At 43.6% G+C, this 57,671-nt stretch carries 54 protein-coding genes and 1 pseudogene (2 of these 55 cut by a window edge); 40 read left to right on the top strand and 15 right to left on the bottom strand.

Annotated features, from left to right (window positions below):
• From recG to MKY63_RS28730, 3 genes are all read left to right on the top strand, one after another.
• Nucleotides 1-1,584, top strand: the 3' portion of a protein-coding gene (gene recG, locus MKY63_RS28740) for an ATP-dependent DNA helicase RecG (protein WP_036686210.1). It extends 468 nt beyond the left edge of the window; the window shows 1,584 of its 2,052 coding nt (coding positions 469-2,052); its start codon lies off the left edge, out of view; the stop codon is at nucleotides 1,582-1,584.
• 66 nt (nucleotides 1,585-1,650) lie between these two features.
• A complete protein-coding gene (locus tag MKY63_RS28735; RefSeq protein WP_036686212.1) occupies nucleotides 1,651-1,938 on the top strand; it encodes a stage VI sporulation protein F in 288 nt (95 codons plus the stop codon).
• Nucleotides 1,939-1,990: 52 nt separating this feature from the next.
• Entirely contained in the window at nucleotides 1,991-2,176 is a 186-nt protein-coding gene (locus MKY63_RS28730) for a hypothetical protein (RefSeq protein ID WP_141118525.1), read from the top strand.
• Nucleotides 2,177-2,767: 591 nt separating this feature from the next.
• On the opposite strand, the gene MKY63_RS28725 is transcribed toward MKY63_RS28730, so the two are convergent.
• From MKY63_RS28725 to MKY63_RS28715, 3 genes and pseudogenes are all read right to left on the bottom strand, one after another.
• Nucleotides 2,768-3,628 (bottom strand): YitT family protein, encoded by an 861-nt coding sequence (locus MKY63_RS28725; RefSeq protein ID WP_051491444.1) that lies wholly within the window; start codon nucleotides 3,626-3,628, stop codon nucleotides 2,768-2,770.
• 126 nt (nucleotides 3,629-3,754) lie between these two features.
• Nucleotides 3,755-4,447, bottom strand: a pseudogene (locus tag MKY63_RS28720) (cation:proton antiporter); the annotation flags it as partial.
• A 103-nt stretch (nucleotides 4,448-4,550) separates the two neighbouring features.
• Complete coding sequence (locus tag MKY63_RS28715) at nucleotides 4,551-4,913, bottom strand: hypothetical protein (RefSeq protein ID WP_038570328.1); 363 nt, start codon at nucleotides 4,911-4,913, stop codon at nucleotides 4,551-4,553.
• A 184-nt stretch (nucleotides 4,914-5,097) separates the two neighbouring features.
• On the opposite strand from MKY63_RS28715, the gene MKY63_RS28710 reads away from it, so the two are divergent.
• Both MKY63_RS28710 and MKY63_RS28705 read left to right on the top strand, forming a co-directional pair.
• Nucleotides 5,098-5,511 carry a DUF2500 domain-containing protein gene (locus MKY63_RS28710; protein ID WP_249267720.1) on the top strand — a complete coding sequence of 138 codons (414 nt, stop codon included), beginning with the start codon at nucleotides 5,098-5,100 and terminating at the stop codon, nucleotides 5,509-5,511.
• 125 nt (nucleotides 5,512-5,636) lie between these two features.
• Nucleotides 5,637-8,333, top strand: a complete 2,697-nt coding sequence (locus tag MKY63_RS28705; RefSeq protein ID WP_339813642.1) for a cation-translocating P-type ATPase — start codon at nucleotides 5,637-5,639, stop codon at nucleotides 8,331-8,333.
• Nucleotides 8,334-8,423: 90 nt separating this feature from the next.
• On the opposite strand, the gene MKY63_RS28700 is transcribed toward MKY63_RS28705, so the two are convergent.
• Complete coding sequence (locus tag MKY63_RS28700; protein WP_339810747.1) at nucleotides 8,424-9,359, bottom strand: NlpC/P60 family protein; 936 nt, start codon at nucleotides 9,357-9,359, stop codon at nucleotides 8,424-8,426.
• Nucleotides 9,360-9,683: 324 nt separating this feature from the next.
• Here MKY63_RS28700 and MKY63_RS28695 point away from each other — a divergent pair, with 324 nt between their 5' ends.
• The 12 genes from MKY63_RS28695 to MKY63_RS28640 all read left to right on the top strand — a co-directional run bounded on the left by MKY63_RS28695 (nucleotide 9,684) and on the right by MKY63_RS28640 (nucleotide 23,489).
• Complete coding sequence (locus tag MKY63_RS28695; RefSeq protein WP_076101654.1) at nucleotides 9,684-10,754, top strand: ABC transporter substrate-binding protein; 1,071 nt, start codon at nucleotides 9,684-9,686, stop codon at nucleotides 10,752-10,754.
• 61 nt (nucleotides 10,755-10,815) lie between these two features.
• Complete coding sequence (locus tag MKY63_RS28690) at nucleotides 10,816-11,739, top strand: ABC transporter permease (RefSeq protein ID WP_339810744.1); 924 nt, start codon at nucleotides 10,816-10,818, stop codon at nucleotides 11,737-11,739.
• Nucleotides 11,732-12,526: an ABC transporter ATP-binding protein gene (locus tag MKY63_RS28685; protein ID WP_036686220.1), complete on the top strand. Its 795-nt coding sequence runs from the start codon at nucleotides 11,732-11,734 to the stop codon at nucleotides 12,524-12,526. The genes MKY63_RS28690 and MKY63_RS28685 overlap by 8 nt, the downstream gene beginning before the upstream one ends.
• Nucleotides 12,527-12,749: 223 nt before the next feature.
• The gene (locus MKY63_RS28680) at nucleotides 12,750-14,516 is read left to right on the top strand and encodes a sensor histidine kinase (RefSeq protein WP_038574396.1); all 1,767 of its coding nucleotides are present in this window, start codon (nucleotides 12,750-12,752) and stop codon (nucleotides 14,514-14,516) included.
• Nucleotides 14,509-16,077 carry a response regulator gene (locus MKY63_RS28675; RefSeq protein WP_339810742.1) on the top strand — a complete coding sequence of 523 codons (1,569 nt, stop codon included), beginning with the start codon at nucleotides 14,509-14,511 and terminating at the stop codon, nucleotides 16,075-16,077. Before MKY63_RS28680 ends, MKY63_RS28675 begins: the two co-directional genes overlap by 8 nt.
• 121 nt (nucleotides 16,078-16,198) lie before the next feature.
• Nucleotides 16,199-17,536: an extracellular solute-binding protein gene (locus MKY63_RS28670; RefSeq protein ID WP_036686225.1), complete on the top strand. Its 1,338-nt coding sequence runs from the start codon at nucleotides 16,199-16,201 to the stop codon at nucleotides 17,534-17,536.
• Nucleotides 17,537-17,700: 164 nt separating this feature from the next.
• Entirely contained in the window at nucleotides 17,701-18,600 is a 900-nt protein-coding gene (locus tag MKY63_RS28665; protein ID WP_036686586.1) for a sugar ABC transporter permease, read from the top strand.
• Nucleotides 18,601-18,603: 3 nt separating this feature from the next.
• Nucleotides 18,604-19,443 (top strand): carbohydrate ABC transporter permease, encoded by an 840-nt coding sequence (locus MKY63_RS28660; RefSeq protein ID WP_036686226.1) that lies wholly within the window; start codon nucleotides 18,604-18,606, stop codon nucleotides 19,441-19,443.
• Between the two features lie 57 nt (nucleotides 19,444-19,500).
• Nucleotides 19,501-20,613, top strand: coding sequence for a rhamnogalacturonan acetylesterase (locus tag MKY63_RS28655; RefSeq protein WP_036686228.1), 1,113 nt, complete (start codon nucleotides 19,501-19,503; stop codon nucleotides 20,611-20,613).
• Nucleotides 20,614-20,725: 112 nt separating this feature from the next.
• Nucleotides 20,726-21,517 carry an SDR family NAD(P)-dependent oxidoreductase gene (locus tag MKY63_RS28650; RefSeq protein ID WP_036686230.1) on the top strand — a complete coding sequence of 264 codons (792 nt, stop codon included), beginning with the start codon at nucleotides 20,726-20,728 and terminating at the stop codon, nucleotides 21,515-21,517.
• Between the two features lie 181 nt (nucleotides 21,518-21,698).
• Entirely contained in the window at nucleotides 21,699-22,415 is a 717-nt protein-coding gene (locus tag MKY63_RS28645) for an MgtC/SapB family protein (protein WP_036686231.1), read from the top strand.
• 84 nt (nucleotides 22,416-22,499) lie between these two features.
• A complete protein-coding gene (locus MKY63_RS28640; RefSeq protein WP_036686233.1) occupies nucleotides 22,500-23,489 on the top strand; it encodes an aldose 1-epimerase in 990 nt (329 codons plus the stop codon).
• An 80-nt stretch (nucleotides 23,490-23,569) separates the two neighbouring features.
• Here the strand turns inward: MKY63_RS28640 and thrS are convergent, their stop codons facing one another.
• Complete coding sequence (gene thrS / locus MKY63_RS28635) at nucleotides 23,570-25,483, bottom strand: threonine--tRNA ligase (protein ID WP_036686236.1); 1,914 nt, start codon at nucleotides 25,481-25,483, stop codon at nucleotides 23,570-23,572.
• Nucleotides 25,484-25,955: 472 nt separating this feature from the next.
• Between thrS and MKY63_RS28630 the strand changes: the two genes are divergently transcribed.
• Together MKY63_RS28630 and MKY63_RS28625 are read left to right on the top strand one after the other, a co-directional pair.
• Entirely contained in the window at nucleotides 25,956-26,624 is a 669-nt protein-coding gene (locus MKY63_RS28630; protein WP_036686237.1) for a TraX family protein, read from the top strand.
• Nucleotides 26,625-26,716: 92 nt separating this feature from the next.
• Nucleotides 26,717-28,234 (top strand): copper amine oxidase N-terminal domain-containing protein, encoded by a 1,518-nt coding sequence (locus tag MKY63_RS28625; protein WP_051491446.1) that lies wholly within the window; start codon nucleotides 26,717-26,719, stop codon nucleotides 28,232-28,234.
• 98 nt (nucleotides 28,235-28,332) lie between these two features.
• On the opposite strand, the gene MKY63_RS28620 is transcribed toward MKY63_RS28625, so the two are convergent.
• Nucleotides 28,333-29,730 carry a metallophosphoesterase gene (locus tag MKY63_RS28620; protein ID WP_051491447.1) on the bottom strand — a complete coding sequence of 466 codons (1,398 nt, stop codon included), beginning with the start codon at nucleotides 29,728-29,730 and terminating at the stop codon, nucleotides 28,333-28,335.
• A 272-nt stretch (nucleotides 29,731-30,002) separates the two neighbouring features.
• Between MKY63_RS28620 and MKY63_RS28615 the strand changes: the two genes are divergently transcribed.
• Complete coding sequence (locus tag MKY63_RS28615) at nucleotides 30,003-30,602, top strand: nitroreductase family protein (RefSeq protein ID WP_038570356.1); 600 nt, start codon at nucleotides 30,003-30,005, stop codon at nucleotides 30,600-30,602.
• A 71-nt stretch (nucleotides 30,603-30,673) separates the two neighbouring features.
• Entirely contained in the window at nucleotides 30,674-30,868 is a 195-nt protein-coding gene (locus MKY63_RS28610; RefSeq protein ID WP_036686240.1) for a hypothetical protein, read from the top strand.
• An 83-nt stretch (nucleotides 30,869-30,951) separates the two neighbouring features.
• Here the strand turns inward: MKY63_RS28610 and MKY63_RS28605 are convergent, their stop codons facing one another.
• Together MKY63_RS28605 and MKY63_RS28600 are read right to left on the bottom strand one after the other, a co-directional pair.
• On the bottom strand, nucleotides 30,952-32,109 hold the full coding sequence (locus MKY63_RS28605; protein ID WP_038570359.1) for a peptidylprolyl isomerase: 1,158 nt from the start codon (nucleotides 32,107-32,109) through the stop codon (nucleotides 30,952-30,954).
• A gap of 185 nt (nucleotides 32,110-32,294) precedes the next feature.
• The gene (locus MKY63_RS28600) at nucleotides 32,295-32,630 is read right to left on the bottom strand and encodes a hypothetical protein (RefSeq protein ID WP_036686243.1); all 336 of its coding nucleotides are present in this window, start codon (nucleotides 32,628-32,630) and stop codon (nucleotides 32,295-32,297) included.
• Nucleotides 32,631-32,836: 206 nt separating this feature from the next.
• Between MKY63_RS28600 and MKY63_RS28595 the strand changes: the two genes are divergently transcribed.
• Nucleotides 32,837-33,943 (top strand): lactonase family protein, encoded by a 1,107-nt coding sequence (locus tag MKY63_RS28595; RefSeq protein ID WP_038570362.1) that lies wholly within the window; start codon nucleotides 32,837-32,839, stop codon nucleotides 33,941-33,943.
• Between the two features lie 137 nt (nucleotides 33,944-34,080).
• On the opposite strand, the gene hfq is transcribed toward MKY63_RS28595, so the two are convergent.
• The gene (gene hfq / locus MKY63_RS28590) at nucleotides 34,081-34,302 is read right to left on the bottom strand and encodes an RNA chaperone Hfq (RefSeq protein ID WP_036686247.1); all 222 of its coding nucleotides are present in this window, start codon (nucleotides 34,300-34,302) and stop codon (nucleotides 34,081-34,083) included.
• Nucleotides 34,303-34,413: 111 nt separating this feature from the next.
• Here hfq and MKY63_RS28585 point away from each other — a divergent pair, with 111 nt between their 5' ends.
• The gene (locus MKY63_RS28585) at nucleotides 34,414-35,055 is read left to right on the top strand and encodes a phosphatase PAP2 family protein (protein ID WP_036686249.1); all 642 of its coding nucleotides are present in this window, start codon (nucleotides 34,414-34,416) and stop codon (nucleotides 35,053-35,055) included.
• A 68-nt stretch (nucleotides 35,056-35,123) separates the two neighbouring features.
• Here MKY63_RS28585 and MKY63_RS28580 read toward each other — a convergent pair whose 3' ends face one another.
• Complete coding sequence (locus MKY63_RS28580; protein WP_036686251.1) at nucleotides 35,124-35,627, bottom strand: hypothetical protein; 504 nt, start codon at nucleotides 35,625-35,627, stop codon at nucleotides 35,124-35,126.
• Between the two features lie 184 nt (nucleotides 35,628-35,811).
• Between MKY63_RS28580 and MKY63_RS28575 the strand changes: the two genes are divergently transcribed.
• From MKY63_RS28575 to MKY63_RS28565, 3 genes are all read left to right on the top strand, one after another.
• Nucleotides 35,812-36,855, top strand: a complete 1,044-nt coding sequence (locus MKY63_RS28575; protein ID WP_038570371.1) for an aromatic acid exporter family protein — start codon at nucleotides 35,812-35,814, stop codon at nucleotides 36,853-36,855.
• A gap of 220 nt (nucleotides 36,856-37,075) precedes the next feature.
• Complete coding sequence (gene helD / locus MKY63_RS28570; RefSeq protein ID WP_339810733.1) at nucleotides 37,076-39,427, top strand: RNA polymerase recycling motor HelD; 2,352 nt, start codon at nucleotides 37,076-37,078, stop codon at nucleotides 39,425-39,427.
• A gap of 132 nt (nucleotides 39,428-39,559) precedes the next feature.
• Nucleotides 39,560-40,873 (top strand): MFS transporter, encoded by a 1,314-nt coding sequence (locus tag MKY63_RS28565; protein WP_339810731.1) that lies wholly within the window; start codon nucleotides 39,560-39,562, stop codon nucleotides 40,871-40,873.
• A gap of 56 nt (nucleotides 40,874-40,929) precedes the next feature.
• Here MKY63_RS28565 and fsa read toward each other — a convergent pair whose 3' ends face one another.
• Entirely contained in the window at nucleotides 40,930-41,577 is a 648-nt protein-coding gene (gene fsa, locus MKY63_RS28560; protein ID WP_036686257.1) for a fructose-6-phosphate aldolase, read from the bottom strand.
• Between the two features lie 231 nt (nucleotides 41,578-41,808).
• On the opposite strand from fsa, the gene MKY63_RS28555 reads away from it, so the two are divergent.
• Nucleotides 41,809-42,264 (top strand): hypothetical protein, encoded by a 456-nt coding sequence (locus MKY63_RS28555; protein ID WP_076101672.1) that lies wholly within the window; start codon nucleotides 41,809-41,811, stop codon nucleotides 42,262-42,264.
• Between the two features lie 154 nt (nucleotides 42,265-42,418).
• Here MKY63_RS28555 and MKY63_RS28550 read toward each other — a convergent pair whose 3' ends face one another.
• Nucleotides 42,419-42,616: a hypothetical protein gene (locus MKY63_RS28550; RefSeq protein WP_036686261.1), complete on the bottom strand. Its 198-nt coding sequence runs from the start codon at nucleotides 42,614-42,616 to the stop codon at nucleotides 42,419-42,421.
• Between the two features lie 81 nt (nucleotides 42,617-42,697).
• Here MKY63_RS28550 and rpiA point away from each other — a divergent pair, with 81 nt between their 5' ends.
• The 5 genes from rpiA to MKY63_RS28525 all read left to right on the top strand — a co-directional run bounded on the left by rpiA (nucleotide 42,698) and on the right by MKY63_RS28525 (nucleotide 48,080).
• On the top strand, nucleotides 42,698-43,378 hold the full coding sequence (rpiA, locus tag MKY63_RS28545; RefSeq protein WP_339174496.1) for a ribose-5-phosphate isomerase RpiA: 681 nt from the start codon (nucleotides 42,698-42,700) through the stop codon (nucleotides 43,376-43,378).
• A 47-nt stretch (nucleotides 43,379-43,425) separates the two neighbouring features.
• A complete protein-coding gene (locus MKY63_RS28540) occupies nucleotides 43,426-43,851 on the top strand; it encodes a VanZ family protein (RefSeq protein ID WP_339810727.1) in 426 nt (141 codons plus the stop codon).
• 3 nt (nucleotides 43,852-43,854) lie between these two features.
• On the top strand, nucleotides 43,855-44,295 hold the full coding sequence (locus MKY63_RS28535) for a GNAT family N-acetyltransferase (RefSeq protein ID WP_076125920.1): 441 nt from the start codon (nucleotides 43,855-43,857) through the stop codon (nucleotides 44,293-44,295).
• A gap of 171 nt (nucleotides 44,296-44,466) precedes the next feature.
• Nucleotides 44,467-44,922 (top strand): MarR family transcriptional regulator, encoded by a 456-nt coding sequence (locus MKY63_RS28530; RefSeq protein WP_038570382.1) that lies wholly within the window; start codon nucleotides 44,467-44,469, stop codon nucleotides 44,920-44,922.
• A complete protein-coding gene (locus MKY63_RS28525; protein ID WP_339810724.1) occupies nucleotides 44,919-48,080 on the top strand; it encodes an MMPL family transporter in 3,162 nt (1,053 codons plus the stop codon). Before MKY63_RS28530 ends, MKY63_RS28525 begins: the two co-directional genes overlap by 4 nt.
• An 81-nt stretch (nucleotides 48,081-48,161) precedes the next feature.
• On the opposite strand, the gene MKY63_RS28520 is transcribed toward MKY63_RS28525, so the two are convergent.
• Complete coding sequence (locus tag MKY63_RS28520; RefSeq protein WP_076218208.1) at nucleotides 48,162-48,833, bottom strand: tetratricopeptide repeat protein; 672 nt, start codon at nucleotides 48,831-48,833, stop codon at nucleotides 48,162-48,164.
• 194 nt (nucleotides 48,834-49,027) lie between these two features.
• On the opposite strand from MKY63_RS28520, the gene MKY63_RS28515 reads away from it, so the two are divergent.
• Nucleotides 49,028-50,125, top strand: a complete 1,098-nt coding sequence (locus MKY63_RS28515; RefSeq protein ID WP_339810721.1) for a hypothetical protein — start codon at nucleotides 49,028-49,030, stop codon at nucleotides 50,123-50,125.
• A gap of 7 nt (nucleotides 50,126-50,132) precedes the next feature.
• Here the strand turns inward: MKY63_RS28515 and MKY63_RS28510 are convergent.
• Nucleotides 50,133-51,691 (bottom strand): IS3 family transposase gene (locus MKY63_RS28510; protein ID WP_094903917.1). Its coding sequence is split into 2 segments (ribosomal slippage): nucleotides 50,133-51,058 and nucleotides 51,058-51,691, totalling 1,560 coding nucleotides; the frame shifts between segments, so codons are not numbered across the junction.
• 120 nt (nucleotides 51,692-51,811) lie between these two features.
• Here MKY63_RS28510 and MKY63_RS28505 point away from each other — a divergent pair.
• From MKY63_RS28505 to MKY63_RS28495, 3 genes are all read left to right on the top strand, one after another.
• On the top strand, nucleotides 51,812-52,261 hold the full coding sequence (locus MKY63_RS28505) for a hypothetical protein (protein WP_339810719.1): 450 nt from the start codon (nucleotides 51,812-51,814) through the stop codon (nucleotides 52,259-52,261).
• 89 nt (nucleotides 52,262-52,350) lie between these two features.
• Nucleotides 52,351-52,944 carry a TIGR00730 family Rossman fold protein gene (locus tag MKY63_RS28500; RefSeq protein ID WP_076125930.1) on the top strand — a complete coding sequence of 198 codons (594 nt, stop codon included), beginning with the start codon at nucleotides 52,351-52,353 and terminating at the stop codon, nucleotides 52,942-52,944.
• 169 nt (nucleotides 52,945-53,113) lie between these two features.
• Nucleotides 53,114-53,275: a hypothetical protein gene (locus MKY63_RS28495; protein WP_172628809.1), complete on the top strand. Its 162-nt coding sequence runs from the start codon at nucleotides 53,114-53,116 to the stop codon at nucleotides 53,273-53,275.
• 78 nt (nucleotides 53,276-53,353) lie between these two features.
• On the opposite strand, the gene MKY63_RS28490 is transcribed toward MKY63_RS28495, so the two are convergent.
• Nucleotides 53,354-53,566, bottom strand: coding sequence for a hypothetical protein (locus tag MKY63_RS28490; RefSeq protein WP_076125931.1), 213 nt, complete (start codon nucleotides 53,564-53,566; stop codon nucleotides 53,354-53,356).
• A gap of 270 nt (nucleotides 53,567-53,836) precedes the next feature.
• Between MKY63_RS28490 and MKY63_RS28485 the strand changes: the two genes are divergently transcribed.
• The 4 genes from MKY63_RS28485 to MKY63_RS28470 all read left to right on the top strand — a co-directional run.
• Complete coding sequence (locus tag MKY63_RS28485) at nucleotides 53,837-55,195, top strand: extracellular solute-binding protein (RefSeq protein ID WP_076125933.1); 1,359 nt, start codon at nucleotides 53,837-53,839, stop codon at nucleotides 55,193-55,195.
• Between the two features lie 103 nt (nucleotides 55,196-55,298).
• Nucleotides 55,299-56,252 carry a sugar ABC transporter permease gene (locus MKY63_RS28480; protein ID WP_036686279.1) on the top strand — a complete coding sequence of 318 codons (954 nt, stop codon included), beginning with the start codon at nucleotides 55,299-55,301 and terminating at the stop codon, nucleotides 56,250-56,252.
• Complete coding sequence (locus tag MKY63_RS28475; protein WP_038570403.1) at nucleotides 56,249-57,112, top strand: carbohydrate ABC transporter permease; 864 nt, start codon at nucleotides 56,249-56,251, stop codon at nucleotides 57,110-57,112. Before MKY63_RS28480 ends, MKY63_RS28475 begins: the two co-directional genes overlap by 4 nt.
• 83 nt (nucleotides 57,113-57,195) lie before the next feature.
• A protein-coding gene (locus MKY63_RS28470; protein WP_036686283.1) for a sensor histidine kinase crosses the window boundary here: on the top strand, nucleotides 57,196-57,671 show its 5' portion. The gene runs 1,249 nt beyond the window's last position; 476 of the gene's 1,725 nt are visible here — the first part of the coding sequence; it begins with the start codon at nucleotides 57,196-57,198; its stop codon lies beyond the right edge, outside the window.

Below are 57,671 nucleotides of genomic sequence, written 5' to 3'. Positions count from 1 at the left end.
TGGATCAGGAAGGTTATTAATCAGGGACTTCAGCAGTATGGGGATCTGATTCCAGAGATTTTACCGCATTCTATTATGAGGGAATATGACTTCATGCCGCGTAAACGGGCCATTGCCACTATCCATAGGCCTGAGGACACTCGTGAGGGGCAGCAGGGGCGCCGTAGGATGGTATATGAGGAACTATTCCTGTTCCAGTTGAAGATGCAAGCGTTCAGGGTTCTGAACCGCGGGCGGATGGATGGGGTAGTCCACACAGTGGATAACGCGACGGTACGCCAGTTCGTGCGCAGTCTGCCCTTTGAGCTTACAGATGCACAGAAACGTGTAGAGCTGGAGATTTTACATGATCTGCGTTCACCATATTGCATGAATCGTCTGCTGCAAGGAGATGTTGGCTCGGGTAAAACAGTGCTTGCGGCTGTGGCGCTTTTTGCTACGGTAAGATCTGGTTTTCAGGGCGCACTAATGGTGCCCACAGAGATTTTAGCAGAACAGCATATGCGTTCACTTACCAGGATGTTTGAGCCGTTTGGGATTACTGTAGGACTCCTGACGGGCAGTGTGACTGGCCGAAAACGTAAAGAGTTATTGGCCTCGTTGCAAATGGGGATGCTTGATATCGTGGTAGGAACACATGCTTTGATTCAGGAGGATGTATTTTTCCGTGATCTGGGTCTTGTGGTAACTGATGAGCAGCATCGTTTTGGTGTGAATCAGCGTGGTGTATTGCGGCGAAAAGGATATAATCCGGATGTACTGACGATGACTGCGACGCCTATTCCACGTACACTTGCGATCTCTGTTTTTGGCGATATGGATGTATCTACTTTATCTGAAAGGCCGAAAGGCCGAGTTCCTATAACTAGTTATTGGGTAAAACATGATCTCATGGATCGTGTGCTGAATCTGATTAAGCGTGAAATTGATCTGGGTCGTCAGGCTTATTTGATCTGTCCGCTCATTGAAGAGTCAGAGAAGCTGGATGTGCAGAATGCTATTGATTTGCATATTCAGATGAGCCAAGCTTTCCCTAGCTATAAAGTTGGGCTTTTGCATGGGAAAATGACTCCCGCTGAAAAAGATGAAGTGATGCGGGCGTTTTATAACAATGAGCTGCAGCTGCTTGTGTCCACTACGGTGGTGGAGGTTGGTGTAGACGTTCCTAATGCTACATTGATGATCATTATGGATGCGGATCGTTTTGGTCTGTCACAGCTGCATCAGTTACGTGGACGGGTAGGAAGAGGGCAGCATGCCTCTTTTTGTGTGTTGGTAGCTGATCCAAAATCTGAAATCGGACGTGAGCGAATGACTGCCATGACCGATACGGATGACGGATTTGAGATTTCCCGAAGGGATTTGGAGCTGCGTGGACCGGGGGATTTTTTTGGGACAAAGCAGAGTGGATTACCGGAGTTTCGGCTGGCAGATATGACGGCTGACTTTGAAATTCTGGAGCAGGCGCGGGATGATGTCGCAGAGCTGCTTAAGGATGAAGCTTTTTGGACATCACCTGAATATGCATCTCTTCGGCATTATTTACAGAGTGAACAGATCTTCCAAGGAGAATTAATTGACTAACTAGGCACATGTAGCACCGAAGGCTCATATACTGTGAAAGATTGGATATGACGGGAGGTGCTACACTTGGGTTATCAACAATTCGGAATTAGCCCTCAGTTGGTGGATCGCATCAAGCTGAAGATGAAAAACTCGACTGTGAAGGATCGTATCAAAAGTATGATTGAGGGCATCTCGAAACAGGAGCTGCAGGATCCTGCGGTTGTTCGCAGATTGGTACGGAAAGCGTCAGGTGTATTGAACGAGAAACTGACCTCGACACAGGAAGAACAAATTGTAAAGTTTATCATCGCGCAGAAAATCGATCCGAACAACACCTTTCATTTAATCCGCTTGTGGGGAATGTTCCGTTAAGTAGCGGATTAAATGAAAAGTAGGGGTTGTCCATGGGTGTTTTTTTCATCGTATGAGACAGTCTGCAAGCAGCGATCCTCCTATTACTGGAGGATCGCTGCTTTGCGTTTTTGGCCGTAGTTACGGCATGCTGCAATATGTCTCTAATCCGGATAAACCGATGCCACCGAACATAGTCATTCGTCGTCCGGTAACGCCTAATCATAGTCAACCGCCGTCTGATGTCACTGAATCATAGCTCCGCTTATCCGATACCGCTGAATCACATTCAACCATCTTCGGACGCTACCGAATCATGGTCATCTGTCGTCCGATCCCGGCGAATCACATCCATCCATCGTCGATGCCCCCGAATTACATACCTCCATCGTCCGATACCACCGAATCATGTTCATCCACTGTCCGATGTCACCGAATCACATTCATCCGCCGTCCGATGACGCCGAAATATGATCATCCGCTGAGGTATTCGGACTCCAATGACGTTATTCGCAAATATATCGCCTTTGGAGCAAGGTTTCGGACCCCAGTGCAGCTATTCATAAGAAATAGGCTCGTAGTTGGCGTTTTTTGTGCCAATAGGGGCTATGCGGTCCGAATGCATTCAGAATTCCGGGAAATTCTGCATATAAGGTCCGCTGTGTCCGATAGCTGTCTCATGCGCGTAAACGTCTTCGAATAATGCGAAATTTGAGTTCTCGCAAGAAGTTTGGGGTCTCGAACAAGAAGTTTGAGGCCTCGCTCAGAAAAATTGGTTGCGATCAAAGGCTAAATTCAAAAAGAAGGGAGCGCTCCAGCCATTTTCATGGCTTAAGGGCGCTCCCTTTTTTTATTCGTGTAAGCGTGTTTGTCTATGATCTTTAGTGGCTGATCTGAACACGATTTGGCTCTCTGAATCACACTGTAGAACGATTGCCCGAAGATGATCTTCTTCCATTCTGTTTGTCAGACAAAACAACGTGCTAACCTCTCCATCTTGCCCTGAACCTTCGGCAATCGCAGCTTCTCGGTTTAGAGAGGTTGCGATTGCTTGCTGAATGTCCAAACATCGGCTGCTGGTAATCCAAGCAGTGCGGGAGTGGGATAATCCCCGTAGTGAGATACGAACACCTTCGAAAGCCAGCAGGTAGGCAATAATAGAATACATTGCTTGCTCCCAACCGAACAATGTACCTGCAAAAAGCAGAATTGCACAGTTCAGGATCATAATCACGACTTCCGTTGATTTTGGAGGTCCGCCGCTCAGCAGAGAATACCCCTGGTCACTGGCTTGTTTATTTACACCGCCGAATCTCACAGATATTCCAATACCTACTCCAAGACAGATGCCTCCTGCCATTGCGGCAGGTAAAGGATCGCTAATCACAGCAGGAAAACGATGCAGCGCAAGAGACGCGATGGTTAGGCAGGTTAATCCCAAAACAGTGTAAAGAGCAAAGCGGAGATTTACTTGTTTTCGCGACATAAATATAAAGGGCAGATTGAATAGAAATAGAAACAATCCAAGCTGCATTTCAGTAGTATGAGCGAATAATGCGGATAAGCCTGTAATCCCGCCGACAACAAGGCCATGTGGCATTAAAAATAATTCCAATCCTACAGCAGCAAGCAATGCGCCGGCAATGACGGTAAGAACTCGGAAGGTAGAGCTTCTTTGTAGCTGTTGACGTTGATTTATTTTGTTCTGCATAGTTTTTCCTCCTTCAACAGGGGAAACGACCTTACTCATTTTCAGTGGCTATGGCAGATTTTTTGGATATTCGTGCATCATGTCGTTTCTCAAAGTTGAATACTTTATCCATTATTTATAAATCTATTTAGATTCCTTCGTCAGACAATGTCCAAGGAGAACAAGGATCAGCACGTAAATGGCTGCAAATATCTGCAAATGTCTGCGAAAGGCTGAAAATGGCTGCAAATAGCTGTAAAGGGCCGCAAATGGTTGCAAATGACGGAGAATGTTGCAAAGGCTCCAAGAGGCTGCGAATGGCTACAAATAGTGAAGAATAGCCAGCACTCCGCAATGCTTTACCCAAATTGGCCATAATTATTGAAAATTCATCCCGCGCGGCTATGGGCATCCAATGTTGGATGAAGCATGAAGGCTGTGACCAACGCTACGTCCGGCCAGCAAGCCTGCAATAAAGTTGCCATTTAGCGTAACGATAACTGCTGCAAGGGAGTACCAGAGCGCCTCACCGCCTAAGGTGAGTGGATCTATGTCAGTCCGAAGCTGAAGCAGAAGATGACACTGAAGAAATCACGAAATGGGATCACAAGCTGTTCAATCGGTTTCACATGTTCGGTTTCAGCGAGGACAAGTCCACTAGTAGCGCGCCAATAACTTCTGTCTGTTAGATGAATGGTCTCGGTGAATCCAGCAATCAGGAATAGTGCTGCGAATATTACTAATGCAAAAAGCTCACCGGAAGAGATATTCAGGACACGTTTCAGCCAAAATACTTGCTTTCTTCCGGTGGAGGATGAGCAATGCGAGCATGTATACCAACCGGTAAATCCGCTTCTCTATAATTCATGACATAAGATTATTTATCAATCGAAGTTCTAAAATCCCTTCAGCAGACATTCATTTAGGGCAGAGGTGAACTTCGCTAGGGGAGTGATATTAGAAAATGAGAAGTGAATTTTAACAGGTACAGCCGCAGTCGAAGCAGGAATTTATAAATCACTGGACGGAACAGTAAAGAAAGTACAGGGAGTATTGCAGCTACCGCAATAGACTTCGTTCCCCACTGTTCAGCTATTTTGATGGCTCCTACCTGAGGGGTTATTTGAGGTGCAATCCTTACGGGAGGTGTAAACTTTCGCTCGTAGCGTTCATTTTCGGATGTCGTTGATTCTTGCTCCGTAGTGAATGATCCTCCAGACCAGGCAGGTGGAAAAGAAAATATCATCCCCAGAATTAGGACTATACGAAGAAACCAAAGTAATGACAAACGCGCTATATATTGCACCGAAATAACACCTCCCAACTGCATGTAGTATAAAAAGCATACCATACCTTTTCCTTTGAATCCAAATTGTTTTGTGAAAAAAATTCTTATATAGATGATGAAAACATGAAACCGAACGGGAAAAATGACGTATTTCGCAGCATAGATAACTTTTATTATCTTGTTTCAGTCAGGAGGGATAAATTTGAGCGAATGGCAGGATTTTAACGGTTTTGATGAGCGCAGCTTTTTCGGAAGTTTCATTCATGAGATGCCACTGTTTTTTAAATTATTTGCTTTGCTTTTTCTTGGCCTTTTTGTTTTTATAATTGTTAAATCAGTGAGAATCTGGATATCCAATAACGCAAGTCCTTTGATAAAAGCAAACTGCACAGCGGTCACCAAACGAACCGAGGTATGGGGGGGATCCGGTGAATCGAGAGCAAATACTAGCTATTTTGTTACGTTTGAGTTTGCCGATGGCTCTCGATTGGAGTTGCAGGTAAGAGATCAGGATTTTGGTTTGATTGTAGAAGGGGATCGAGGCGAACTCCTGTATCAAGGGACCAGGTTTAAAAGCTTCAATCGCGATTTGAAGAAAGAACATCTAAATTTCTAAAAAAGTACATACCATTCAAGAATCACCATGCCTATTTTGGGTAAAACTCATATGAGAGGTTTTACCAGATCTCAATTCTGGAAGGAGGCTATGGTTTGAATTCAAATAATCCACAATCGCAAGGGCTGGAACCCTTCCATACACTGAGCGAGGAAGAAGTGCTGAATAGGCTGGAAACTCGGAAAGAGGGTTTATCTTCCGATGAAGCGACTAAACTTGTGGAGCGATATGGGAAGAACGTACTTCAAGAAGCGAAGACCAAATCGCTATTAGGAAAGTTTATCGAACAATTTAAAAATGTAATGATCTTTATTTTGCTAGTAGCAGCTGTATTGTCAGGAGTCTTGGGGGAATGGACGGATACGATCATTATTTTGCTTGTAGTCATTTTGAACGCGGTGCTTGGAGTTATTCAGGAAAATAAGGCTGAGCAAGCACTCGATGCGCTAAAAAGTATGTCCTCTCCACACGCCAGAGTAAGACGTTCCGGCCAGGTTACTGAGATAAAAAGTGAAGATCTTGTGCCCGGGGATATCGTATTGCTGGAAGCTGGAAATGTAGTTCCGGCGGATATAAGACTTTTGGAAGCCGCTTCGTTGAAGACGGAGGAAGCCGCGCTTACCGGAGAATCATTGCCCTCTGAAAAGCGAGCCGGTGTGCTTGAAGGTAGCGACATTGTAATCGGCGACCGCACCAATATGGCTTATATGAGCAGCAGTGTAACTTATGGCCGAGCAATTGGTGTAGTTACAGCTACAGGAATGCAGACGGAGGTCGGTAGAATTGCCGGTTATATCTCGGAAGAAGATACAGATGTAACACCGCTGCAAAAAAAGCTGGATGAGCTAGGTAAATATTTTACCTTTATTATTCTTGGCGTCTGCGTGATTATCTTTGCCGTTGGGATCTTCGAAGGAAGAGAGCTGCTGGATATGCTACTTACCTCGATCTCACTCGCGGTAGCGGCTATCCCGGAAGGGCTGCCAGCAATTGTTACGATCATTCTCGCGCTTGGTGTGCAGCGAATGGCGGGACGAAAAGCGATTATTCGCAAGCTTCCCGCCGTGGAGACACTTGGAAGTACAGAGATTATATGCTCCGATAAGACAGGTACTTTAACATTAAATAAAATGACAGTCGAAAAAGTGCATGTCAACGGAAAGACCACTGATTCCAGTGCAGGGCTTGTAGGGATTCCTGGTGGCGAGTTATTGCTTCAAGCTATGACGCTTTGTAATGACTCCAGTATTGACGAAGGAAAGACTCCTAGTGAACCTGAAGCAAAAGCTGGAGCTAAGGACCCACAAACCAAGAGCGGAAAAGCAATCATCGGCGATCCGACGGAGACTGCGTTAGTCGATTATGCGCTTAGTATAGGCACTGACAAAAGGGAGCTGGAAAAGAAATACCCACGTAAAAATGAGCTGCCTTTTGACTCCGATCGCAAGCTGATGACAACGGTTCATGAGGTCGAAGCTGGACGTTATCGTGTGCTGACAAAGGGTGCACCAGATGTACTTTTGTCCAAATGCAGCCATATCTATGTGGATGGAGAAATTGTAACTCTACAAGACGAACATAAGCGGAATATCATGGAAAGTAATAAATTACTTGCGAATGATGCACTTCGAGTGTTGGCATTTGCTTTTCGAGATGAGGAGCAGCTGCCGACCGATCTCTCACCAGATACCACGGAGAAAGAGTTAGTATTTATTGGTTTGGTCGGTATGATTGACCCGCCGCGTGAGGAAGTACGGGATGCGGTAGCTATCTGCCGTAAAGCGGGAATTAGACCTGTAATGATTACAGGCGATCATCGTGATACAGCAGCGGCTATTGCCAAAAGATTAGGGATTATTGAAGATGAATCAGGTGTATTAACGGGTAGTGAGCTGGATAAATTCAGCGAAGAGGAATTTGCGGAGAAGGTTACCGATTATTCGGTTTATGCACGCGTCTCTCCTGAACACAAGGTTCGTATCGTTAAGGCTTGGCGACAAAAAGGAAAAATTGTGGCTATGACCGGAGATGGTGTAAATGATGCTCCTGCACTTAAATCATCCGATATCGGCGTGGGCATGGGAATAACCGGAACGGATGTTGCCAAGGGTGTATCAGATATGGTGCTTGCCGACGATAACTTTACGACTATAGTTGTTGCCGTAGAAGAAGGACGGAAGGTTTACAGCAATATCCGCAAGGCTATCCAGTTCCTTCTCTCCGCTAATCTTGGGGAAGTGCTGACATTATTTATTGCCACTATGATTGGCTGGCGTATTCTAGAGCCGATCCATATTCTGTGGATTAATCTCGTTACGGATACCTTACCTGCACTTGCCCTCGGACTTGAGAAAGCCGGCGAGGATGTAATGGCGAAGAAGCCGCGTAAAGCAAGCAGTAGCATCTTTGCGGGCGGCGTGGGGATCGGGATTATATATCAAGGGATTATAGAAGCGGCGCTTACGTTGATCGTGTATCAATGGGCGCATACGCATTACAATGAAGGTATTGCGGTTACAATGGCCTTTGGTACATTAGGATTACTGCAAATCGCTCATGCTTTTAACGTCAGATCCAATAAAAAATCGCTATTCCAGATCGGTTGGTTCAGCAATCGCTATATGTTATGGGCTTCGCTGATCTCTATACTAATGCTTGTGCTTGTGATCATCATCCCGGGCTTAAACGACTGGTTTGGTGTTTCACATTTAAGTGGATTACAGTGGGGAATAGTATGTGCAGCGGCCGTAGCGATTATTGTTATAGTTGAACTTGTAAAGCTGTTTGTCCGGATGAGCGGAAGGGGCAAGAGCTGGGATTAAGAAACTGGATAAAAGTTATAGTCAAAAAGCCTGAACCCCATCAATAGGGATTCAGGCTTTTTGAATGATTTCTTTTAAAGTATGGGAAGCTTATAAAACACGTTGCATATGGAGGATTACATTACTCCAATAACCTGAGTCGAGGTCACTGATCTGAACTCCGGGTTCACCCCAGGTGTGGATAAACTTTCCGTCTCCAATGTAAATACCGACATGACCAGGTATAGCATCACTTTCAAATCGACCGGGAACGGTAAAGAAGATAAGATCTCCTACATCCAGTTCGCTTCGACTTACACGGGTACCTAAATTGTCCTGATCTTTAGCTAAACGAGGTAAGCTGACTCCGAATTTTTTGAATACATGCCTTGTAAAAGAAGAGCAATCAAATTTTTTGGTTTCTTCATAAGATCCAGCGCCAAAGTCGTAGGGAACACCCAAGAAATTTTTGGCAAAAGAGATTAACTCCTTTTTATCCGCTTCAGAAATACTTTGAATGCGTAAAGATTTAGATTCACTCGTGGATTCGACCGTCGATAATTTTTCGATAGTCTTACGTTCGGACGGTGTAGCAATGTTTATCTCACCCGACTGGGGATTCCAGCCTACTTCTGTTTGCAAAAATTTGGACAAGGCTAAAGGGGTGATATAGATTTGCCCTTCTTGCCGTCTAGGGGCTTGTGGCAGTGTGATTTTTTCCCCAAGTGAGAATACCTGTGGAGAGCCAGGGCGCAGCATATACATAACATCGCTATAACCGATTTTAGTGTATCCATCACTAGAACCATCATCCTTCATCCGATATCCGAGCGAAGTAACCGCAGGCTTGAGTGGAATCCAGTACTTTCCCTGAGCGTCAGTAATTGCAGATTGTTCATAATAACTGGAGGCATTTTTACCATCAGGAGTTAGCGCGTTAACCTTAGGTTTTTGCGATTGAGAAGAATAACCGCAGGATGAACTCGTTAAAGCGACAGCAAGCAATACAGTAGCGGTGGTTAGTAGTCTTTTGTGATTATTAGCCATTTAACACGCTCCATCTTCAAACTGTAAATTAAGTTTGTGCAGGGCGATTTTTTTTATGTAAAAGAAACGAAGGCAATCGCTGTAAGAGACAACCAAGCATTACCTCTTTTGATGTCATATATTCTTCAGAATTTGAAATCTATGGAAATATGATAAGTGATTGACGGATAAACAACCTCCATATAATATAGGTTTAATAGATTTCTATCATTAATGTGAGGTACGTGTAAGCTTATGCTTTAATGCTTTTATCGATAAAAGTGATAATGCTGAGTCGCTCACCTTGATGTATGCGTTAATAAACTAATGAAATGGGGTACTTTGATGAAAAAGAGAAACATTTTGGCGGGATTAAGCTTATGCTTCATGCTCGTAGCAGCTGGTTGTGGCAACAATAACACCGCTGAAAACTCAGGAAATGCAGCGAATTCCGGTAATTCCCCTACGAATGCAGGAGCAGCAGATTCAAAAACGTACAAAATTGCGATCTCGCAATATGTGGAGCACCCCTCACTCGATGCTACACGCGAAGGAATTCTCGCTGCTTTGAAGGATGCGGGAATCGTTGAAGGCGAGAACCTGAAGGTTGACCTTGAAAATGCTCAGGCTGACCAAGCGAATAACTTGTCCATTGCTCAAAAGATTGCCGCTGACTCAAATGATTTGGTATTAGCAATTGCAACGCCTTCCGCTCAATCAATTGTTCAAGCACTCAGCAAAGCAAGTAAGGATACACCGATTTTGTTCGCAGCAGTAACTGACCCACTCGACGCAAAGATTGTCACGGATCTGGAGCATCCAGGTGGAAATGTATCAGGTGTATCGGACACCAATCCCGAAGCGATTAACAGATTAATGCAATTTATAGCTACCCAATTTCCTAACGTGAAAAAGCTGGGCATTGTTATTAATGAAGGTGAACCAAATGCAGTAATTATGGCTGAGATTGCTAAAAAAGAATTGGATAAGCATGGAATCGAGCTAGTGAAGGCTGCCATCACGAATACCTCTGAAGTCAAACAAGCTGCGGAATCACTTGTGGGTCGTGTAGATGCATTCTACATTACTTTGGATAACACAGTCGTAAGTGCAGTGGATACCATTATTCAAACGGCTAATGACAAGAAAATCCCGTTCTTCTCCAGTGACCGTGACACGGTTGAAAAGGGCGCTTTTGCCACCGTTGGTTTTAAATATTTCGATCATGGTTATCAAGTGGGTCAAATGGCCGTGGATATCTTGAAAAATGGTAAAAAGCCAGCTGATATGAAAGTAACCATGCAAGAAAAACTTGATCTCATTCTTAACCTGAAATCTGCAGCAGCGCAAGGCATAGAAGTGACTGATGCAATGAAGGCAGAAGTTGCCGATCAAGCTAACAATATTATTCAATAAGCCATTATATAGGGGCGATTTCGTGAGAACGCCCCTTTCCGCTCGAAGGAGGAAGTCATCTATGTTAAATTCGATGCTCGGGGCCGTTGAAATGGGACTGCTTTACGCATTTATGGCTTTAGGTGTATACATTACCTTTCGTATTCTTGATTTCCCTGATTTGACTGTAGATGGGAGCTTTACCACTGGTGGCGCCATTGCCGCTGTTATGATTACTAACGGTTATGCACCATGGCTTGCTACCTTGGCCGCTATTGCTGGTGGAATGCTGGCAGGAATGTGCACGGGCCTATTACATACGAAAGGCAAGATTAATGGACTGTTATCCGGTATTTTGATGATGATTGCACTTTATTCCATTAATCTGCGGATATTTGGTGGCAAACCCAACTGGTCTTTAATGGGCAACACTACCTTGTTCACTTCCATTGATCCTCTGCTCGTACTGCCGTTTGTAGTTATTTTTGTGAAAATAGTAATGGATTTATTCCTGCGTACGGATCTTGGACTTGCGCTGCGGGCTACCGGAGATAATGCAAGAATGATCCGTAGTCTGGGTGTAAACACCGATAATACCACTATTCTTGGCGTCAGTTTATCCAATGGAATGGTGGCGCTCTCGGGGGCGTTAATTACTCAGTATTCTACTTTTGCGGATTCCTCCATGGGTATTGGGATGATTGTAATCGGGTTAGCTTCGGTGATCATCGGTGAAGCCATATTTGGTGCCAAAAATGTATTTCGGGCCACACTGGCTGTTGTGCTCGGATCCATAGTTTACCGGATCGTAGTTGCACTTGCCTTGCGGGTACCGTGGCTTAAAGCTTCGGATCTTAAGCTGATCACAGCAATTATCGTTATTTTCGCTCTTGTATTCCCGTCGATTCAGCGTTTCCTGAAGCAGAAGAATATGGCGCGGAGGCGTTCCGTTGAATTAGCTGAGCAAGCGCTAAGCAGCAAGAGAGGAGGCACCATCGATGCTTAAACTGGAGAACGTATCTAAGCTGTTCAATCCCGGAACACCCGATGAGAAAATAGCGCTGCTCGGCATTGACTTGGAGCTTCTTCCCGGTGATTTTGTCACCATCATTGGAAGTAATGGAGCTGGTAAATCTACGTTGATGAACATTATTTCCGGTGTCATGAAGCCGGATCTGGGTACAGCCAGCATTGAAGGAAATTCAATCAGCCATTTGGCGGAATTTCAACGGAGTCGCTGGATCGGCCGGGTCTTTCAGGACCCAATGGCGGGTACGGCTCCACATATGACGATTGAAGAAAATTTAGCTATGGCTTATAAAAGAGGCAAAAGCAGAGGGTTAACCTTTGGAGTAAATAAAGCAAAAAGAGCTTTATTTCGCGACGAGCTAAGCCGTCTGGGGATTGGGCTGGAGGATCGCCTGCGGGCAAAAGTAGGGTTGTTGTCAGGTGGAGAGAGACAAGCGCTAAGTCTGCTAATGGCGACCTTTACTCAACCGCAAATTTTACTTTTAGATGAACATACAGCTGCCCTTGACCCTTCTCGTGCGGAGCTGATTACTAAACTGACAGAGTCCATTGTCCGTGAGATGAAGTTAACCACCCTAATGGTTACCCATAACATGGAGCAGGCCATTCGTCTTGGCAATCGTCTGATCATGATGGATAAGGGCCGTATTATTTTGGATATCGACGAGGTTCGTAAAAAAGATCTTACCGTAGAACGGCTGCTCGGAGAATTCGAGACAATCAGCGGACATAAATTGGCAGATGACCGAATGATGCTTGGTTAGTCTGTTGTAGGTGTGAATGTAGCTCAATATAAGGGCTTGAAGTGAAGTCTGATTCTGGATTTCATTTCGAGCCCTTTTTTACATAGGATTTTTTTCGCCGAGCCATTATACTATCCTTAGCTTTCAGTTCACGTAAATTTACCCAAATGGAACATTATGGTTTATAATGGAATTATAGTGATAATAAATGAAAATTATCATATTTAGGGAGCGGAGAATACAGATGATTTGGAAAAATGTTAGCGCTTACAGAAGTTCGGGCATTTTCAACAAAATGATACTGATTATTTCCTTTTTGCTTCTACTTTCCTTTTTATTCTCGTTGACCGTTTTGCAATATGTGTATCGTATCTATGACAAGCAAATTTATGAAAAGGCCTCTGAGGTACTGGGGATGTCCTCTATAAGCATCGAAAATGCCCTAAGAGAATTGGATCAGCTTTCTTTTACAGTGGTGTCTGATGAGCAAATTCAAGAATGCCTGCGCCAATTGCAGAATGATCCACAGCCTTATGAAAGACAAGTTCTACATAACAAGATCATAAACAGGCTGGTTGCTTTTGCAGGGGCAGAGAAATACGTTTATTCCATGATGCTGATGGATACGAGTGGCGGAGTAATGACTGCGGGCAATCGTGAAGGGGTATCACAGGATCTGCAGGATCAGTTAAAGCCGTTAGCTGCGGAAGCTAGCGGGAGTATAGTGTGGTATCCGCAAGGAAACAGAAATTCACTTTTGGCGGTTCGGCAGATTAAATCTTATACAGGGTCAACGTTTACGCTGGATGATCTGGGAACACTCGTGATCCGTATTCGGATCGATCTAATCATTGCGGATAGTACGAGCGATACCGACCAATTAATAGCTGTTGATGCCACGACGGGACAGGCGATCTATCCTGAAGCACCGATTCTTTTGCCAGAAGAGCTTAAAGAAGAGACAGAACGTCCGGAGCTATATCGCACGGCCAAATATCAAGAAGGTACTTATTTTATAACCAAGACGAAATCATCTTATATAGATTGGATCTACATCAATGCAACTCCATTTAATGAGATGTTCAAACATATTACTTTTGTCAAAAAACTGGTCGTCATCATATTCGCACTAATCTTATTAATTGGTCTCCTTTTAGGCTACAGGCTTGCTCGTAGTATTGTACGTCCGATCTCTAAGCTGACCAAAAAAATGAAGCAAATCGAGAAGGGCGATCTGGACAATCTGGAGGAACAGTCATTAGGTGTGGTTTCACAGACTGCGCAGGACGAGGTTAGTCAGCTAAACCGGACTTTTAAAATGATGATCCGCAGGATCAGAGAGCTTATTGATGAGAACTATGCGAAGCAGCTGATTATTAGAGAGACCGAGCTGAAAGCATTACAGGCACAGATTAATCCGCATTTTTTGTACAATACACTGGAATCGATCAATTGGTTAGCCAAAATGAACAAACAAGCCAAAATCTCAGAAATGGTAGAAGCGCTCGGTTACTTGTTCCGCAGCTCTATTGGTCTCAAGGATCCGCTAATTACACTTGAAAAAGAGATCACTATCGTGCGAAATTATGTCATTATCCAGAAAACACGGTTTGATGAGAGGCTTGATTTCCGGATGGATGTACCTGAAAATCTGCATGATGCATTAATTCCGAAGCTGACCTTGCAGCCTTTAATCGAAAATGCTATTCGCTATGCGCTAGAGCCTAATATTGAGCCGTGCACCATTTCTATAACAGTTAGTGAAGAAGATCAGGGCCTCGATATCAAAGTCAGTGATAATGGACCGGGGATGAGCGCTGAATTTATCAAAGATTTACAGATGGGGAGAGTTAAGACACGTGGAGAAGGCATCGGCTTAGCTAACATCGCGGAGCGTATTCAAATCGTCTTCGGCCCTGAATGGGGCACAGTCATAGAAAGTGAGCCGGGTCAAGGAACAACTATACATGTGCGTATACCTTACTTAAAAGGAGTGCTAGAGAATGTATAAACTGCTGCTGGTGGATGATGAACGCTTGATTCTGGAAGGGATATCGCAGGTTGTGGACTGGGGACGAGCGGGAACAGAGCTTGTAGGCACGGCACGGAACGGGATTGAAGCTTTGGTGAAAATTGAGGAGCTTAACCCTGAAATTGTGATCACGGATATTTCTATGCCTGGTCTAGATGGCCTGGGACTGGTGCAAAAATGCAGTGAACGATTTCCAAACGTGAAATTCGTTATGCTGACTGGTTATAAGGATTTTGATTATGCTTGTATTGCTATGCAGAACGGGGTCAAACATTATCTTTTAAAGCCGTGCAATGAGAATCAGATCCATGAAGCACTGATTGAGATGGTAGCGGAACTCGATGAGCAGAAGAGCAGAGGCGAATTCGTAAATCGTATGAAACAACGTCTTCAGAAGGTATTGCCCCATGTGAAAGAACAATTTTTGAAGGAATGGATCTCTAATAAAACTTATGGAAGTCAGGATCTAGAGTATTATCAGGAACTATTCGGCATTGAACTTAATGACAAAACGGTGCGCTTGCTCCTGTTCCGACTAGAAGGTTCTTACGAATATGAGCAATTGTTCGCTCTGCAAAATATTGCCCAGGACGTACTTCAGGAAACACTCCTGAGTGCGACGATAGGTGGTCATTTATTAATATTACTGGAAGATGAAGGAAATACGGTGCAGAATAGCTCCCTGCTTAAACGTATCGCTGAAGTAAGAGAGGTATTCTGCAAGTTTTATAAAATGGATGTGACAATCGCGATTAGTGATGCTGACCTTATGATTCATTCCCGGAGATTGTATCGTCAGACCTTGCAGTGCCTGAACCATCGTTTTTATTTGGAGGCGGGCGGTTTGATTACCGGGAGTGATATCCCAAGTGATGAGCTAAGTGGAAGAAATGATATCGAGCTAGATGAAGAGCATATTTGTCTACTTATAAAAGCAGGCGATCAAAATACAGTTGAGTTGGAATTGGAACGATTATTCAACTTGCTCGCAGATGAGCGGTTAGATATTAACGTGACGCGTTCTTATGTTTTACAGTTATATTCCGCTATGATTCGTTTAGCAGTCCCTGATGAAAGAAATAGCTTCACATCGGGCTTGGCGGAGCTTGCCGAAATTAGAACCTTGGGAGGTTTAAAAGCATACGTCAAAGAGGCAGCGGTTCGCTTAACAGCGATGTATGACCGACATTTTAGTTCCCGGCAATCACTTATTGTAGACAAAATGTTCAAAATTATCGCAGAGGATTACAAGAATGCAGAGCTGTCGCTTAGCTCGGTCGCTGCTGAAATGTTATATATGAATCCCGACTATCTCGGCAAAATATTCAAAAAAATTACCGGGGAGAAATTCTCGAATTATGTAACCAATTACCGGATTGCTAAAGCATCGGAGCATATTTTGAGAAGTGGGGATGTGAGAGTATTTGAGCTGGCTGAAATGTTCGGCTTCGGTGGAAATGCACAATATTTCAGTCAGGTATTTAAAAAAGTAACCGGCCAGACCCCTACAGATTTCATGAAACCCCCTCAAGCGAACTGATTATTGAACAAACAAGACGGTTTTTTGTATTCAATAATCACGGAATATTTGAGAAAATTTAACCAATGAAAGCGCTACCTAAAGGGATCAGAGCCTTTACACTATCATAGGAAAAGGGGACATGAAATTGAAAAAGAGATTCGCTTTACTAGCCGTACCATTATTGCTGTCGTCGATGTTAGCTGGTTGCGGTGGAGGTAACAACAATAACAATGCTGCCGCTACGGATTCCGCTACAAATACTCCTTCGGAAACGAAACCTGCGGCTACGACCTCAGCAGAACCAGTAACCTTGCGAATCGCATGGTGGGGTGGAGATACAAGACATTCTTATACACAACAAGTTATCGATATGTATGAAGCCAAATACCCGAATGTAACCATTGAGCCTGAGTATGCATCCTTTGATGATTACTGGAAAAAGCTTGCTCCGCAAGCCGCTGCAAATAGGCTTCCTGATATCGTTCAAATGGATATTTCTTATATCAATCAATATGGATCTAACGGACAGCTCGAAGACTTGAAACCTTATTTGAACTCTCAGATTCAAGTCGGCGATGTGAATGAGAACGTGCTGAGTACTGGAGTGATCGGTGAGAAGCAATACGGAATTCCGTTAGGGGTTAACGTACTTGGTTTTCAATATGATCCAGAATTGCTGAAAAAGGCAGGCGTTGATTCTATCCCAGAGAACTGGACTTGGGATCAATACAAGGAAATCGCCGCAAAAGCTAAGTCGGCTGGACTGTACATGGATGGTTCCATGGCAGCAGACGTATTCTTCAACTATTATCTGCGTACAAAAGGGCTGGCACTCTATAACAATGATGGTTCCGCTCTTGGTTATGAGGACGATGCGTTGTTCACTGACTTTTTCGGAATGTTGTCTGGTCTGATTAAAGATGGAGCGGTCCCATCACAAGACAAACTGAGCCAAAATAAAGGGGTTATTGAAGAGTCGGATATTGTTAAAGGGACAGGTATCGGTGTATGGCAATGGTCGAACCAATACGTTGCTTTGCAAATCGCTGTAAATCGTCCTATGGAGCTGGCACAAATGCCTGGTCCAGATATGGATAAAGGGCTTTACATGCAGCCAAGTATGTACTGGTCAATTACTTCTAACTCTAAAGTGAAGGAAGAAGCAGCGAAGTTCGTTGATTTCTGGATTAATGATGTGGAAGCTAACAACCTGATCAAAGGCGAACGCGGAGTACCAATTTCAAGCAAAATCAAAGAATCTGTAGCTACACAATTAACTGATTCCGGTAAGCAAGTATTTAAGTTTGTTGCTGACATGGAGCCTACTACTTCACCTATGAGTCCACCGGTAGGATCCCCAGAGGTTGTAGCACTGCTTACAGACCTCGCTGAACAAATGAACTTCGGAAAAATCGACCCAGCAGCAGCAGCGGCACAGTTCCGAAAAGAAGCGAACTCTATTCTCTCCAGCCGTTAAACGTAGGGTAACAGATAACTATACTGCGTCTCACATGGGAAACGGCATGCCATTTCGCTAGGCGGCATCCCGTTTCCCATATTATTCACATAAAAAGGAGTTGGAGACCCTTGGCCTTAACGAATCCCCTACCTTCGAATCCATTGGCTGTTAAGAAAAATAAGTTGACCGGCCGGCGGTTACGAAGCAACCTTACAGGATATGCCTTCATCAGTCCGTTCGTCATTGGCTTCCTTTGCTTCACACTGATCCCAATGATCATTTCGCTGTATCTCTCTTTTACTAAATACAATTTATTCGCTCCACCTAAGTGGATTGGATTTGATAATTACATCAAAATGTTCTCAAATGACCCGAAATATTTGCATTCACTAAAGGTAACCCTGCTTTACGTATTTATCGGTGTGCCTTTACGTCTAACCTTCGCATTATTTGTGGCTATGATTCTAAATACGAAATCGCGTATGGTAGGAGCTTATCGGACAACTTATTATTTACCTTCTATTATAGGTGGCAGTGTGGCGGTCTCCATCATGTGGCGTAATATTTTTAGTGATACTGGAATTATTAACGGCATGCTTGGCTTTTTCGGGATTGGTCCGGTAAGTTGGTTTGGCAATCCGAACGCTGCGCTTATTATGTTGATAACTTTATCTGTGTGGCAGTTTGGCTCATCCATGTTAATCTTTCTGGCAGGTCTCAAAAATATTCCTGGTGAAATGTATGAGGCAGCTAGTGTAGATGGAGCCGGATTCTTCAGAAAGTTCTTTAAGATTACTATGCCACTCTTAAGTTCTGTAATTCTGTTTAACCTCGTTATGCAGACGATCAGCGCATTTATGACCTTTGTTCCTGCTTATATTATCTCTAAAGGTGAAGGCGGACCTATGGACGGCACTATGTTGTATTCTCTCTATTTATTCCGTCAGGCTTTTATGTTTAATAATATGGGTTATGCTTCGGCTATGGCTTGGGTGATGTTGTTGCTTGTCGGCATCATGACCGGAATCTTGTTCAAGACATCCAAATCGTGGGTCTTCTACGAGTCGGAAGGAGGAAAATAATCCATGGCGAAAATTAAACTGAAATGGCCGCTTTATCACATCCTTATAGGTGGCCTCGCTATCGTTATGCTGTATCCGATTCTGTGGATGATCATGAGTTCTTTTAAAGAGAGCCGGCTTGTGTTTGTTACAGCTAAACACCTTATACCTGATCCATGGGAATGGGGGAACTATGCTAAAGGCTGGGAAGGTATTGCAGGTTACTCCTTTGGTGTCTTCATCAAGAACTCTTTCGTAATTGTCATTGTCGCAACACTGGGCGCAGTCATTTCATCTTCACTGGTTGCCTTTGGTTTTGCCCGCAATAAATTTGTAGGCCATGGCTTATGGTTCGGAATCATGATGATGACCCTGATGCTTCCTTCCGATGTGGTGCTCGTCCCTCAATACATTATCTATGCCAAATTGGAATGGCTCGACAGTATCAAACCGATCGTTGTTCCACAGTTCTTCGGTGTCCCGTTTTTCATTTTCCTAATGCTGCAGTTTATTCGGACCATTCCTGTTGAACTTGATGAAGCGGCTACCATCGATGGTTGTGGGAAATTTGGACTTTATTTCAGAATTATACTTCCGCTTATCCGTCCTTCTATGGCTACTGCGGCAATCTTTTCCTTCTATTGGCGTTGGGAAGACTTGCTTGGACCGGTATTGTACTTGAACTCACCTTCTAAATATACAGTTTCGATGGGGCTGAAAATGTTCCTGGACAGTGAGTCCGTATCCAACTGGGGTCCAATGTTCGCCATGTCTGTTCTAAGTTTGGCACCAGTCATGATTATCTTCTTTATCTTCCAAAAGCAGATTGTAGAAGGAATCAGCACCAGTGGTTTGAAAGGTTGATTTCAGCAAATGAATATAAATGTTTTGAATCTCTAATTAAGAAAGGTGCGGCTGAATTTGGATAGCTATCGTTTTGATTTTGGGATTAAGGAAGCTGAGCCTGGCTACACCAAAATTCGGCCGGACACATCTTATTCTAAGGAAATAGGGTATGGTTTCACTTCTGATTCCACCGTCTTTGGTCGTTTCAGAGGGGGAACAGATATACTGCGAAGTGATTGCTGCATCCCACAGAAAGCAGTTTTTCTTCTGGATCTCCCGAATGGGATCTACCGTGTTACGCTGCTGTTGGGTGATGCTCTGGCAGATACCAGCACATTTATCAAAGCTGGAGAAGGCAAGTTCGTATTGGACACTCTAAATGTGCCTGCGGGCCAATATTTACGCGAATCCTTTGCAATTAGAATTAAGGATGGGCAGCTAAAGCTATCGTTCTCGGGTGCGGCACCGCGTATTAACGCCTTGGACATTCAGATGGACAATGAAGCGCTAGTCTTGTTTCTGGCGGGAGATTCCACGGTGACCGATCAAGGGGAAGAAGGTTATCCCTATGCGGGGTGGGGTCAACTGCTGCCACGCTGCTTCAAAGCGGGAATAGTTGTTGATAACCGAGCACTTTCTGGACGCAGTTCCAAGAGTTTTATTGAGGAAGGGCATTTGGAGGGCATTGCCGCAGATATCAGACCCAGAGATTATCTGTTCATCCAGTTTGGACATAATGATTCCAAAACTGATGATTTAAGACATACCGAGCCCTTTACTACATATAAGGAACATTTGCTCCGGTTGATTACAGTCGCCCGAGAAGCGGGGGCCTATCCGGTTCTTGTGAGCTCTGTACATCGGCGAAGATTTGATAGTGAAGAAGCAATTGTAGACACGCATGGAGATTATTTAATCGCCATACGGGAACTCGCAGATACCGAGCAGGTTTCACTGATTGATTTAGCCGAGAAGAGCCGCAAGCTCTTTGAAGCTTATGGCTCAGAGGGCTCAAAAGATTTATTCATGTGGAGCTATCCAGGAGAATTTATTGCGCATCCAGGTGGCGTGCAGGATAATACACATTTTCAGATTTTAGGGGCTCGTCTTCTAGCTGAGCTTATAGTGGAAGGGATCCGGGAAGCCGGATTAAACGATCTCATCATTCATCTTCGTCAGGGAGAATAATAATCCTAAAGGAAAAGTAAATATCTGTCGGTTCAACTTCTGTATGCAAGGTTAAGGTTAAGGAAAGAACTTAACTGGAAGACTTGCATGATAAGAAGGAGGATATCACGATATGGCAGATAAAAAGCTTGTAGGTAAGGTTGCAGTTGTAACCGGAGGCGGCTCAGGAATTGGCCGGGCAACCGTGCTTGAGTTCGCACGTAACGGAGCCAAAGTTGTATTATTGGACAGAACTGTGGAGAACGCTGAAAAGGTTAGACAGCAAGTGGAGAAAGAGGGCGGAGAAGCCCTAGTTATCGAATGTGATGTTGCTGAACCACCACAAGTGGAAGCGGCGATAAACAAGGCGGCCGCGAAATGGGGTCGTCTTGATGTTGTTTTTGCCAACGCAGGGATTAATGGGGCGATGACGCCTATTGAAACGATGGATATTGAATCTTGGGATCAGACCATTCATATTAACCTGCGTGGAACCTTCGCGACTGTAAAATATGCGATACCGCATCTAAAAGAAAGCGGAGGCAGCATCCTGATCAACAGCTCCATTAACGGAAATCGTGTGTTTTCCAATGTTGGTTTTTCTGCTTACAGCACGACTAAGGCAGGACAGGTTGCTTTTATGAAAATGGCGGCACTGGAACTGGCTCAATTTCAAATCCGCGTAAATGCGATCTGTCCTGGGGCTATAAAGACCAATATAGATGACAACACTTTTCCATCAGAGGATCTGAAAGAAGTGAAAATCCCAGTAGAATTTCCTGAGGGAGATCAACCGCTGGAAGAAGGTCCGGGGCGACCTGATCAAGTAGCGAAGCTGGCTCTGTTTCTGGCGTCGGAAGATTCAGATCATATTACGGGGACGGAAATTTATTGTGACGGTGCAGAGTCGCTTCTGCATGGTTAATTTTCCAACATAATCTTGACCTCTCATAACGGATTCCATCCTCGTCGCTATGCCGGACCACACGGGTCGAAAGAGCATATGCGCTGAGGATGGTTATACCGTTTTTTGTTGTAAAATAAAGCTAATCATTATCTCCAATTTCCGTTATAATGGAGTATCTCTGGAGAAAGGAGATTGCGATATGGATTTTCAATTGGAATCATTAATGAAGTTACTAGTGGCCATGCTGTTCGGGCTGTTCATCGGGATTGACCGACAGATCAAGCAGAAACCGCTGGGGATACGGACCAGTATGGTCATAAGCATTGCGAGCTGTCTTGTCACAGTGGTGTCTATCCATGCCTTTGATAAGTTCGCGGGGCCAGAGCATCCAAACATGGACCCAATGCGGCTTGCGGCTCAGATTGTCAGCGGGATTGGTTTTTTGGGTGCGGGTGTTATTCTGCGTAGAGGCGGAGATGCCATTTCGGGCCTTACTTCGGCAGCACTCATCTGGACAGCTTCTGGAATTGGTATAGCTGTGGGTGCGGGATTCTATATTGAGGCAGCTTATGCGGTTATTCTGCTGATGTTTGCTGTGAATTTAGTTCCTCATTTAATCCGCTCGCTAGGACCAGAAGTACTGAATAAACATGAAGTTTCAGTGAGGATCATTATGGAAGCTAATTTTGTGCTTACAGAAGTGATCCAAAAAATCGAGCGGCCTCAGGTCAGCTCGCAGCGTAGTACTAGAGGTCCATCCCGAGCGATTCGAAGAATGAAAATTAAAGATTTGGAAGATGGCAGACAAATGATCGATATGGTGATCTCAGCCCCGGATCGAGATTACGCAACAGAAATTTATTACGATGTGAAGAAAATTGAACATGTAATGAGCGTAGAAGTGGAGCAATTGTAAAAAGAGCATGTCACCTCATGACTAGATGTGGTAATCTATCAAGTGGAGACAATTATCAGACACTGGAAGGGAGAACAATATATTATGTCAATCACAGCGTATGAAGGACAATATGAAGGAGAAGCAGCTATCTGGTTGAAAGCCGGTCGTTATGAGGCAGCTATTCTGCCAGGCATTGGCGGCAACCTGATCTGTTTCCGTGATACCGAAAACGGATATCGCTTCCTGCATGAGCCTGGAGCTGAAGAAATGGAAGCCTTCAAGGCAAGTCCGGGGATTCACGGAATTCCTGTATTATTTCCTCCAAATCGTTATGAGGATGGTAAATTTCCATGGAATGGTCAAACTTATCAATTCCCCGTAAATGAAGTTGCAACGGGCAACCATTTACACGGATTTTTACATACTGCAGCTTGGGAAGTCGAAGAATTTGGCAGCGGTAAGACTGAAAGCTTCGTAACCGTATTCATCAAGGTGGATGAGAATCATCCTTCTTATCAATATTTGCCACATAAGTATACGATCAAATTGCGTTATACCCTCGGCGAAGGAGGATTATCTCAACAGGTGCTGGTACACAATGATGGAGATGACGTGATGCCTTGCTTGCTGGCATTCCACACTGCCATTAACGCACCATTCGCACCAGGAAGCTCGGCACAAGATTACCGCGTAAAAGCTACTATTGGCGAGCGCTGGGAGCTTAACGACCGCATGCTGCCAACAGGCAAATTCCAGGCGTTGGAGCCAGGAGAAGTTCAGCTTCGTGAAGAAGGTGTGAATCCATATTTTGCATCGATGGACAATCACTACACGGCTGTACCTCAGAACGGACGCAACCGGATGGAGCTTACCGATAGCAAAGCTGGAGTAACCTTGGTGTACGATGTAGGGACTTCGTACAAACAATGGATGATCTGGAATAACGGTGCTACAGAACAGTTCTTCTGCCCTGAGCCACAAATTAACTTGGTGAATGCGCCAATGGTAGACCTTCCTGCTGATGATATCGGCTTGTTCAGCCTGAAACCAGGCGAATATTGGGAAGAAAGCAGCCGCCTGTACGTAAAATAGAGTTCATGTGAATATGAATAGGTTATAAAGAAGGGGCTGTCTCAAACGTAGTTTTTCTACGATTAGACAGCCCCTTAAATTTATCTCTTACTAATAATCTCTTCATTAATCTGTTTAATGATGTCTTGGATACTCTTCGAACCAAGATCACCTTCACCACGTTTTCTTACAGAGACAGTGTCGGAATTTTTTTCGTTCTCCCCCAGTACGAGCATGTAAGGTGCTTTTTCAAGCTGAGCTTCACGAATTTTGTAGCCTAACTTCTCATTTCGAATATCTACTTCGACACGAATGCCAGCCTTCTCCATTTGATGCTTCACTTGCAGTGCATAGTCAACATAGTTCTCAGAGACTGGCAATAACTTCGCATGAACAGGTGCGAGCCACAGTGGGAAAGCCCCAGCGAAATGCTCAGTAATAATCCCCATAAAACGATCGATCGACCCATACACAGCGCGATGGATTACGACCGGGCGATGTTTAAGATTATCTTCCCCGATGTAAGTAAGATCGAATTTCTCTGGCATTTGCCAATCTAGTTGGATTGTACCACATTGCCAGCTTCGTTTTAGCGCATCTAGGATATGGAAATCAATCTTAGGTCCATAGAACGCGCCATCCCCTTCATTCACACGATATTCGATCCCGAGATTGTCTAATACATTTTGTAAAGATTGTTCAGCCTGATCCCATAACTCTTCAGACCCCATATAATCTGCCGGCCGAGTAGATAATTCAATCTTATATTCAAAGCCGAACACTTGATAAATATGGTCAATCAGTGAGATTACCCGTCTTATTTCATCCTCAATTTGCTCTGGCAAAACGAAGAGGTGAGCATCATCCTGGCAGAAAGTGCGGACTCTCATCATCCCGTTCAGTGCTCCAGAATATTCATGGCGATGCACTTGACCAAATTCCGAGATACGGATAGGCAGTTCCCGGTAGGAATGCAGATTATTTTTGAAAATTAGCATATGCCCAGGGCAGTTCATCGGCTTAAGTGCAAATTTTGTTTCATCTACATTTGTGAAATACATATTGTCCTTGTAGTGATCCCAGTGCCCTGACTGCTCCCAAAGCCGATTGTTCATCATCAGCGGTGTACGAACTTCATCGTAATCTCTCTGTCTTTGTAATTCCCGGGCAAAGTTCTCAAGCTCTGTACGGATTGTCATTCCCTTGGGAAGATAGAAGGGCATGCCTGGCGCTTCTTCAGAAAACATGAACAACTCAAGTTCTTTGCCGAGCTTACGGTGGTCACGTTTTTTAGCTTCTTCAAGAAACAGTAAATGTTCCTCTAACTGCGCTTTTTTAGGAAAGGCAGTTCCATAAATACGTTGCAGCATTTTGTTATTGGAATCTCCACGCCAGTAGGCACCCGCTACATTCAACAGCTTAAAGGCTTTGACCAAGCCAGTTGAGGGAAGATGTGGTCCACGGCAAAGATCGGAGAATTCACCTTGATCATAAATAGTTAATACTGTGTCTGCCGGCAGATCATGAATAAGCTCCAGCTTTAAAGGCTCATTCAAATCTTCAAAAAGTTTAATGGCCTCTGCGCGGCTCACCACACGGCGGATAATCTGGTGATTCTCTTGGATGATTTTCGCCATTTCTTGTTCGATTGCAGCAAGATCATCAGTGGATAGAGGTTTCTCAATATCAATGTCATAATAGAAGCCGTCTTCGATAACAGGACCTATGCCTAGCTGGACAGCTTTATCTCCATATATACGTTTTATGGCCTGCGCCATGATATGTGCAGTACTGTGTCTATAAACCTCAAGACCGTCTTTGCTATCCAACGTAACAATATCGAGCCGGCAATCATGTTCGATCGCTTGGTTTAGATCAACAGATTTTCCATCAATTTTTCCAGCTACAGCATTTTTTTTCAGACTGGTACTTATGGCACCTGCTGCTTCTTTAATCGTTGTTCCTTGCAGTACCTCTCTAATTGTTCCATCTTGCAGTGTTACCTTGATCTTCATGATTTTAGCCTCCGTTTCTCAAATATTGTTAGTTGTGAACGCAAAAAAACGCATCTCTCCCAGAAAGGGACGAGTGCGTTCAGCTCGTGGTTCCACCCTAATTCGACCTGTCACATGGACAGGACCTCATTGGTATCCGATATCGGGGATAAATCGGTGCCGCATACTACCGAAAAACAAAGTTCTACGGATTCAGCGTCACGGCTACAAAGGGGTAACTTCACAACCGGTAACTGGAGAAGCTTGCAGCCCGGACTTCTCTCTCTGGACAGTTCGTGTAGGAAATCATGTCTTTGATCATTGCCATATTCTGTTGCTAGTTAATATTACTCAATAGTATTCGATAAAGTCAAGGGGGGAGGTGCACAGAAAGCGGATGATCGTTTCTCCGCGTTCTTCATTTGCTTATTGGTAAAGGAAATGAGGAAGGGCTTGGCGAATTTATATTTCAACATGCTTAAGGAGGATTGTAATGCAGATTATTGCCATGCTGACGATGCTAATCGACCATATTGGCTATATCTTTTTCCCGGAGAATCTTGCTTGGAGATATGTAGGGAGAATAGCTTTTCCGATTTATTGTTATGGGCTTGTGCAGGGACATATCCATACTTCATCCAGACCTAAATATTTATTACGGTTGCTCTTGATAGCGATTATTGCTCAGATTCCCTATAATTTAGCGCTAAATTCTGGTGGCTGGAACGTGGTGTTTACGTTATTGCTGTCGGCAATCGTACTGGTTATTTTGGACAAACTGCCTTCACTATGGCTAGGTATACCTGTGGTAATTGCTGCTATAGTGTTAATGGATTATTACCCTATAGATTATAACGCGTACGGTTTGCTCTTAGTATTGATTTTTCGTTATACGAAATCGTACTGGCTTGTTGGAGCCCATTTGGCACTGAATCTATTCTATATGTTTTATAATTATTGGGTTGTACAGATGCTAAGTATTTTACCTACCTTGCTGATTGCTTTTACGCCTTTGATTTGGAATCGCTTGGAGCGGCATCGGGTTCCGCGCTGGGTGTGGTGGTCATTTTATCCTGCACATTTACTGATGTTGGCAATAGTTAAGGCTGTAATTTACAAGGAATGGGCTCAGATCGAATGGCGAAGTTTGTTGAATATTTAAACATTTTACAATAAAAGGAACTTTGATTTACAAAACTTACCTTAGCTGAGATAATGGATTGATTTCACAAAATAAGATGAAGGAGACATGCTATGAGTAGAGTTAAAGCAAAAATGAAGTGGTTTTTGCCTTTTGTCGCACTGATGCTAGTTCTTGCCGGCTGTCAGTCGGTAGGGGGGTTCGATGTTAATAAGGCGTTGATTGGGGATGTTGATGTTAAATCATCAGAATCCAGTATGACTTTTTCCATGAATGCTGAGCCCATAGAGGGAATTAGCGCGGAAGATAAGGAAATGGTTGATCTTATTAATTCTTTTTCCTTGAATATTAGTAAAGCTAAGTTACAAGATAATGGGAGTTTATCGGCCCAAGGAACTGTTGGTTATAAACAATTGGATATTCCATTCACCTTGTTTATGGACAAACAAACACTTGCTTTTACAGTTGAAGGAGCAAAACAACCGTTCTACTTCCCTGTACAAGGATACGATGAAATCTTAGGTGAAGTAGGCTTGGATACGGCAAAAGCTGAAGATGTCAGTAAGCTGTTGACGAAATTCGTTGTTAAGAATCTTCCTAATCCTGGCGTAATCAACATTACACCGGTTAGTGATGCTGTGTATGGCGAGCAGTTGAACATGACGAAGCTGCATGCAGAAGTGACTGGTGATGAGCTTCCTGCACTGTTAAAAGGCTTCCTGAAGTCTGTCTCCAAAGACACAGAAGGTTTTACTGAATTGGTAGGTGGTCTTTACGACTATCTGTACCCTGTGATCAAAGCTATGGATGAAGACGGTTCTGGCGATATTTTCAATCTTGGATTCGGAGATATTCCACTGGATGATAAAGAAGCTGTCGTAACTGTATTGCATGATGCTGCCAAATTGGCTGTTGATGCATTGCTGCTAGTATATGACAATCAAGTGGACAGTCTTTACAAATCAACTCCTGAGATTAAGACTGTGTTGAGTAAGGATACGAAGTTATCTGTTGATATTTTCGTTGATAGTGCTCTGCATGTGCGTAAACAGAATGTTGATCTGAAAGTGGCGCTTCCGGGTACCGAGGATTTCCCACTGAAGAGTCTCTCGCTTAAAGCTTCCAGTCAGGTTTGGAACATTGGCGGTGCTGTAACTGCTGATCCAATCAGCACTGAAGGTGCACTTGATATTTCTTCCGGGCTTACACCTGGAGAGACTTTGAGAAACTTTGCCCCAGATTCTGATGTATATCGTATATTGAAGGATGATCTGGGCATTACGAAGAGAACCATTGTTATCGAACCTGATGACGAATATTATTACCCGATTGTAGACAAGAACACTACTTATATCCCACTGCGTTATTTGGCAGAAGATTTAGATGCTACTGTAGAATGGGATACTGTCAATCGTGCAATTAACGTTACTGATGGTGTGTACGGAGATAAACTGGTGTTCAAAATCGGTTCTTCCGAAGCCTTGATTAACGGCACGGCTGTAAAGCTTGCCCAACCTGTATTTGTTGACGAGTATGGCGATGCATATGTATCCTTGCGTCTGCTTGCTGAAGCGCTTCATGCTACTGTGTCGGTAGATGAAGATGGTTGGATTACTATTGTACGGAACTAGTTGCATCTTAACGATCAATTAACACAATAAACCCAGCTTCCATCTGACGCATAAATGCGAGTGGAGGCTGGGTTTTTTATATGAAATACATAAACCAGTTATTGCTTCGTTAATACCACCTCTAAAGCTATATTACTAAGCTCTTTATTCTCTGTCATACTTTGGATGTATCCACCTAAGAAACCTTCTTGTAGGCCTTCCCAAAGCTTGTAACCTGGCATCGCTTTAATATCTTCTGAGGAGCTGCCGGCTGTCCCCGCGAAGTATCTTACATTTAGCTTGGCCATTACCTCAGCCATCGATGCCTTTTCAGACTGCGTAAAGGAACTCTCCTTTAGACCATCCATAGCTTTGTTATAAGAGTTTGTAGCAAAAATATCCTCAGCATAGGTCTTAAAGTTTAAAAGATTCTGATCTGTAATGCCATTAGCTTTAGCCCATCCTTCTACATTTATGGGCATTGCTTCATAATTAACGGTTCTGCTCAGAGGATCGAAGGTCATCGCTCCATATTGATGTGGATAAACAGCCATTGCACTTGTTGCGATATCATAAATTGGCATTTCTTCCGAAGAAGTTGCCGGGTCTACCCGGATGTCCTGCATATGGATATGGCCTGACAAGACTAAATTAAGTTCATTTTCACGAAGTAACTTTATTGTTTCCTGACTGTTGTTAAGCTTAAAGCCTGAAACAGACATAGAGGTGTGGCTTAGTAGGTTGTGGTGCATAACCGTGAGGACAGAAGCATGCTCCTTGGCTGCCAGTTTAACTGAATTATCTATCCATGATAGGGTAGAGGCGGTCAGGCGTCCGTCCGTTTGGGGGAAACCGTATTTCTGATTGTTATGATATTGGCTGCTGTCAATCATAAGGAGCCATAAATTTGGAGCTGCTTTAACGATGTAACTTAGCGATTCTTTATCACGTGATACAGCCTCTTTGTAGCCGAAATTCTCATACATCTTGGTAAAGTCTTTGTCTGTAATAGAATCCGTAACGAGCTGCTTATCCCCGCTGAAGGATCTGGCCCAAGGATTAAATAAATCATGGTTGCCTGGAATGACATAAACAGAGGTTCCCTGCGCTTCAATTCGCTTTAGTTTTTGGGTTAGCTCCTGATGGCTGCTGCGTTCTCCGTTATTTGTTAAATCTCCACTGAGGATGAGAAAATCAGGCTTCTGCTGCTCAGTATCATAAACCAAGGTTTCAAGGATTTCATCACTGTAAGGCAGCATTTTTCCATCACCGCCAGTTACATATTTCTGAAAAGCTGTACCGCCATCCTGAAGCTTCTTATCTAAGAAGTGAGTATCCGTTGCCACCCAGAAAGTGAGGGGGTGAAGATCAGTCGGATCTAGTTCTGTAAAGGTCAAATTAGACGAATTTGTGTCTTTACAGCTAGTTAGAGCCAAGCTCAGGAAAAGGAGCAGCAACAAAGAGGTAAAGACTGATTTTTTATGTCGAACAAGGGCTTTCTTGCTCAGAAAATTCATGATTATAACCTTCCTTCTATACATTTGCTGCACTATTGTAGCGCATTTTAGCTCGTAGTGTATATCGGAAAAGGAAGAGGGCAGTTTCTAGCCCGCATGAATTGATTAATGATTAATAGATCAGGTGCATAATTAAGCCCATAAATGCGACAATAAGAGTTGGCAACGAATATATCCGACAAAATAAGTTGTGAATAACTGTTGTGTTTTCAGAAAAAAGGTGCTAAGATATATAAAAGTAAGTTACTAAAATTAATGGAGGTAGTTATTTTATGTCTAACAATTTCTTTGAAGCAGTAAAAGGAAGACGTTCCATATATGCCATCAGTAAAGAAACTACGATTTCGGATGCACAAATTGTAGAAATCGTTGAACAAGCGGTGCTACATAGCCCAACTTCATTCAACTCTCAAAGCTCAAGAGCCGTTGTTCTTCTTGGTGAACAACATGATAAGCTATGGGATATCACTACAGAAACATTGCGTAAAATCGTTCCTGCCGAACAATTTGAAGGAACAGCGCAAAAATTAGCGTCTTTCAAAGCAGGTTACGGTTCCGTACTATTCTTCGAAGATCAAACGGTAGTGAAGAGCCTGCAAGAGAACTTCGCTCTATATGCTGAGAACTTCCCAATTTGGGCTAACCAATCCTCTGGTATTCTGCAATTTGTAGTATGGACAGCACTTTCTGAAGCAGGTGTAGGTGCATCCTTGCAGCATTATAATCCACTGATTGATGATGAAGTAAAAGAAGCATGGGGCATCCCGCAAGAATGGAAATTGATTGCTCAATTGCCATTTGGTAAAACCGTTACTCCTGCTGGTGAGAAACAATTCCAACCGGTTGAAGATCGTGTTAAAGTCTTTAAATAAGTGAGATAAGCGTTTGAAACCTCCTTAACCAGGCTAAGTATGTATATAGACTGGTTAAGGAGGTTTTTTGTATGCCATGGAACAAAGAGGATTATCCAGAATCATTAAAGAACTTCACAGCACCTGTTCGCAATAAGGCAATCGATATTGCGAATGCGCTCCTCGAAGATGGTTATGAGGAGGGGCGGGCGATTTCAATTGCCACAGCGCAGGCGAAAGAGTGGGGGGAGAACCACGATAAACAAATCCGTAAAAAAGGCCATTAAGGCTTAATCAAAGGCCTGAGCATAGAAATAAAAAAAGCAGGACAGCGTTTATTAACGCTTGTCCTGCTTTTTGACGGGCACAATTATTTAGTAGATTCATTTCCTGCTGCTGCGCTTGCAGTTGGCTCAGCTGTTGCAGCTGCATCTTCTTTAGCGTCAGTAAGTGTGTTCGTAATTTTTGCTTTTTCAGTTGTTTCTGACAACCAAGTGGAGGACAGAGTGGAAACCTTTTGCGAAACTAGAGTTTTACGAATTTCATCTTTCTTTTCTTCCAGTGTATAGTCTTTAGCATCTTTATGGTCGGTTACTTTAATGATGTGATAACCATAATCGGATTTCACAGCATCACTGGTTTCACCAACTTTTAGCTTAAAGGCTACATCAGAGAATTCAGCTACCATATCGCCACGTTTGAAGAAGTCTAGATCTCCGCCATTATCCTTGGAACCCGTATCAGAGGATTTTTCCTTGGCAAGAGTAGCGAAATCTGCGCCTTCTTTCAGTTGTTTCAGAATTGCATCTGCTTCTTCTTTAGTCTCAACGAGAATGTGGGAAGCGCGAACTTGTTCTTCTTCACTGAAAGTAGCTTTATTTGTGTCATAGTATTCTTTGATTTCATCATCCGTTACAGTGACTTGTGGCTCAAGGATTTTACGCAGCTTTACTTGCAGCGGCATTTGCTTTTTCAAGTCGTCTACAGTCATTGAGCTTTGGGACAAAGCAGCATTAAAGGCAGCCTCTCCGCCGAATTGTGCTTTAAGATCTTCAAGTTCAGTGTTGATGTCTTCATCTGTAACAGTTACGTTGGCTTTTTTAGCCTCTTGATCAACAAGCTCAGTAGTAATCATAGATTGCAGCGTGCTTTCTCCGCCTGCTTCGATCAATTTATCATAAAGTTGTTCTTTTGTAATTTTTGTTCCGTTTACTGTTGCAACAGCTTTTTTGCTGTCGTCTTTTTGGACGACCAGAACAATGATTAGTGCTGCAGCTAATACGATAGAGGCAATCATCCAAGCTTTATTGCTTCTAGGAGCAGTCGGAGGTGTAGGTGGCGTAGCGTTGTTCGCACCGACTTTGTTCATTACTGGAATACTGTCTGCTTTTGTTGTATTCACAGGTTCCTCAGCAGCTGCTTGCGCTACTTCAACCTCTTCATTGATAATCTCGGAAGTGTTCAAATCTTCTTCCGTGGTTCCGTTGTTTTCTAAGTTCTCATTTCCATTCAGATCTTTTTTGTCCATTATTAGTAATGACTCCCTTCAATATAGGTGTTGCTTGTCTATTTACAACTTTAACAGAAATCCTAATCCTAAACCTTAAGAAAGTATAAAAAAAGGCAGGATCTTTTTAAGTTTCTATTAATAAAAAGCAAAAAGCCGGAAATGGCATCAGTAACATGCCCTTCCGGCTAATGGGAATAAGATGTCTACTTCAGTCCTTTCAGAAGATGACGAATGCTTTCTTGTTTTCGTCTTGGGACACGTACGTTTTTAGCATACAGGCCCATTTCACCGAAATAAATGCAGTCATCTGCGATAGAGCTGATCTTGTTCAGGTTGACATAACAGCCACCGTACACATGATAATAACTTGAATTGGACAACAATCGATTTAATTGCTCGGCAGTCATTCTCTTTTTTATGTTATAGTTTCTGCCGTGAAAAATGACCAAATCATGGTCCCCGACCTTAAAGAACAGAATGTCTGTCTCCACCTCGAAGTCCTCGTACACATTTCTGGCTTCCAGCAGGATGCTACTCATTCATGTTCCCCCTTTATACGGAATAAAAGACTAATGTTAGCGCTTTCATTATATCACAACAGTTAATCGTTGGAAAGACCCATTTTTGAATTGTTTCGTACATTTCTAACTTTATCGTTTGTAATTAACGTTTAAAAATTGTAGATTATATAGATGATCACATCTAATGAGTGTGAAGTAGCAATACTTTGAGGAGGAATATAGAGATGAATGAGCAGAATAAGTTATTGCTGTTTACAGGTTCTTATGCAAGTGCCGCAGAAAGCGGAGTGCAGGTGTTTGAATTCGATGGAGCTGCAGGTGGTACGCTAAAGCTGCTGGATTCGGTGCAGGGCTTAACTAATCCTACCTTTGTTAATGTAGATGCCGCAGAGAAACGTCTATACGCTATAGGAGAAAAACCGAATGGTGAGGGTGGAAAAGAAGGCGAGGTTATTTCCTTTGCTATTGATCTAAAGGACGGGAAATTGAGTGAACTGAAACGCATTCCCTCCATGCCTGCCTCTGGCAATCGTCAAACAACCACCTGCCATATCAATAGAGATTTGAATGATGAATACGTGGTTGTATGTAGTTATCATGGTGGAAGTGTTGGCTTGATCAAATTAAATGAAGATAAAGCTGCAGATCAATTAGTTGATGTGGCCGTACATTCAGGTCATGGCCAACATCCTGAACGGCAGGACCGCCCTCATCCCCATTCCGCTATTTTCAGTCCGGACGGGCAGTATGTGTTTGTATCTGATCTTGGGCTTGATTTAATTCGGGCCTATAGAATCAATAGAGAAACCAACAAACTAGAGGTACATGGTGATACGGCGTTGCATCCAGGAGCGGGACCACGCCACTTCACTTTCCATCCAGACGGAAAGTCTGCTTATGTAATTAACGAGGTGGATTCCACCATTACATCGTTTACATATGACAGTGCCGCAGGCACTCTGCACACTGTAGATACAGTGCCGACACTGCCTGATGATTTTGACGAAGAAAATACATGCGCTGAAATCGCTATTTCCAAGGATGGGAAATATCTGTACGCTTCAAACCGTGGGGCTGATAATATTGCCGTGTATGCGGTGGATAATGCTTCTGCTAAGCTTACACATCTTGAATATGTATCTACTCGTGGAGGACATCCACGTCACTTCGCATTGACTCCAGATGGAGCTTATCTTATAGTAGCGAATCGTGATGCGAATAACCTGGTTGTATTTTCAATAGAAGCGGCTAGTGGCCGACTCGAATTTACTGGAAATACAGCTGAAGTATCCAAACCGGTATGTGTGAAGCCCGTAATTGTTCCTGCATAAAGTTACTCCGCTTGAAGAGTGAATAAGTGATCTTGGGAAATGCTAAAGGGAACACCGGATATAAAGTCCGGTGTTCCCTTTTTTTTGAAAATAAAAGCCTGTGATTATCTGGTTGATGAGGTGAATGAGGGAGAAGACTATTTGAGCGAAACGGGCTTAAGAGGTACAATAGTGGATACTGCAGATTTGAATAGCACATTTTGCCTGCCATCACCTTGACCTTGTAAAGTGATTGTGAAAGCATCGTACGAGGTTACGAGCCCTTGCATTTTCACACCATTCGTCGTAAAAATCGTCACAGGCACCTTTGTGGAAATGAACTGGTTCAACAATCGTTCTTGCAATTTTAAACTCTCCACTTTGGCAGCACTCCATCTTCTGTGAATTTTTTTCTCTCAATAATTATAACATGGGTTAGTCCCTCACTGGAAATGAGATCAACAGTCACCAGAATAGACATGGAGGTATTTATGCTTTATTATCAGAACTGGTCTAGAGCTTTTCGCTTTTTTTTAGGTTTTGCTGCGTGTTTCGCCGTTATAGCTGTCCTTGTAAGTATGAATAAGGTATCAACCTTTGATAACTATATTATTGATTGGGTACAATCAGCGGAATCACCGGGGTTGACCTCATTCGCCAAAGGTTTATCTCTAATTGGTTCCTCTAAGATCGCTATTGGCATATCTATCGTTACCATGGCACTGCTCTATTTTTTGCTGAAACACCGGTTTGAATTAATCTTGTTCCTATGGGTTGGATTAGGCTCGCAGCTCTTGAATACAATAATGAAGTTATGTTTTCACAGAGAACGTCCGAATTTACATCGTATTGTCGAAGAGATTGGTTATAGTTTTCCGAGCGGGCACTCAATGGCAGCCTTCTCTTTGTACGGCGTTATTGCCTTTATACTGTGGCGTCATCTGCGGCGGAGGCATGAACGGGTCTTATTAATAATGTTCGCTGTATTCATGACCGTGGGGATTGGCTGGAGTCGTATCTATTTGGGTGTTCATTATCCGAGTGACGTTATTGGGGGATATATGGCTAGTGGCGCTTGGCTGATGTTGTCCATTTGTTTATTTCAAATCTACAAGAGCTCGCGTACGAATTAGGATAGATACAAAAACGGATATCTTTCATAGCGCATGAAGATATCCGTCTTTATGTGGAAGAAGATTGGTTAAGGGGTCGTCACATGTTGTTCAGATGTTTTGCGATCCTGGAATTGTCCCATTTTGCTTATTCTTTGCTTCAGCATCGCAGGAAGTCCTGCTTTAAGCTTTTGGGCTTCGTCTTTTGTCAGACGTCCTTCGGTGATGGCTTGATCCAGCCGTTGGTTTGCCGATTCGCAGAGCTTCTGAATATATTGATCTTCCGTCCAGCCTTTTTTCTCAAGAGCAAGCTGCGGGAGCGTTTTGCCTGCTTTCAGGCTATTGATTAGCTCTGTACGATCCATTTCCAGCAGTTTAGCCGTTTCAAAAATAATGAAATGTCCACCAGCCCTAACCTTTCCGTCTTTTCCTGGATGGTGACCGTGACCTTTCTCTGAAGGGTGGGCACCAGGTGCGGTGGCTGTGGGGGTTACTTTCTCAGCAGAAGCACTTCCAATTGGCGCAAGAGCTGGAGACAGGCTGAGAAAAATAACGGTTGTGAAAGTCATTAATCTTTTGATATGGTTATTCATTCACTCACCTCGTATGTTATGTGATAGGCACTACTCGGATTAGTATTCCCTTCAAGCTGAAAGAAACATGAGTGAGAGCTTAAATGTTCTTAAAATTCATCAACTCCAGGCTGGGGTAATTAGAAGTACGAGGGTTCGCTGATGTTCATATTGTAGCGTGGGCTAATTTTTAGGAGGGATAGGTTTGGCTTTAGGAGCTCGCATATTTAAAACAGGTTTGGCCGTTACGCTAGCCCTGTATTTAGCTGTAATGCTTCAATTTCCTTCTGCCGTGGGTGCAGGGATTGCAGCGATTTTCGCTATGCAGCCCTCTATTTATCGCTCTTGGCGTTATTTTCTTGACCAGCTCACGACTAGTACAATGGGGGCCGTTCTGGCTTTACTCGGAGGGATGCTGTTATCCAATAGCCCAATAGCAGTCGGTTTGGTCTGTATTCTAGTCATTATGATCAGTATGAAAATCAACCGGGCGGATACGATAAGTCTTACGTTAGTTACTGTAATAACAGTGATGGAGGCTTCGGGTGAATGGCAATTCGCACTTAATCGCTTTTTATTAACTTTGACAGGTATTGTTTCTGCATTTCTAATCAATATTATTGTCGTTCCTCCAAAACCTCGTAAGCAATACATTAAGCAAATTGAGAATGTTTTTTCAAGCCTCTCTTTATTGCTGAGAACAGCGGTTTCTCATGAGATGAAGGAAAGTGTATTTCGTGATGAAAAAAATGCCTTACATTCATCCATAAAATCGTTGGCGGATAAGTATGCATTGTTTGAGGAGGAGCAGAAGCAGTTAAAACGGGCCAAGTATAGCCAGACTAGACAAATGGTTGTGTATAAGAACCTGTTAGCTTCTTTGCAAAAAGGTTACGATGTTCTCGAGGCTGTAGATCGGCATTATTTCCAGGCGGATCGGACCGAACATACAGATGCTCTATTTGATAATCATTTGGAACATTTAATCAAATATCATCAGCACATCTTACTTAAGTTTGAAGACAAATTAAAGCCCAATGCCAATGATTCCGAACCCTTGGGAGAAGACAATGATGATTTTCTGAATACCGCGATTTTGGGGTATAATGCAGAGAAAATAGGTCAGCTGCGTTTATATGTTGTGGCAGCGGCGATTTATGATTACGGATATCAATTGGAGCGCTTAGATAAAGTGGCCGATCAGATGAATCGTATAGCAGAGGAGAAAGAATCTGTGCACGAAGCCTAAACATAACCTTGTGAAGAGCAACATATAAGCTTTGTAACAGTAAAAAAATCCGGTTCCTTAGGGACCGGATCATCTATTTAAGAGAATACTTGAAATCTCAACTTGTAATTGCTAAAATGAGAAGATATCGAATAAACATGCATTTAAAAACATAAATATGCAAATTTATCATATCACGATTCAAATGGAATGTCAACCTTCCAAAAGGGGATGAAATGTAGTGGATAACAATGAAAGTCAGTGGAAAGAGGAACAGCAACGGGTTGACGGAGTAACCAAACTTCTGTCAGCCCATATTCGCCATTTATCAGAGGAGCTTGGACTTCATCGCAGTGATGTAGTGGATATGCGGAAAGACTTCTGGGAAGAGGTAACCGTAAACTTCAGTAGCCCGGATGATTTGGGAGAAACCTCAACAAGTCTTCGCCAACAGTCCCAAATCCTAAATGAACGGGAACGTCATCATTTGCAATCAAGCAAAGCGCTGAAAAAATATAAAAAGCTGGTTGTCTCTCCTTACTTTGGCCGAATTGATTTCACCGAGGAACCAACTGGCGGGCTGGAAAAGATTTATCTAGGAATTGGATCATTGATGGAGGATGATGGTACCTTTTTGATTTATGACTGGCGCGCGCCTATTTCCAGTCTGTATTATGACGGAGCCCCTGGTCCCGCTGCTTATGAAACACCTGGAGGATTAGTCTCCGGAACAATGAACCTTAAACGCCAGTTTGTTATTGCTGACGGTGTAATTGAAGTTATGTTTGACACTGGGGTTACGATCGGGGATGAGCTGCTGCAGCAGGTGCTAAGTCATAGCGCTGACGATCGGATGAAAAGTATTGTTGCTACAATTCAGAAAGAGCAAAATGCGATTATCCGCAACGACAAAAGCAGGATGCTAGTTGTGCAAGGAGCAGCGGGAAGCGGGAAAACGTCTGCTGCATTGCAGCGGGTAGCTTATCTTCTATATAAATACCGTGAAGTATTATCAGCAGATCAAATGCTGCTGTTCTCACCGAATCCGCTGTTTAACAGCTATGTATCTACAGTGCTCCCGGAGCTAGGCGAAGAAAATATGCAGCAAACAACGTTTCAAATGTATTTGGAACATCGTCTTGGCCATGAATTCCAGCTCGAAGATGTCTTTAGTCAGACCGAAAGTCTACTAAATGCTCCTGATGGTCCTGAGGTGGCTATACGCAGAGAAGGCATTGCCTATAAATCGTCTGTACCTTTCCTAGATGTGATTCGGCGATATGCTACGTTGCTGGAACAGGAGGGCATGCTTTTTAAACCTTTAATGTTTCAAGGGAAAGCAGTGGTCAGTAAAGAAGAAATGGAACGCCAATTCTACGCGTACGATCCTGCCATAAAGCTTGCGAATCGTGTGGATTTGATGATCCGCTGGCTGCTTAAGAAGATCGCAGATTTTACCCATGAGGAAAGAAATGCACAGTGGGTTGAAGATCAGATCGAGCTGCTGGATTCCAGCGATTATCACCGTGCGTATCAGATGTTGCGCCGGAAGAAGAAAGCTTCGCAGGATAGCTTTGAAGATTTTGATACCGAAAAAGAAGTGTTATCTCGTTATGTAGTCAGCCAGCGGCTCAAACCACTGCGTGGTTGGACTAAACGGGGTCGATTTGTGGACGTTAAGGGCTTGTACAGCACGTTATTTACAGATCGCGAACTTATGGAGCGCCTCAATGGTGATTATCCTTTACCAGAGGTGTGGGATGATATCTGTGAGCAGACATTGGAATCTATTGGAGTGAACGAGCTTGCTTATGAAGACGCTACGCCATTCCTTTATCTGAAGGAGTTAAGCCAAGGCTTCCGGACCAACACACTGATCCGCCATGTGATTGTAGATGAAGTACAAGACTACTCTCCATTCCAATTAGAGTTCATGCGCCGTTTATTTCCAAGAGCAAAAATGACCGTATTAGGCGACCTGAACCAGGCCATTTATGCACAAGGTGAGGTACTGGGGGATTTGTCTAGTCTCGTAAGTATATATGGTGAAGAAAACACAGAAGTGATTTCGTTAACCCAAAGCTACCGTTCAACTTATGAGATCGTGGAGTTTACGCGGTCAATGATCCCTGGAGGAGAACGGATCGTACCGTTTAATCGGCGGGGAGAAGAACCCCAGCTAAGTGTGGTATCCAGCGAGAAGGAGCTTCTGAATGCTGTAGAACAGGATATCCGGAAGCTGCATTCTGAGGGATATCATTATGTAGCTGTCATCTGCAAAACAGCGGAGGAAAGCGCAAGGGTTCATGCTGAACTGAATCGTAGCCTGCCGGTAAGACTTGTTACAAAGGAAACGCCGAATTTTCAGAAGGGGACACTGGTTCTGCCTGCTTATTTAGCAAAAGGTGTGGAGTTTGATACGGTCGTCATCTTTGATGGCTCGGCTGAACAATATGGCAGAGAAAGTGAACGCAAATTGTTTTATACGGCTTGCACTCGGGCTATGCACTTACTGCATATTTTTAGCCTGGGTGAACCTAGTCATTTTATTCCGTCCGCTAATGTGGCATCTTTAAGCGCCGGATCGCTGTAACCATAGATCTCTTCATTTTAAGATCGTCCTTTTCGCAGCAGCGGAGGGACGGTTTTTTTGTTTTCATGAATAAAGAAGGGCGAACAAACCACAATAAAGAATGTTGTACACAATGACAAAGGTGGTCAGTTCATGAAGGAAAGAAAATGGGATCTGCTTGCCTTAGCATCAATCCCACTAATAATGACCCTCGGTAACTCCATGCTGCTGCCTATTCTGCCGCAGATCTCCAAAGAACTAGGCATTAGTGCTTTTCAAGTCAGTATGCTGATTACCGTGTATGGATTGATGGCAATTGTAATGATCCCTATTGCAGGTTATCTGTCAGACCGTTTTGGGCGAAAGAAGGTTATTCTTCCTAGTTTAATCATTGCCGCAATTGGTGGTGCCGTCTGCGTGGTAGCTGCTTGGTTTATGAAGGGGGTTAGCGCTTATTGGGTGATCTTAGCGGGGCGTCTGTTGCAAGGAATTGGTGCAGCGGGTGCTTTTCCAATTGTAATACCCTTTGTAGGCGATTTGTTCAAGGAAGAAGAGGATGTGAGCAAAAGTCTGGGAATCATTGAGACCTCCAATACGTTTGGTAAAGTTCTCAGTCCAATTCTTGGTGCCTATCTTGGGATATGGCTCTGGTTTGCTCCTTTTATTGCAATTCCCATTCTATGTCTAATTTCATTTTTTTTAGTTTTATTTCTCGTCCGAAAGCCCGAAGCGAAGGATGAACCTGAGAAACAGGAAATCCGAGCGTTTTTAGCTGGAATTGTGAGTGTTTTACGTAAAAAAGGGCGTTGGCTGTATGCTATTTTTGCCATAGGCGGCATTTGTATGTTTGTGACCTTTGGTGTTCAATTCTATTTATCAGAAATGCTGGAAACTAAATATAAAATGCACGGGGCGACGAAGGGGTTTGTGCTGGCGGTACCGCTTGCCCTCTTATGTCTGTCCTCCTATGGCACAGGAAAGATCATTGGTCAGAATAAAACGCTAATGAAATGGCTGGGCTTTGGAGGAATGGTGTTACTGACTGCGGCCATGATTTGTGCGGGATTCAACAAAGGCATTTATTTTTTAGTAGGATTTATGGGTTTAGGCTGTGTTGGAATCGGGATTGTACTTCCTTGTATGGACGCTTTAATCACGGAGGGGATTGAGAAGGAGAACAGCGGCACGATAACCGCTCTTTATAGTAGTATGAGGTTTATAGGGGTAGCGTTGGGACCGCCGGTGGTATCGCTGCTGTTAAGCAGTGGGCATTGGGTATTGTTCGCGTTGATGGCTACAGTAGGGGCAATTGGTGGATTGCTGACCTTATTTGCGGTAACTCCGAGTAAGGGGGAAAAGGGAGAACCAGGCGTTAAAGATACAGAGAAGATAATTCCTCCGATCTGGCCGAAACGTGTTCGCCAAACCTCTGCAATGTCTCTGGATGGAAAAAAGGGCTATCCCTAAGCTGCGTTGCCGCAGCTTGTGGGATAGCCCTCTTGATAAAAGAATAAAAGATATTCTTAGGCTTGTGGAACGGATTCCCAATCCTTCAAGAAACGTTCAATACCGTTATCTGTCAGCGGGTGCTTCCAGAGGGTTGGCAGAAGTGAGCCTGGGATTGTAGCGATGTGAGCACCAGCAATAGCTGCTTGCTCAACATGTGCAATGTTGCGGATACTTGCTGCAATGATCTCGGATTTCAAGTTGTAGTTAGTCAGGATAGTCTTCAGATCCTTGATCAGCTTCATTCCATCAACACCGATATCATCCAGACGACCTACGAAAGGAGAGATATAAGTTGCGCCTGCTTTAGCAGCCATCAAACCTTGAGCCGCGGAGAATACTAGTGTAACGTTAGTTTTGATGCCTTTTTTAGTAAGCTCATAACAAGCTTCCAAGCCATCTTCAGTCATAGGGAGTTTAATTACAACGTTTGGAGCCCATTCAGCAATTTCGTATGCTTCTTTGAGCATTTCTTCTGCTGTAAGTCCGATTACTTCTGCGCTTACAGGTCCTGGAACGATTGCAACGATTTCTTTGATAACATCCTTGAACAATCTTCCTTCTTTAGCGATCAGCGAAGGGTTAGTCGTTACGCCATCCACTAGTCCCAGGCGAGTAATACGTTTGATTTCTTCAATGTTTCCGGTATCCAAGAAAAACTTCATTTTAAATTTCCTCCCTTGATTTCCATATGGATTGACAAGCAACATTCATATTTACATTATGAGACATGCAAATCAAAGTTTCAACTGTTATTTTGAATATTTCAAAATAACTTTATAGAACCAGTATTACCTGTATGCGCTGAATTTCAGATAATATAAGATTGGCTTAGGCCTCCCTCCATGATAATATATAACCGGAATTGTTATTTTGGAGTGGGGGGTGGGGATGGGATGATGTATGCGATATTGCTTATTTTACTTGTGCTTGTGCTGGCAGCAGCGGGATTCCTTGCCTACCAGAACAGCAAGTTGGTGTCTAATCAGAAGAAACTCGGTACTGCATCAAGTGATCCTTCCCTTATGTATTCTATCTTTGACCAATCTAGTGCAGCTGGTGTTGAAGAACCTGAGGCCATTCCGTTATTTCAATACACTGTATTTGCGCGGTCGAATGGAGCGGTTGTTGTGAACAAGCCTGTAGCTATGATTATTCTGTGCAGAGTTGCTGCGGGTAAAGGTGATTACTTACTGGCCGATGTCGAGCGTAATATGCTTGACAAGATTAGTAGGCCAATGCCTTTGAATGCGTATTCTGAGCATAAAGCCTACTTACACAGGACGGCTAATCACACAGAAAAAGAGATGGTTCTCAATCTAGAGGATGCAGTGAATTTACAATATACATAGAGTAGGGTGAAAGATATTGATTTTTTGCTCTGCGCAAAGCATAATACAAATTTGGATATAAAAAAGAATCAAACAGCCGGAAGCAATCGCGTTTTATGTTAAACACAGCTACCGCGGCACATTGATTGGTAAAATAATGGATGCCAGTCAGCACTTAGGCATGATATCTCCCTACGGGTGCATTAAGCACCCATTCCAGCATCATGATCATATCTTCTACTCTAGTGAGCTGAGTTTGTAGGTTATCTTGCTGTGGACTGTCTTCTGTTAATGAAGCTAATCTTGATTCCAGAGATCTGCGCTGCAGTGTCAATTCGTTGATTTTAGATTGAATTTGGTTTTCGGTTCTCATCCGGAATCCTCCTGAACAATAGGTGATTTCAACATCATCATAGATCATTATAACGGATAACATGGGGGTAATAAAATGAGTATCAATGTTAAACAATTAGCCGCGGAAAAAGCAGTGGAATTTGTAAAAGATGGCATGAAGATCGGCCTTGGCACTGGATCTACTGCCTATTGGGCGATCAACAAGCTTGGTGAGCGCGTCAGTGAAGGTCTAAAGATTACCGCTGTAGCAACCTCCCGTGCTTCCGAAGAACAGGCGCGTGAACTTGGGATTCCAATCGTAGCTTTTGGAGATATTGATAGTCTGGACCTGACCATTGACGGAGCGGACGAGCTGGATAGTAGTCTACAGCTTATTAAAGGCGGCGGCGGCGCGCTGCTTCGGGAGAAGATTGTTGCGAGTAACAGTACTCGTATGATCGTTATTGCTGATGAGAGTAAAGTGGTAAACACACTTGGCAAATTCCCGCTGCCTGTGGAAATTGTTCCTTTTGCATGGGAATGGACTGTGGCTGAACTTGCCAAGCTGGGTTGCAATCCTGAATTGCGTCGTAGCGGAGAAGAGCTGTACAAGACAGATAACGGCAATTACATCGCAGACTGCCGGTTCGAAGTCATTGAGTCCGCACCGAAGCTGGCACTGACCATCCAAAGTATTCCGGGAGTTGTGGAACACGGCTTATTTATTGGAATTGCAGCAATGGCTATTGTGGGTAAAAAAGATGGAAGTATTGAAATTATAGAAGTTAAACCGGGCAATTGATCATTCGTAGATCTGGAGAATCTAGCAGATTACGGAAGCTGAGAGCATTGACACGGATAGGGCTGACTCTGTATAGTGCTACTGTTATCTATTGGATGTTTATCGGTTTTGGGCGAGAGATCCATACAGGTGGCCCGCTGCAGTACAATTTGATTCCATTACGTACGGTGTCACTTTATTTCGACATGAATAACGGGGTATCGCTGATCAGCCGGTTTGTGAATCTGCTTGGAAATGTTGTTGTGTTTATTCCATTTGGTATACTAATTCCACTTGCAAAGACACGGCCAATTTCTTGGAAAAGAATCTCTTTATATGCTGTTCCTTGCATCCTGCTTTTGGAGTCTCTGCAAATGCTGCTGCATGTCGGAAGCTTTGATATTGATGATCTATTGTTAAACATGTTAGGGATATGGACAGGTTACTGTATGTTTCGAATCGAGTACAGAAGCAACAGAGAAGGAGGAATGTGAACAATGTTGGTAGATCTTAAATCCCTTATTGGTTCGCCTGAGGTGAACGAGCTGTTGACGTATGCGGTCATTGATGACCCCAACGCGTTGGAGCAGACATCGTCTGAGTACAGCGAACAAGCCGGGCTGCAGTTATATGGCTGGGAAGAAGAAGAACTCCTGCTTGGTCTTGTAGGCTTCGAAGAAACCGAAGACGGTTCTTTGGACATTCGGCATATTGCCGTCTTGCCAGAGAATAGAGGGAAAGGTTATGCACGGGGAATGATTCTGGAGCTGCTCGCTACTCGTCAGCCGCGTTATCTGGTAGCTGAGACTGAGGATGAAATCGCCGCAGATTTTTATCGTAGTCTAGGGTTCATGGTGTACAGCTTAGGAGAGAATGAAGCCGGAATTGAAATGTTAAGATGTGTATACGAAGTTGAAGAGACCGAGGATGAGGACTAAAAAATCTTTGAAGGTCATAAAATGGCAGGTCGAGAGGAATCTCGGCCTGTTTTTTTTGCGTTTTGCCTTTAAATGCCCGAAAAAAAGCCAATTGACTTTTATAAAAGCAGGTATTATAGTTTGACAATGAAACTGTTCGATAGTTGAACTATATTTTGGAGGTAGGAAGCTTTGGATAACGAAGTGCAACATTGGATCAATCGCTACATGGATGCTTATTTGATTGTAACAAGACAAGTAGCAGCAAGAATTAAAGATAGTATTGCGGCGGAGACAACGAATGATCAGTATCAAATTCTTCGGTTGATTAATGCTCAGGAACAATGTACGTCTACATATCTTGCTGAATCTTTTTGCGTGGGTAAAAGCTCCATTACTGCAATCATCAACAGATTGGTGCAAGCGGGTATAATCGAGCGAACTCGTGACGAGAATGATCGCCGCCAGGTGTATTTGTCGATGTCTGAGCACGGAAAAAAAGTTTTTGAAGCAGCGGAGACGCAGGTTCATGAAGTGATTTCCCCGTATTTGTTTCATTTTGAAGAGAAGGATATTGAAATGTTCGTCATGATGTTCGAGAAGCTGGCGAATTTAATTCAGAATGATGATGGAGGGAAGAATCCATGAAGACGATTCTAAAAGCAAGATGGGCGGTTATCGCAATCTGGCTCGCTGTGGCCGTAGTTTTGGTCATGACGGCCCCTTCGTTCTCTGATCTTGTACGTGAGAAGGGGCAGGTTACTGTACCTGATGGCTATTCCTCATCTAGAGCGGCAGAAATCTTAAAGGAAGCGGCGAATGATAAGGGCGGAGAGACCCTGCATCAGGTAGCTCTTGTATTCAATAATCCAGAGGGAATCGGAGCCAATGAAACAGCTAGTATCCAGCAGGGCGTTGAGAAGTTGGCTGCGAATAAGGAGACGCTGCAGATCGATTCCATCACCGATCCTTTTTCACAAAGTGAGCTTAAGGATACGTTGATTGCCAAGGATGGCAAGACGATAATGGTGGCGTTGTCTATCAAAGGCGGAGGAGAGTCTGTCACCGCACTTCCTGATAAAGTGGATGAATTACTCACAGATGTTAAGGCGGATCATTATTTAACCAGTGAGGGTTTGATTACTGAGGATATGATTGCTAGCTCGGAAGCCGGGCTTAAGAAATCGGAATATATTACGGTAGTCTTTATTTTACTTATCCTGTTCGTGGTGTTCCGTTCGTTCGTGGCACCGTTTGTTCCGCTACTGACGGTAGGACTCAGCTATATTGTTTCTCAGTCCGTTGTGGCTTTTTTAGTGGACCGTTATGATTTTCCATTATCTACATTTACTCAAATCTTTATGGTTGCGGTCATGTTCGGGATTGGTACGGATTATTGTATCCTGTTAATCAGTCGTTTTAAAGAAGAAATGATGACAGCAGAAGATACCAAAAGTGCTATTATTGCAACCTACCGTAAGGCTGGGGGAACGGTGTTCTATTCCGGACTTGCGGTATTCGTAGGTTTTGTAGCGATTGGATTATCCAAATTCATTCTGTATCGCTCGGCGGTAGCCGTTGCCGTGGGGATTGCGGTTATGCTGCTGGCGCTTGTAACCATAGTTCCATTCTTCATGGCGGTACTTGGCAAAAAGCTCTTCTGGCCTTCACGCGGCAAGCTGGAGCACAGTGAGAGCCGTATTTGGGGAGCAGCAGGTTCTTTTTCCTTAAAAAGACCATGGGCCGCGCTGCTAATTGTTGCAGTAATCGTAGCTCCGTTCCTTGTTACCTATAGCGGAAAGCTGTCCTTCAACAGCTTGGAGGAAATTGGCTCAGAATATGCCTCGGTAAAAGGATTTAACATCATTTCGGATAGCTTCGGGCCGGGTGAATCCATGCCTGGCAAGATCGTAATCAAAAATGATGATCGGATGGATACTTCAGAATATCTTGGACTTGCAGAAAAAATCAGCCGCGAGCTGGAAAAAGTGGACAGCGTAAAATCGGTGCGCAGCATGTCTCGTCCAACGGGAGAGCTGATCAGTGATTTCTTAATCCCGAATCAGGTGGGGACTTTATCTGACGGTCTGGATCAGACCAGTGAGGGATTGACCAAGATTCAAACGGGATTGTCTGAAGCTAGTAAACAGCTGAGTGAAAATGCACCTAAGCTTACAGAGGCTGCTCAAGGCAGCGCTAAGCTGACGGAAGGCACAGCAGAACTGAAAGATGGAATCGTCGCGTTAGGCGATGGGCTGGCACGTATTGAGAGCGGAATAAAAAGCGGCTCAGCTGGTGCAGGAGAGATCAAAGCAGGACTTCAACAGGCAGCTGCTAGTGCCAAGCAGCTTGCGGATGCCAATACGAAGCTACTGGAGGGATATAAAAAAATCGGCAGCGGTTTAACTGCGCTGGATCAAGGGCTTGGGCAGCTTCCGCAGCAGCTGCAAGGTGTGGCAGAAGCGTTGAAGGGACTGGATGGTTCTTTTAATGGTCTTGAGAGCAGTTATCCGGAAATTCTGCAGGATGTTAATTATCTGACCATTAAAGGCACCGTAACGCAGAGTGGTACTGGGGCTGCTCAGCTGGCAGCGGGTCTTGGGCAGATCTCAGAGCAGCTTAAAGGAGCAGCAGCAGGCTTAAATGAGGCGAATGCTGGCTATGCCAAAGCTTCGGCTGGGCAAACTGCACTCGCACAAGGTTTAGCTAAGCTTGTTGCGGGCATCGGTCAGCTGCAATCTGGGCTGGAGCAGGCCGCAGCAGGCCAAGGACAGATCGTAGATAAAATTCCATCCATTACTAGTGGCCTAGATCAATTGCAAGGTGGACAGCAGCAGCTTGCGGATGGGTTTGGTCAATTAACAGGGCAGATAGGAGCCTTAACTACTGGATTAAGCGACAGTGCAAACGGATTGGAGCAAATTACCAGTGGGCTGGGCTCTGCACAAGATTATTTGAATCAGATTCAAGCGGCTAAGGATGATGAGCTGAGTGGATTCTTTGTACCGGCTGAGGCTCTTGAAGCTGAAGGCATAGAGCAGGTATTTAATACCTACTTGTCTGACGACCGTAAGGTAATGACGCTGGATGTAGTATTCACTGAGAATCCATATAGTTCAGAAGCTATTGACAGTGTTGATGATATTCAAGCAGCAGTAGATCGTGCAGTGAAAGGTACGAAGCTGGAAAATGCAGAGTCTGCAATCAGCGGGGTTACAAGCAGCCAGAACGATTTGCGTAATATTTCCAACGAAGACTACACACGTACAGTAATCTTGATGCTGGGTGGGATCTTCATTATCTTGGTGTTGCTGCTTCGTTCAATCGTAATGCCGATTTACCTTATTATTTCTCTTTTGATTACTTATTTTTCAGCATTGGGTGTTACAGAGGCTATATTCGTTCACCTTCTGCACTTTGAAGGGATTACCTGGACAACGCCATTCTTCAGCTTTGTTATGCTGATTGCACTTGGTGTAGATTATAGTATTTTCTTAATGGCCCGCTTTAACGAATATAAAACATGGGATGTACGGGAAGCGATCCTGCATGCTATGCGCAATATGGGAACAGTCATTCTTTCGGCGGTAGTTATTTTGGGCGGCACCTTCGCATCGATGTACCCTTCAGGGGTATTGTCGATGATGCAGATTGCAACAGTGGTGCTTGTAGGGTTGGCCTTGTATGCACTAATCTTCTTGCCGTTTTTTGTTCCTGTTATGGTGCGGATCTTCGGCCGTGGGAACTGGTGGCCATTTGCGGTCAAACAAAGTGGAGAACCCACTAAACAAGATGTAAACATGTAATCACTCTACACAGCAAAAAACCTCTAGTGTTTGCCTAAATAGGCGGCTAGAGGTTTTTTTGTGAAAATATAAGTACAAAGTTTATTTCATTTTGGCAAAAAAGCTACGTAACGCCCAGCCGCGTTCTTGCCGTTTTTTATATTTGGGTAGCGAACGGTAAATGGCGGTGGATTCGTCGAAAGCACGTTTAGCATCCTCAGTTCTGCCCAGTGCTTTGTACATGGAGCCGGCTAAATAATAGGCTTCACTAGAGGAAGATTGAATCTCTTGAAATTGAGTAACGTAATGCAACGCTTTATCGTGATTTGTATGGCGAAAGGTTTCCGCTAACCGAAGATATGGCTGACCATATTGGGCTTTTCGGTTGATTTCTAGACCTCGAAGCATCTGATCTTCGCCTTCTTCCAAAGCGCCCAGCTTAAGATTCACATGACCCAGCTCCACCCAATATTCGGCAGATTGTTCGTAACGGTCTTCGATCTGTAGCAGGATATCCTTGGCTTCCTTGTATTTTTTACGTTCTGACAGATTCCGGGCTAAATCAAATTTAGCAGAAACATCATTTGGATTCAATGATACTGTTGTGCGCAGCTTGGAGATTTGCCGCACCCGTTTGAAGGGCTTTGTAATACTAGGGAAAATTCCCACGTATCGCCGATCTAAGAAATATAAGATAACAAGCAGGATGAATAAAGCCAGAAAAGGGTTGCCCACTAATCTGAAAAGCATCATAATACCTATAAATTTAAGCATGATTTCCCTCCATGATCATTTGGTTCCGGTATTGCGGTTGAATAAGAGTAGATCTAAGGCAGCGTAATTATATCATAATTCAAACCAATCTGAATCCCGGGATTTAAGATAAACTACAACTTTTGTCAGCTTTATAGCGTCTTAGTGTAATAGAAATAATAATTACAATAATATCATAAGAAGGGAAAATCAAGATGCACTTATTTTCAAGGAAGCTAAGGCTGTTTAGTTTGTTGGTTTGTTCAAGTCTGGTGACTGCATTGTCTGTCCCTCAAGTTATAAGTGCAGCTCCATCACCTGGGAAGTTGGGTGGGATTAAGGAGATTGTTGCTTCGCCTGGTTTTTGGGGTGGAAGCTCTTTTGCGGTGGGAACTGACGGAGATGTTTGGTCCTGGGGGAGTAATGTTTTTGGTCAATTTGCTAATGGTACCGCCGGGCCTGAGGGGTGGACGATTACTCCCCATAAAATAGTTGGGCTTGAACATACGAAACAGCTGGCGATCGGCGAAGCGTACTATGTAGCGCTGAACGAAGACGGTACGGTTAAGGCTTGGGGAGATTATCGGGATAAGAGTGTAGCAGAAGCTGGCAATGGGGCAAGTGCTAAACAACACAAGGTTCTGCTTCCTCAAGGGATCTCAGGAATGAGTGATGTGGTTAGTATATCGTCAGGATTGCATAGTGCATTAGCTTTGAGAAACGATGGAAGTCTACTCCAGTGGAATCCTCCAGAAGCTTCAGATGTGGGCTATACAGAGCTGCCTGCTGCCACTAAGGTACAGGGTTTGAGCGAAGTGAAGTGGATCGGAAGCAGTATTTATCATGCCGCCATTCGAACTAACGGTACGCTGTGGATTTGGAGTGCTATCCCGCAAACAGAGAACACGAATGTGATGAAGAAACCGACCCCAGTTAAGGATTTATACCATGTAAAGTCCGTCTCTATGAGCGATCTCAGTATACTGGCTTTAACCGAGAGCGGGAGCGTCTGGGGAACAATTGACAGCAATAATTATAACGAAGTCACGATGAGCAAGATGCCAGGTCTTACGGATATTGTATCTGTCCAGACGAAAAACGGGTTCAATCTTGTTGGCAATAAAAAAGGAGAATACTGGGTATGGAAAGCTGGTACCTCACTACAAGGTCTGCAAAAGATTACAGCCGTAAAAACGATCTCAAAACTTACGCTGGATTTAGACAACTTTGCAGCTGTTAAAAAAGATGGCACCGTGTGGACTTGGAGTACCCAACTGAACTGCACCCCGTCAAGTAGACAGCACAAAAAATAAAAGTAGTTTAAGCGGCCTTAGTCCTAAATTCAATGGGACTGAGGCCGTTTAGTTTTGCCTGTAACCGTTCGTTATTATAAAAGTGAATGTAGGTATCAATATCTGTTTGGAGTTCTTCAAAGGTCTGGTAGGTATGTAAGTAGTACTTCTCACATTTCAATGTTCCCCAGAAGGATTCCATCGGCGAATTGTCAATGCAGCAGCCTACTCGGGACATGCTTTGCTTCAGTTCTGCATCGTCCAGCATCTTCTTAAAATGCAGAGAGGTATACTGGAAACCACGGTCACTATGGAGTAAGGTTCGGCTCTCCGGTGCTGCCTGCAAAGCTAATTCCAGTGTGTTAAAAACTAGCGAATTATTATTGGAATGACCCAGAACGTAAGCAACAATGGACTTGTCATACAGATCTTTTATTGCACTTAAATACGCCTTCTTGCCGTTGCCGTATTTGAATTCCGTTACATCCGTTACCCATTTTTGGTTTGGAGCTTCAGCCTCAAAATTACGGTTCAGCACATTCTCTGCAACCTGCTGAGGCGTGGAGCCTACATACTTCTTTCTCTTTCTGCGGATGACTGACTGGATACCTTGGCATCTCATCAGCCGGTACACTCGCTTTGCGTTAATAGATTTATCCATTTGTCTGCGCAAATGCAGGGTCAATTGGCGATACCCAAAGGTTCGTTCCACCTTCTCATACAAGAGGAGCATGGCCTCTGTCAGTTTCTCGTTGTCAGCCTCTCGAAAACTGGGTTTGCGATTCAACCATTTGTAATAACTTGACCGTGAAATCCCTGCGATGTCACACAAAAGCCGAATGGAGCAAGACTGTTCCTGCTGAACAGCCTGAATGGCCAGGTAGATATTCACCTGGCGAATGGTTCTTAACGCCTCCTCTTTTCGAGTTCCTCTAACTTTTTTAGAAAAGCATTCTCCGCACGCAGGCGTGCATTCTCGTATTCCAGCTTTTGCATCGCGAGTTTGTGGCGATCTGCTTCCGTAAGTTCTTCAGGCGCTTTGGTGCGTCCTCTACCGTCTCGTAATGCCTCTTCACCACCTGCTTCGTACTTCTTTACCCAGCTATATACTTGTTGGTAAGACACGTGAAAATGGCTTGCCGCCTTCGCATAGTCTTCTCCGTTCGAAAGGCAGTACAGCACGATATTTATCCGTTCCTGCCAAGTGGTTACGCGTCCTTTGGTCATAGCTTTAGTTCCTCCTGAATGAGCTGTTAAGCTGTTGCTATGACCATTATACTTCCTAATCCAGTTGGCGAGTTGGGTTGCACTTGCAATCTTATACTTGCAGATGATTTGGTTTTGCGACAATCCTCCCTCGAGATAATCCTTAACGGCATAGAGTTTAAGTTCTGCAGAATACGTACGATTGTAGCTTCGGACTTCCAGCCCTTCGTATCCATACAATTGATAACGTTGCCGCCACTTCACTATAGAGTTTTTGGATATTCCATACTTCCGGGCCGCAGCTTTCAAACCAATGTCGCCCCGTTCAATTTCTTGGAGAATCGTTAACTTTTCCAGTGCTGTATACTTCTTTTGTTCCATAAAAATGCTCCCCATACAGCGACAGGTTTTTATTATTTCACCTGTCTACTATATGGGGAGCATATCAAACCATCAACCGACAACCGTTTAGTTTTTACGCAGCCTAAGTTAATAAAAGGATTGAGTGATCCTGTTTCTTTTGCCATGGGTGAGAATAGTAAGTATGCAGTCCTGAAGGATGGAACAGCTGTGGCTTGGGGAACAAATAGGTTTGGTCAACTCGGAATTAGCGCGGTTGATTCACGTCCTTTTACTATATCTCCTATTTTAAAGCCTGTTACTGTAATTGTAGATGGTCAAAAAATGGATTCCGCACAGTCTGCTATTTTTATGGATGGAAGTGTAAAAGTACCGATTAGGGATGTAGCAGAAAGTCTGGGATATACCCTGTCTTTGGAGGGGGAACTGACGTTGACGAAAGCTGGGAAGAAAATTTCATTACCATCAGCAGAATCCATTAAAGTAAGCTATACTTCTCTAGTGCCAGCAGCGGCTTTGGCCAAAGCTACAGGTCTATCTGCGGAGTGGAATAGTACGCTGTACCAATTAACATTACAAACAAAAAGATGACTTACATTTAACACATATATTAATATTCTGAGGTACAATAAGTGAATTAATCTCAATTTCACCATAATAACCAGTCTGGAGTGATAGGAATGGCTTTTACAATATGTGTGTTTGCCGGATCGAATCCAGGTCTTAACTCTGAATATACGGAAATGGCTAGGGAATTAGGTTATCATATAGCGGCACAAGGCTGTAGGTTGGTCTATGGAGGTTCGCGGAATGGCCTTATGGGACAGGTTGCGGACGGGGTACTCGCTAATGGTGGCGAAGCTGTAGGAATTATGCCAGTGGATCTTTTTCAAGATGAAATCAGACACTCCGGATTGACGAATCTGATTGAGGTCTCTAGTATGCATGAACGTAAGGCGGTAATGAGCGGTATGGCGGATGCTTTTATTGCTTTGCCGGGAGGTCTTGGAACCTTCGATGAGCTATTTGAAATTCTGTGCTGGATGCAGATTGGTATTCATCAGAAGCCTATAGGGCTGCTGAATGTTCGAGGTTATTTTAATCCACTGCAAGCCTTGATCTCCCATAGTGTGGCTGAAGGTTTTGCACCAAAAACTGCACTTCAAATGCTGCATATGAACTCAGAACCCGAATATCTGCTTGAACTGATGAGAGGGCGAGTGGATCATAATAATGATGAGAAGGGGAAAGCAAGGTTCCCGTCTCAGCGCTAGAGCAATAAGAAATATGAACAACCTCCAGCTATTTTTATATGGCTTGGAGGTTTTTTGACATTAGAAGAGATAAAACTGTTTAAACTTTGGAGAAGATGGGTAAATAAGCCGTAAGTAACCAAGCAGAAATGCAAATTTCAGGAACATCACGGAAGGAGGTTGAAATCCAATGAATGTGATCGTACATAATCTTATGGCTTACAATCATCAGTTTTTTAGACCTCAGCCCGTGGTCAATCCCAAGCAAGGAAAAGCAGACAAGAAGAGAATGAGTTTCCAGGAAGTTCTGAATGAGAAAATGAAAGCGTACAGCACCTACAACAAAAATTAAAGATGAAAGCTATACCCTATGTCTGTTAAAGAAAGCCGGAACGCGATGATCCTAGAGATCATTGCATTCCGGCTTTCTTTAGGGTCTGACCTCAAAAAATTCGCAGCTCTTGCGTGAGTAGTAAGTCAGATCACTAACTCTAGATTGAATAACAACATCGAAATCAGTGAAGCGGACAACGGTTGCTCCTGAATTTACTAAATGATCGTCCTGAAATACACGAACAGGTAATTTGCGGTCAACGGCTTCTTGGAAATCGCTGTCGCTTAGCAGCGGGCGGTTAATGGGCATGGGAAATAACTCCTTTGATTATCTAATGAAGTAAGAAATAAAAATAGTATACCTGCGGAAGCACAAGAAATCCAATTTAAGATGAAGTACACGTATTCTGTGAGGAACATATTTGGACGAAATTTTATACTCCCTCCTTAGACATAACATAGATATGAATGGTTTCGTAATTATTTCCACCATAAATCGGAAGTTTACCTCCTCAAAAAAAGAATTTAAACCCTGTACACTAATTCTTGTAAGAGAAACCTTTGAAAGGGGTACAGGGGAATGAATAAAGTAAAACACTTGGCGCTATCGTTAGTCGCTATCATGCTCGTAGGTTCACTGGCAGCATGCGGAGGCAACAACGCCGAGAACAACAACACATCAAACAAAAATGCAGGTAACAACGCAGCAAGCACAAGTGAACCTACTAAGGATGAGGGGACAGAACCGGCTGAGAAAATCGAACTTTCTTTCTGGACGCTGGGCAACGTGAACTACGAGGATTTAGCGAAGGAGTACACTAAGGAACATCCAAACATTACGATCAAAGTGCAAAATACCGGTGACCAAACCGCTCACCATAATAATTTGACCACTGCTTTGTCGGCTGGATCGGGTGCGCCTGATATTTTCCAACTTGAAATCGGTTTCATGGAACGTTTCATCAACGCTCAGGACAAGTTCTATAACCTGAATGATCTGGGTGCCAAAGATATTCAAGCCAACTATCTGGATTGGAAATGGAAACAAGCTTCTTCCGTAGATGGCAGCTTCCAGCTAGGTCTTCCAACAGATATCGGTCCAACGGTTGTATATTACCGCACAGATTTGGCTGAAGAAGCTGGGCTGCCAAGTGATTCAGAAGGATTCGGCGCTGCTATTGATACTTGGGATAAGTTCGCAGCTGTTGCCAAAGCTTTTAAAGATAAAACAGGCAAACCATTTGTAGACCTTACGGATCTTACCTTTAATGCTTTGCGTGACCAATCTGCTGATGAAATCTATTTCAGCAAAGCTGATGGCAGCTTTATCGGAGATACCAATCCGCAAGTCAAAAAAGCTTATGATTTCACGGTTAAAGGTATTCAAGAAGGCTGGATCAGCAATGTTATGCTCTGGTCTCCTGAATGGGGTCAAGGCATGAACGACGGTTCATTTGCAGTAGTTATGGGACCAGCTTGGATGGCGGGAAATGTTAAGAGTAATGCTCCAGACTCCTCTGGCAAATGGAAAATTGCTCAGCTCCCTGAAGGTGCTGGTAACTGGGGTGGCTCGTTCCTGACGCTGCCAAAAGAAGGCAAACACTCGAAAGAAGCTTATGACTTTATCGCATGGATGGATAACAAGGAAAACCAACTGGAATCTTTCAAAACCAAAGGCCTTATGCCTTCCATTCCTGCCCTGTATGAAGATCCTGCATTCGTAGATTTCAAAGATGATTTCTTCGGTGGACAACAAACCGCTGTAGAATTCGGTAAAGCAGCAAACCGGGTAAAACCTGTATACTACGGTCCGCTTCATGACCAAACCGATACTTTCTTCAAAAACGCCTTGAAAAATGTGTTGGAGAAAAAAGCAGATCCGACCAAAGAATGGAACGAAGCAGTAAAACAAGCGAAAACATTGGCTGAACGCAGCTAAGATTTCAAGCTTATGAAATTCAATTTCTAGAAGGTCCGGATTCATAGAGTGAAACATTCTCTGTGAATTCGGATTTACACGTTAGATTACCTGGAGGTGTGACATGGCACAACCTGTTATTTCAAGTCCGCATGCCGAGAGCAAGCGCCGCTTTTTAACTGAACAAAGAAGGAGCCGCATCACTGCTTACACGTTTATTTCGCCCTTTTTTATTCTGTTCTCGATATTTGGACTATATCCGATCTTTTTCACGATCTATCTCTCGTTCTTTAAATGGGATGCCCTGAATCCTATGAAATTTGTAGGGTGGAAAAACTATGATCTGGTCACAAGTGATCCGACCTTTTGGATTTCTTTTAGCAACACGTTAATTATGGGGCTTATGGGTACTGTTCCACAGATATTACTAGCTCTATTGATTGCTGTTTTGTTGAATTCGGCGATGACTCGCTTTAAGAAGACGTTCCGGGTTTTATTTTTTATGCCTAATATTACGTCTATCGTTGCGGTTACGCTCGTGTTCAGTACACTGTTTGGCAACAACGGAATGATCAACTGGATACTAAACGGCTTGGGACTGGATAGTATGGCCTTCAACTCTGGCTGGTGGGGCGTTAAAATCGCCATTTCTACGATGGTAATGTGGCGCTGGACGGGATATAATGCCATTATTTTTCTATCAGGCTTGCAAAGTATCCCTACGGATCTATATGAAGCGGCACGTATTGACGGTGCGAACAGAAGACAACAGCTAACCTTTATAACGTTACCGCTATTGAAGCCATTCATTGTATTTGTTACCTTGCTTTCAACTATAGGTGCCTTGCAGCTGTTCACTGAGCCTTATGTATTTTTGGGCCAAGCGGGAACTGGATCTACACGTCAGGAAGGAATCACTATGGTTACTTATTTGTATAGCGAAGCATTCCGCAACGGATTTTTTGGTACGGCAGCAGCTACGGCAGTCTTGCTGTTCCTGGTCACGATTATTTTCTCTGTCCTCAATATGCTGGTCTCAAATCGCATGGGTGGAGATACGGGAGGGGGTAAAGCGTGAGTACGCTGCGTGTATTTAAAAAAGATCCGGATGATCTAGGGATCATCGGCAAGTTAGGATTTTATTTGCTGTTGATTGTTGGTGCGCTCGTGTCCATCTTTCCTTTCTACTGGATGTTTGTAGTTGGCACTAATGACAGAGGCGCAGTATTCCATGTGCCACCTTTGCTTACGGTTGGAGACCAGTTTTTTGAGAATTTCCAGCGGGTACTGGACAAAACAGACTTCTTTCAAGCCTTGGGCAATTCTTTATTTGTCTCATCTATGGTTACAATATCAGTCGTGTTTTTCTGTACACTGGCAGGTTATGCCTTTGCCAAATATGAATTTCCGTTTAAAAATTTTCTGTTCTACTTTGTAATTGCTACATTATTTGTGCCACAGCAGCTTGGTGTATTACCTACTTACGTAATTATGGCCAAGCTCCACTGGATAGACTCTTTCAAGGCACTTATTGTTCCGGCGATGGTTAATGCCTTCGGGATCTTCTGGATGCGGCAGTATATCACTACAGCTGTACATACGGAATTGATTGAAGCAGGTCGGATCGATGGCGGCGGACATTTCCGGATCTTCTGGAACATCGCTATCCCGGTCATTACTCCAGCTATGGCTACACTAGGTATACTGAATTTTATGACCGTTTGGAATGACTTCTTCTGGCCTTTAGTGGTACTGAAGAATCAAGAGCATTTCACAATTCAGATTGCGCTCCAACAGCTGTTCTCCAATCGCGATGGTCTAGACTACGGAATGATCATGTCAGCAACATTTACGGCAACCTTGCCACTGCTGATTGTATTCCTGTTATTTAGCCGCTGGGTGATTGCTGGACTTACTTCAGGAGCTATTAAGAGCTGATCTTACTTTTTGATCTTTACAGGGAATAGGCGGTTTTGTGAAGAATACTAGAGGACAGAGACAGCAGGGGGAAGGGGAATATCATGAAACTCCGCCGTAAAATCTTGTTCGCTATTATTCTTCTCGTCTTTATTCCGGTTATTCTGATGGGGATCGTCACTTACGTTAATTTTTCTAATGCAATGGAGAAAAAATCAAGCAACTTCTATTGGATTTCACTGCTTGAAACGGATCGAAAGCTTAAATTCGCGCTTAGTGAAATCACCTCGATCACGAATTCAAAAATTACGCAGCCGGTTGTTCAGCAATCACTGAAGCAGAAGAACTTTGTAATCACTTATGATCGAAAGCAGGAGCTTAGCAGTTATCTCATTGATCATCCAATGATTACTTCATTTAGTTTTTATAGTAAAGATCGTTTAATTTATCAATACAATGCATCGATGTCTTTTGAGGACTTGAAGAGACAAAGCTGGTTTGACGCAATGGAAGGCGCCGAAGGGCGGCCTGTGTGGTCAGGACCGGGAGAAAACGGCTCGGAGATCTCCGGCAATCCGGT

It is taken from the genome of Paenibacillus sp. FSL R7-0189 (assembly GCF_037969925.1).
GTDB classification, from domain to species: Bacteria; Bacillota; Bacilli; order Paenibacillales; family Paenibacillaceae; genus Paenibacillus_AQ; species Paenibacillus_AQ odorifer.
This window is presented reverse-complemented; position numbering and strand designations above follow the sequence as displayed.

Coding starts and splice junctions, on each gene's coding strand:
- MKY63_RS28525 (WP_339810724.1), top strand. CDS start 44,919: ATGAAGACGATTCTAAAAGCAAGATGGGCGGTTATCGCAATCTGGCTC.
- MKY63_RS28700 (WP_339810747.1), bottom strand. CDS start 9,359: ATGGCTAATAATCACAAAAGACTACTAACCACCGCTACTGTATTGCTT.
- MKY63_RS28645 (WP_036686231.1), top strand. CDS start 21,699: ATGGATTTTCAATTGGAATCATTAATGAAGTTACTAGTGGCCATGCTG.
- MKY63_RS28585 (WP_036686249.1), top strand. CDS start 34,414: ATGCTTTATTATCAGAACTGGTCTAGAGCTTTTCGCTTTTTTTTAGGT.
- fsa (WP_036686257.1), bottom strand. CDS start 41,577: ATGAAGTTTTTCTTGGATACCGGAAACATTGAAGAAATCAAACGTATT.
- MKY63_RS28595 (WP_038570362.1), top strand. CDS start 32,837: ATGAATGAGCAGAATAAGTTATTGCTGTTTACAGGTTCTTATGCAAGT.
- MKY63_RS28670 (WP_036686225.1), top strand. CDS start 16,199: ATGAAATTGAAAAAGAGATTCGCTTTACTAGCCGTACCATTATTGCTG.
- MKY63_RS28630 (WP_036686237.1), top strand. CDS start 25,956: ATGCAGATTATTGCCATGCTGACGATGCTAATCGACCATATTGGCTAT.
- MKY63_RS28660 (WP_036686226.1), top strand. CDS start 18,604: ATGGCGAAAATTAAACTGAAATGGCCGCTTTATCACATCCTTATAGGT.
- MKY63_RS28600 (WP_036686243.1), bottom strand. CDS start 32,630: ATGAGTAGCATCCTGCTGGAAGCCAGAAATGTGTACGAGGACTTCGAG.
- MKY63_RS28610 (WP_036686240.1), top strand. CDS start 30,674: ATGCCATGGAACAAAGAGGATTATCCAGAATCATTAAAGAACTTCACA.
- MKY63_RS28730 (WP_141118525.1), top strand. CDS start 1,991: ATGAGACAGTCTGCAAGCAGCGATCCTCCTATTACTGGAGGATCGCTG.
- MKY63_RS28695 (WP_076101654.1), top strand. CDS start 9,684: ATGAAAAAGAGAAACATTTTGGCGGGATTAAGCTTATGCTTCATGCTC.
- MKY63_RS28690 (WP_339810744.1), top strand. CDS start 10,816: ATGTTAAATTCGATGCTCGGGGCCGTTGAAATGGGACTGCTTTACGCA.
- MKY63_RS28495 (WP_172628809.1), top strand. CDS start 53,114: ATGAATGTGATCGTACATAATCTTATGGCTTACAATCATCAGTTTTTT.
- MKY63_RS28650 (WP_036686230.1), top strand. CDS start 20,726: ATGGCAGATAAAAAGCTTGTAGGTAAGGTTGCAGTTGTAACCGGAGGC.
- MKY63_RS28625 (WP_051491446.1), top strand. CDS start 26,717: ATGAGTAGAGTTAAAGCAAAAATGAAGTGGTTTTTGCCTTTTGTCGCA.
- MKY63_RS28485 (WP_076125933.1), top strand. CDS start 53,837: ATGAATAAAGTAAAACACTTGGCGCTATCGTTAGTCGCTATCATGCTC.
- MKY63_RS28535 (WP_076125920.1), top strand. CDS start 43,855: ATGTTGGTAGATCTTAAATCCCTTATTGGTTCGCCTGAGGTGAACGAG.
- MKY63_RS28565 (WP_339810731.1), top strand. CDS start 39,560: ATGAAGGAAAGAAAATGGGATCTGCTTGCCTTAGCATCAATCCCACTA.
- MKY63_RS28580 (WP_036686251.1), bottom strand. CDS start 35,627: ATGAATAACCATATCAAAAGATTAATGACTTTCACAACCGTTATTTTT.
- MKY63_RS28520 (WP_076218208.1), bottom strand. CDS start 48,833: ATGCTTAAATTTATAGGTATTATGATGCTTTTCAGATTAGTGGGCAAC.
- MKY63_RS28685 (WP_036686220.1), top strand. CDS start 11,732: ATGCTTAAACTGGAGAACGTATCTAAGCTGTTCAATCCCGGAACACCC.
- thrS (WP_036686236.1), bottom strand. CDS start 25,483: ATGAAGATCAAGGTAACACTGCAAGATGGAACAATTAGAGAGGTACTG.
- MKY63_RS28550 (WP_036686261.1), bottom strand. CDS start 42,616: ATGAGAACCGAAAACCAAATTCAATCTAAAATCAACGAATTGACACTG.
- MKY63_RS28490 (WP_076125931.1), bottom strand. CDS start 53,566: ATGCCCATTAACCGCCCGCTGCTAAGCGACAGCGATTTCCAAGAAGCC.
- MKY63_RS28555 (WP_076101672.1), top strand. CDS start 41,809: ATGATGTATGCGATATTGCTTATTTTACTTGTGCTTGTGCTGGCAGCA.
- MKY63_RS28640 (WP_036686233.1), top strand. CDS start 22,500: ATGTCAATCACAGCGTATGAAGGACAATATGAAGGAGAAGCAGCTATC.
- MKY63_RS28675 (WP_339810742.1), top strand. CDS start 14,509: ATGTATAAACTGCTGCTGGTGGATGATGAACGCTTGATTCTGGAAGGG.
- MKY63_RS28725 (WP_051491444.1), bottom strand. CDS start 3,628: ATGCAGAACAAAATAAATCAACGTCAACAGCTACAAAGAAGCTCTACC.
- MKY63_RS28605 (WP_038570359.1), bottom strand. CDS start 32,109: ATGGACAAAAAAGATCTGAATGGAAATGAGAACTTAGAAAACAACGGA.
- MKY63_RS28515 (WP_339810721.1), top strand. CDS start 49,028: ATGCACTTATTTTCAAGGAAGCTAAGGCTGTTTAGTTTGTTGGTTTGT.
- MKY63_RS28620 (WP_051491447.1), bottom strand. CDS start 29,730: ATGAATTTTCTGAGCAAGAAAGCCCTTGTTCGACATAAAAAATCAGTC.
- MKY63_RS28480 (WP_036686279.1), top strand. CDS start 55,299: ATGGCACAACCTGTTATTTCAAGTCCGCATGCCGAGAGCAAGCGCCGC.
- MKY63_RS28615 (WP_038570356.1), top strand. CDS start 30,003: ATGTCTAACAATTTCTTTGAAGCAGTAAAAGGAAGACGTTCCATATAT.
- MKY63_RS28680 (WP_038574396.1), top strand. CDS start 12,750: ATGATTTGGAAAAATGTTAGCGCTTACAGAAGTTCGGGCATTTTCAAC.
- MKY63_RS28500 (WP_076125930.1), top strand. CDS start 52,351: ATGGCTTTTACAATATGTGTGTTTGCCGGATCGAATCCAGGTCTTAAC.